Below are 40,838 nucleotides of genomic sequence, written 5' to 3'. Positions count from 1 at the left end.
GTGTAGACTATAAATAAAAAAGAAGGAACTAATTTAAGTTCCTTCTTTTTTATTTATAGTCTATCTTATACTATTTATTTTTTGAGAATAAAAGCATTCTTAGCACTGAGTGTCTCTAAATTTTTACCTATGCGAACAGACGCTTTATCGATATCATTCTCGCTGCTAGATCTACTCTTGTTGTAACGAGAACTACATTCTTTCTCTATTTCTATCGGAAATTTGGTGTAATAACGTAATGTATCATATTTTGCTTGAAAATGTTCAGCATCACTGTTTACTAATTCTTTGAAACGACTGCGATACAAGTCTAAATATTTTTGAGCAGGTTCGCAATCAACAGTTATAGTATCAGCAACAAATACAAAAGGCTTTAAATCACTCAATTTATAGTTGCTTTGTTTAAGAGCGAAACCTTCAGGTAAATTTTCACGTCCTACATAGTTGTAAAAGTCATTCTCTCTAAATAGTTTTGATTGAGGGGCAGTCGTTAAATTTGATTCGCCTTTAGCAATTACAACTCCATTCTTATAGGGTTCGGTTATTCCCAGATGCCAGAAATATTCGTATTGTTCAATAAACAGATGATCACTGATTACTTTGAATGGAACATCTATAGTATCTCCTGGTTGTATCTCGAATGGGTGCATATAAGCAGTCTTTATCTTTTCATATTCTGCACTACCTTCTTCCTCTTTGCCTCTTTCGAAATATATTTCGTGGAAGAAAATATAATTACTTAATGTAGGGTTGATAACGCACCCTTGATCATTGGGCTTTACAAAAAATTCAATAGATTCTCCATTATATGCCAAAGAGTGTCTTCCTGCAGGTAATTCTACGGTTAGACCAGAACTGGCTGGCAGATCATAAACGATTGAGTCAATTTTTACCTGAATTGCTTTGTCTGTGGGATTATCCATCCAGAATTGTTTAGATGGTACTTTACTCGATGGGTCACAAGCTGTGAACAAAAGAAGAGTTACAATAAAATAAATAAACTTCATAATAAATATATTTAAAATGCGTGTTAGCTACACAAAAGTAATTAATTTATATTTATCATAATAGTCATCTACGAAAAAGCAGACTATCCTTATCGAATAATCTGCCTTTGTATGTATGATGATCAGAATTTCTATCTTTCAATATAGAACTTGCAACTATCAATATCTATAGTTTCTAATGGATTAAATAATTTTCCATTAAATTCTCCTTCTAGAATATTCCCTTTGATGGATAAACGATGTTCAAAGTAAGTCAAATCATCATTGTACTTATCACTGTAATTCCCATACTGAGTAGCGTAATTGGTTCCTGGAGGAGAATAATTAAATGTTACACGATCTAATTTTGACTTTTTTGAAATATATATCGAAACTTCATTATTGACTATAGAAAATGTTTTATCAATATATCCTGTATAATAGATACCTAAAGTATCCCCTTCAGAATTTAAATAATGAAAGGAAGTTATTTCCTTTAACTCTGTTTCAATCCCATTATAATAAATATTGATATAGCCCGATTTCAAGTTTAAACTCTTATATGGATCTGTTTCTTCATTGTCCTCGCTACTACATGAAGAGAGTAGCAGACAGAACAAAGTCAACAGATAGATAATCTTATTTCTAGATCGTATGTCAGACATAGTTTAATATTTTATGGGTTAAGACCCAAAGTTAATCAAATATTGAACTCTTATAGACTCTTTGACAATCGTTCTATCATGTCTTCACCAAGCTTCGATTTTATCTTGATATGCTCTAGAACGGCTTCAACAAAAGAATTTTTCTCAAAAATACCTCTAACCTGTTCGAAGTCTATTTTCTGATCTTTTTTATCTCCGTCCATTCCAAAGCTGGTATGAGTAGGTAAAGAGAATTCTTTTCGGGCATCTTCGTAAATCATTCGATCTAGTTTAACTACTGCATCTTTCCATTTCTCAACAATAGTTATAATGTCTTTGGCTGTAATTGTTTCTAGAGAAAGGTTAAAGTACTCTTGAATTTTATCCCAAGCCCATGTCCATTCTAAAGAATAATAATCTTTGTGTAGTTTTTCGAAAACAGCATTTATATCTTCAATCTGAGTCAGTTTATCAGATTCTATATCTTCTATTAGTTTATCTATCTCGGTACTTGGAGCTAAAAGCCCTGCCAAATCTCGCCATTTATTTAAGCCTGCAGAACTATCAGGTTTCAGGTATTCTCTGATTTCTTCATCATTGGTACAAGGACAATTACTTAGTCGTGAAATGATAGAGTTACCCAAAAATTTAGTTATAGCTATGTCGTAATACTTCAAGCCACTACGTAACGAAGAACCTTTTATGCGACAACCTCTGTATGTGTAATGTACTGATGCCTCTCCACAAGTGCTTAATAGTTCGTTTAATACTTCAATGCCTTGAAACATCTTTTGGACTGTATAAGGGCTCAGGAGGTTGAAATTGATCTGATCCATTTTGTGTGGATCTTTTCTCTTATCACGTTTAGGGAATTTCTGAGCATCACGAATAGTTCCTACACTACGAAGATTAACTCCGGGTACAAGTACCGTTTCGTCATCATGCTCTATCAGATATGAGAATGGCATCTTAGATGTATCCGAATTCCGATAATGGCGACCCATAACCAAAGAGAATGCTCCTATTTTAGCTGGCCACAATATATATGAATCGCTGGCAGTTTTACCGCCTCTTTCCATTACCCCTTGATGAATAGGACCCAGTTTATACATGTGATTACTTTGATTGGATCCCGATCCTGCATTCATAAACGAATACATTCCCGATATAAGCAAAGTAGATTTATGATGTGTTACGGTATAAGGACCTGCAAAAATAGCACAAGCCTCTCCATTCTCACCTTGGCAATTGCTGAAGAAAAGCGAATCGCTTGCCGAATAAGTATGTCCTAATTGACAGGCCTGACCTACAAAGCAGCGGGTAAGCATAGTTCCGTCTTCCACGTGAGAACCCGAACTGATAATGAAGTCTTTCAGCATTACATTATAGCCAATATGTACAGGATCGTATTCGTTACTGTTTATAGTTCCGTTTTCAAGATGGCAGGTACTTTCTATGGTAGCATAGTCTCGTATGCATACATTCTTGATAGTGCCAGTGTTTATTATTTTGACATTATTGCCAATAGTTCCTATGCTAGAGGTATTTTGTTGAGTATACTGTTTTACTATTTCCTGCATTTTATGAATTAATACGGGACGATGGCGATAGAATGACATGATGTATGCAAACGAAGCGCTCAGTTTATCATGTATAATAACTTCTCTACCTCCCGTTTCATTCAGAACGGTAACTTCTACTCCATTACCGAAAGACGATTCGTTATCCACATACATCAATTCGAGATTGTGAATAAATACATTATTGCCAATTTTATAATTTGCAATGTAATTGTTTACGTCTGAGATAAAAGTATTGTTCCCTATTTCGCAATTGTGGAGTGTTACATTCTTGATTCCCGAGTGCTTCTTTATTCCTCCCGGAAGTGTAAATTCTTTCTCGTAGATTCCCAGTTTTATTTCTCCCGAAAAATTTACCTGACGAATATAAGCTGTATTAAATTGGTGGTGAACAGATATATCATTCCAGTTTTTAGCTACACATCCTTGGTTTTGTAGCTCTACGATTTCAGATTCAGTTAATTTTCTATACGCCATGGTATATGTATTCTTTTTGTTGCTTTGACTAAATTGTAGCTAGCAAAAGCCTTTTATTATTATCGAAATAAGTACTTATTTTAGGTATAAAACGATAATTGTAGAATTATATTATAGAAAATTGAGATTTTCTTTCTTTTTGAAATAAACTGTCAATATTCATTTTTTAATGTGTTTTATCTGGTGCTGAACTTGTGTATTGATTGTAAAAGGATAGCTAAAATTTAAAGATAAAAAAGCCCATGATTTGAGTCATGGGCTTTTTCGTTTAACTGCTATTATCTGACCTAAATTTTACGGAACATAGATTGATTATAGCTTAATTAACCTAATGGCTACTCCTCCGCTTGTTGCCAGTTTTGCATTTAAAACAGTTTCGGCTGTGACCTCCATTTCCTGAATCTCTACAGGATATGGATTGTTTTTATAATCTGCTCCTTCACCATCTTTAAATATCGTTGCTTTATATTTTGCACCTTTATCTAAAAAGTTGAGAGGTAAACTAAAGTCTCTGCTGTTGGCATTGGTTATGCTTCCAACAAACCAGTTCTCAGAATCACGGTCTTTGCGTACTATGGTTAAATACTCGCTTATCTTGGCTTCGGGTACTATAGTCTTAGACCATGAAGTAGGGCAAGAGGTTACAAAATCGAAAGCAGAATTATTCTCGTAATTTTCGATCATATCCGAAGCCATCTGCAAAGGACTGAACAGTACTACAAATAAAGCAAGTTGTTTTGCTAAGGTTGTTTGAACGCGAGTTTCAGGAAATACCTTATTGGTGAAATTGAAAGTTCCCGGAGTAAAGTCCATAGGTCCGGCTAATCCTCTGGTAAAAGAAAGAATAGTTGTATGTTCAGGAGGATTTCCACCATCTCTCGACCATGCATCGTATTCTTGTCCTCTGAATCCCTCTTGAGTCATTAGGTTAGGCCATGTACGTTGCAATCCTGTTGGCATGGCAGGCTCGTGATTGTCTATCATTACGTGATATTTAGCGGCTGTTTCAATCACTTTTCTGAAATGGCGTACACCGTATTGACTACTATGTCTCTCTTTGTGGTCTAGTAAAGGACTTACATATCCTGTTTTTACTGCATTCACACCGTATTTTTGATATAGGGCAAAAGCACTGTCTAATTGACTCTCGTAGTTAAGAGTTGCACCACCAGTTTCGTGATGTCCTATTAGTTTTACATTTTTAGATGCGGCATATTCGGTTATCTCTTTCAGATTAAAATCGGGATATGCTTTTGTGAAACTGAATTTATCACCTTCTTTTGTCCAGTCTCCATCCCAACCGAAATTCCATCCTTCAACAAGTACCCCTGAAAAATTATGCTTGGCTGCAAAGTCAATATACTTCTTGGTATTTTGAGTCGTTGCTCCATGTTTAGGTCCTTGTGACCATGTATAATCTTCCATGTGCATCCCCCACCATATACCAATATATCTTCCTGGGCGAATCCACGAAGAGTCTTCAATCTTTGAAGGCTCATTCAGATTCAGCATTAAGCGTGAAAGAAGTAAATCGCTTGCTTTTTCTGCAATAATCATCGTTCTCCAAGGTGTTACGGAGGGTGCTTTTGTGAATACTTTTTCGCCCGTTGACCAAGGAGTCAGATAAGCTTTAAGGGTAGTAGTTCCGTTTTCGGGTGTAAGATTCAACCCTGCGTAATCAGTGAGATTTGCTTCATGAATACTCAAATATAACCCGTCTTTGGTTTCCATAGTCAGAGGAGTACATACTGTATCGAGACTGCTAACGGGTGATGGTTTATACAGATTTTCAAAATAAAGTGTACTTGTTGGTATAGACCATGCTTTATGATCTCCTGCAAGAGCAAACTCAGTTAATTCATCCATAATGACGAAGTCCTTTAGATTCTCTTGTTCGGGGAATACATAACGGAAGCCGATGCCGTCATTGAATATGCGGAAAACCACCGAAAACTTGCGCTTCAATCCGCCGTTTTCCTGCACATCGACTACCATCTCATTGTAGGTATTATCCACTGTGATTTCTTCGCCCCAAGGTTGATCCCATTTTTCACTGAAAGACGAATGTTTGATGTCAGTAATCGTTACATCTTTTCCTAACTCACTGTCTTTAAGAACAAATCCGAGAAAGGATTTATTAAGAATAGCTTTGTCTTTTTTATCGACTGTATAATATACCTTCCCGTTTTCCATTCCGGCTTGTAATCGGATGCTCCCATCCGGAGAACTAACTGACGAGTTTTCTTTTTTTGCACATGAAGTCAAACAAAGGAAAACGAGAAGGATATACACTGGTAATTGTTTCATAATACTCATTATTTTAGTAAGGTCTTATACCTTTTTATTATTTATAGTAAGTTATTTGATGGATCCGACTTCATCAATTAGAGCTTTTGCTTTATCATTTTGTAGTGATACCAAATAATAAAAGGCTTGATTGAGACTTTTGAGCTTTTGAGCATCATTTTTATAAGTTTCTTTCAGAGAATGAAGGCTATAAATGTTTTCTAGAACAGATACATTATAAGACACTCCTGCAAAATTTTGCAATTCGGTAAGATAACTGTATTTGAATTCCTGAGTAGGTTCTATCATCGTTCCTTCACCAAAATCATTCCAAGTAATTAACTGTAAATAATCTACCTTTTTATCTTGAGCCATCTTTAATAGATTCTTAAAAGTAGCTCCACTCTCGTGGTTTATGTCTGCTAGTACGCTTTCGCCCCAACCTCCTTCTTTGTAGAAATCATTAAATCCGGGATATGCTCCACCCATCAATATCTCTTTTCCTGTATATTTAGTTTCCATTGGTGTTGCATCGACCCAAATATATTCGCCTTCTGCATTCTTTATGTCGCCTTCATTGGTTGTTCCGGCAGAGTGTGCGTATAATGTAAGAAAAGTAGGCTTTGTTTTCAGAGCAGAAAATATAGAACTCCAATCAGCTGGTTTTTTTATTTCCTGAGGTCCAAAGACCATCAATAGAGGTTTGTTATTGATCTTTATATAGTTGTCTTTACTGAAAAAAGTACTCTCCAAGTATTTCATATCGGCTTTGGCTTGAGTTATTTTTTCGGCATCTTGTAAGCCTTCTCTCAGAGATTGATCTTCGTATACTATGGCAAAACTTAATCCTACTTTATCCAATATCTTGACAATAGCTTCTGTATTGTTTTTTATAGATGGGTAATCCCATAGATTACGTGTACCGTTCCAATCTATTAATATACCATCTACTCCCGAATATTTCATGAGTAGGAGATGATATTCTATCACGTTTTCATCACCCGAAGCATAAGGTCCGATAAGCGGGTAATAGTGCGATGCTATTTCACGTTTTCCGTTAGTGTCCATGTTGTCAGGATTTTTATTTGCCATTGTCCAATGTTGTCCCCATGTGCCATTATTGGTCACTTTAGTTTCGAACCAAGGCATATAATGCACATATAGCTTCATCGGATTGGTTTTAGTTACCGAGACGGGACTCAACTCCTCTATAGGTTTTTCTTTTATAACCGGTAGATCGTCCCTTCCGCAATTGCTGAATATAAATAGGGGGACGAAAAACAAGACTGTTAATAGTGCTTTTTTCATTTTCTCTTTTTTATTTAGTAATAGTAGAGACGCTATAAACAGCGTCTCTACTATTATTTTTAATTATAATCAGGGTTTTGCTTTAGATTAGGATTCAAATCTAATACCGTTTGAGGGATAGGATACACACCTCTAAAGGCTGGTGTTACACCTTTTTCCCACCAAGGTTTGAAGAAAGTACCGAAGCGTATATTGGTGGTACGGCGAAGACCTTCAAACACAAACTCATGTTTCCATTCTGTATCCAGACTTTCTAAAGTGAGAGTTGTTAAGCTTGGAAGACCTGCTCTATTACGTATTTCATTTACATAGATAAGAGCATTGGCTGCAAAGCCTAAACGGAAGTTAGCTTCGGCTTTCATCATTAGAATTTCTGCATAACGGATCAACACCCAATCATTATCTCGTTCCCACTGATCGTCGGCTTGTATTTGGTATTTGAATAAACGTGCTCCTTCGTTTTGCAGGGCATTGGTATATTTGGTGAAATCTTCAGTATATATCAAAGGGTTACCATTATCCATCATAACGGTAGCTCCCGTAGCGAGGTTCTTTTGTTCACCTATAAGTAATGAACCGCGTCTTACATCGTTTTCATCAAATGAAGAGTATAAACCCGGTTGGGCACTGATACCATTACCGCACCAAGGATAAGCTCCAGTGGTGGAGAATGCAAATCGTTGGTTGTAATGGAAGGTCATTGAAGCCAGATAATTACCTACTGTTCCTTCTTTATGATCGTAAGGAATAGCAAAAATAATTTCACGAGATGTTTCGTTCTTTGTCTTGAAACTTGTGAAGTAATCTGACTCAAGAATATAACCTGTAACTTTCTCACTTGCATTGATACAATCTTGCCAACGTGGTATTCCTGTGTATACTTCTGCATTTAGATATAGACGAGCCAAAAGGCTGTTTGCTACATTTTGAGTAAAACCTCCGTAACGAATAGTTGAGGGGAGCTTATCTAAAATATCTTTCAATTCATCTTCAACAAATTTGAATACATCGGCACGTGACGATTTAGCAGGTAGTTCCGATTCTTCGAAGCTTGTAACAATGGGTACACTACCAAACTGATCTAGTAATTGATAGTAATAATAGGCACGTATTCCTCTTAGTTCGGCTTTTACGATAGCCTTATCATCATCGGTCAGATTCGATTTGTCTACCTGATAGATGATTGAGTTTACGTTTGCTATTCCCTGATAGCAGTATTTCCAAGCACTTAGTATCATAATGTTATTAGCATTCCATGTATGATATTGTATTTGTTGATAGCGTCCTCCATCATACCAGTCGGTTCCACGGGTTGGAATAGTTGCCTCATCTGAAGCGCATTCTTCGAGGAAAAATACGTATTCGCAAGTCGGGAAGCTTATAGTTCCCCCTTTATCCGAGTCGTTGAATCCTCTCAAGGTAGCGTAAGCTCCACCTACAATGGTTTGTATTTCGGCTGCGGTTTTACCGTAATCGTCGGTTGTGACTTTGTCATACAGTTTTTCGTCAAGATCGGTACACGATGTAGAGAAAAATGCAGTCAATACTAATATTGATAATATTTTTGTTTTCATGATTTATCTTTTTCAAAAGTTAGAGGTCTCAGACCTTAAAAAGCTACGTTTAAACCAAAAGAGAAAGTGCGTGGGCGAGGGTAGAAGTTGAAGCGGTCGATACCCGGAGACTCTAATCCGCTTGCATTCACCTCAGGGTCTATACCACTGTAACCTGTAATGGTAAACAAGTTTTCGCCTGTTACATATAGTCTGACTTTGTTTAACCCTAAGTTCTTGAAATATTTTACTGTATAACCCAGAGTCAGAGTTTGCAGGCGGAAGAAAGAACCGTCTTCAACCCAATAGTCAGAGAATACAGGGTCAGATTTAATGCCACTGGTTAAAAAATCGTCAGGTACATTTTGAGCAGGTAAACGGGTTGGATCATACATACTCATATAGGTTGCATTAAGTACTTTTTGTCCGAACATTCCGTATGTAGCAACACTCATATCGAAATCTTTATATGTTGCACTCATCGCAAAACCAAGGTTTACTTTAGGTTGAGCACTACCAAGATATTCGTCAATAGGTTTACCATCAGCATCGGTATTTAGTATATATTTTCCTTTTTCGTCAATACCTAAACATTTCGGACCATAGAATGCTCCTACGGGAAGACCCTCTTTAATTATTTGAGCATATACTCCCGATAGACCTCTTAAGCCATGAAGTGAACCCGATTTAAGTCCAGAATCCTGAAAAACATCATTTGACAGTTTATCTATGTTTTGTTTATTGTACGATATATTGAAGTTAGCATCCCAGCTAAAATCTTTCCCTTTCATAATATTACCGTTTAATGATAGCTCAACACCTTTGTTCGAAAGAGTTCCTACGTTTGCAAGCATAGTTCCTACAAGATTAGGTGGTTGAGGTACAGGATATGTCCAAAGAAGATCATTAGTCCTTTTGTAATAGACTTCAACAGTAGCATTTATTCTTCTGAATAATCCAAAGTCAAGACCAATATTGTATTGAGTGGTAGATTCCCATTTCAGATCAGGGTTTACGTTTTGAATCGGTGCATACGATTTTTTCCATGTTCCTGTAAGAGGATCGTAGTAAGAAGCTCCGTTAGCTCCTAAAAGTGATAATGATTTATACTCACCTATGCCATCCTGATTACCCGTAACACCATATCCTAAACGAAACTTAAGGTTATCCAACCAGTTTGATGTTCCTTCCATAAATGTTTCTTCTGATACTCTCCAAGCAAATGAAGCAGATGGGAATAATCCCCATTTGTGATTTTTTCCAAAACGAGACGATCCATCCTTACGTAAGGTGGCGGTTGCCATATATTTACTCTTGTAATTGTAATTGGCACGTCCGTAGAATGAAACTAAGCTCGATTCGCCCTTGTAGGAATATACATCTCCCGCACGGTAGTCTCCTCCTGCAGCCAGATTATTATAAAGAAATGCATCTGTATCGAAACCTCTTCTGGTAGCACCAAATCCTTCGTATACATTTTTCAGATACGAATATCCTCCAAGTACATTTAGTTTATGATCGGTATTAAATTGAGTATCATAATTTACGAATGTTTCTAATTGCATGGTCTTGTAATCTTCAAGAGCTCTTTCTCCACGACCTTTTTCTGCCTGACCATCCATTACTGCATAAGTGGGTAAATAAAATCTGCGTTGACGAGAATTATATTCGTATGATGCGTTACTCGTTGCTTTTAATCCTTCGATAAGATTAACTTCTATTTTTCCATATCCTAGAAAACGGTGACGAGAATCATCAGCAAAACGATTGTTGTTTAATTCCACAGGGTTTTCGGTATTTGTACCACCAATAGAAGTGTAATTTCCGTTCTGATCTCTTACGGGTACAGTTGGGTTTAAGTTTGCGGCACGCTCAAATATACGTGTGTCGATAGGGTTCCAATTGTCAAAGCTACCAGTCATACCCATCTCTAGTTTTAGATGCCTATCTAATCCATATTGATGGGCTGCAAGACTTCCTGCTAGACGTTCGAGACCGCTGTTGTCTATTACTCCTTGACTATCCAAGTATAATAAAGAGGCACTGAATCCGCTATTTGCATTAATATTACTGAAAAATAAGTTGTGAGATTGTGTAATGGCTGTACGTTGTAGTTCTTTTTGCCAGTCGGTATCAGCACCATAATCTATTGCACTTGTTACATTATTATCTCTAACATAGCCTCTCCATTGGTTTGCTGATAGAAGATCCATATTTCTGGCTGCTGTTCCCACAGCTACAAATCCGTTGTATTCGATGCTGCGTTTTTCAATGCCGCTGGCTGCACGTGTGGTTGTAACGATAATAACACCATTAGCACCACGAGAACCGTATATTGCTGCTGCCGAAGCATCTTTTAATACGTCTATAGATAGAATTTCGGATGGTTGAACGGTATTCATATCTACTCCTGGTATACCGTCGATTACAACTAAAGGCGAATTACCGGCAGAAAGAGATGTTCCCCCTCTTAATCTTACAGTAGCTCCTACAGCAGGATCGCCGGAACCTTGTGCTACAGATAGTCCTGCGACTTTTCCTTGCAACAATTGTTCTGCTGAGGTAACAACTCCTTGTCTCAGATCATCCTGATTTACGGAGGCAATAGCTCCCGTTAGATCCGATTTACGCATCGTTCCGTATCCGATGCTTACAACTACGGCTTCTTTAAGAGCAATAGCATCTTCGGATAGAACGATTTTCATGTTCTTTTGAGCAGGTAGCTTTTGGCTGGTAAATCCTATATAGGATATCTCGAGTATACTGCCTGGAGGACATGTTAATGTAAAATGTCCGTCTAAGTCTGTAACAGTACCTTGCGATTTACCTTCAACTTTTATGCTTACTCCAGTTAATGGATCTTGTGTGCCATCTGTTACAGTTCCTGAAACAGAGATATCCTGAGCAAAAGCTTGTTGCCCCATCATAAAAAGGGCTAACAGGAATAGGAATGGGCTGAGGTGAAGTCTATATTTTTTATAATAAAGTTTCATGGTATTCAGTTTTTATGAAGGTCATAACCCTCTTTGTTGTTTTGTAGTAACATAATAATTAGGTCTGAGATCTTAATTTAAATCAGATAGTGGTACCAGAGGAATATCCGTTTTGAGAATTTCTGCACCATTCTTATCTTTTACGAGTAGGTTAATTTTATCAATAGAAGGCTCATTACTTAGAGACTGAAATAGGTTTATATAAGCTTTCATCTCATCTTTATTACCTGCGAATTCTCCTGTTAGGGTTTTACTGCCTGCAGTGATTGTATAGATTAATCCTTGACTATTCTTTTCATTATTCTTTCTTATTAATGTAAGAATATCGTATTGACTGAATTTTTGAGGAAAGAATGAGAATATCGGATCTAGTGGGATGGGTACTCCGGGAGCTAACATTACAAAATTTTTACCACCTTCGTTTGTTCCTACTTTTGCCCAATCTTTGGTTGGGAATAAAAATTCGATGTTCTCCATAACGAAATCTTCACCCACTCCATAATAATCGCGAGGAATAAAGTCTATTTTATAAATATTGTTACCAATAGGTGTTAGTTTTGTCTTTTTCACAAGGTCTGGGTTGCCCATATTTGCCTCTACGATAGCTCCTGCAGCAAAATTATTAAGACCACTATGAAAGAATATTTCTTCGCCACCCAATCCGGTTTGCCCTCCACCAACCCATAGCTTTTCAGCATTAACAAGGATTGAAAGAGGCTCATTTATATAAAATTTCTCAGGGAAAATTTGTACTGCCTCACCCGATTCTTTAAACGTTTTTATGTCTCCTATAGACCAAGGAACTTGAACTACGTCACTTTGTTTTTCGTTTCCTTTGCCCTTCAATCGCATCCAGAAACCCGAAGAGGCTTCGATATCGGCTACCGTTTTACCGAAGTATTTGGTTGGGGTAAGCGTTTTCTTCCAAAGCATGCCACTCACATATTCTAGTTTGGCAAAGTCAGAAGAGTTATCAAAGTTTCCGGCATCAGGCTCAGAGGGCGACCATGCCCAGAGATAAAGGTCTTGTTTTTCAGAGAATCCTGTTCCTGTCATATCAAAATACCAGGTTACTTCCTGATCAAGGGCATATATTACCGGATATGTCCATACTTTTGCAGGTGCTCCCACTTCATCTGTTGCAAAGCTGTTTTTGGGGATGAGTATGGCTACAAAAGTCAATAATGCTATTGTAATGTATTTCATGGTTTTCATGTTTGATTAATGAATTAATTGAAAGTATTTCACGGCTTTTATCTAAACCCGAACAAACTATGGTTCTTATACGAGCCTAAGGAATAGAAAGGTTTCCTACCTTATTATTCTATAGCAGGTGATAATTGATATACATAAGAGACAAAAGTCACACCTTTTGCTTTACGTGAGAATTTAAGCTCCAAAACTCTATTCGTACCAGGCATAGATGTTATACTCAATATTGCAACTTGGGTGGTTTTGGCTGCATCAGAATATAGGTTGATGATACTTGCCGATCCGTCTGTATTCTGGAAAGGAAATTCGAGAGCCCAATACCCTTCGGTTGGGAAGAATTTGGGAGCAGTACCTCCTATCTTGTAATCAGTAGGCTGATTGTTCGGGTCAACATTCAAGTTGATAGTGAAAGTTGAGAAATCGAATTGATCGGTTAATGTAATTTCGGTAGGAGTCTGCGAGTTGGCTTTAGCTATTTCATCTACTTGTTTTATAGCTGTTACAGCCCAATTACCATTGACCTTTTCATAGATTGTAATAGGTGCGACAAATGATCCGTCGTCTGTATCGTTGCATCCTGCAAAGGGCAGTACAACGACCATTAGAAGGAAGACATAAAAATGCTTTAATGTTTTCATGGGGTTGAAAGTTTTATTAATAGATTCTAAGTATATAGTTAACGGGATGCATTCCTTATGAAATGGGGATATGCTCCAATACAAATGTAAATTCTATTAGAACAAAGTGTTTGTAACTAATAGAATATATAAGTGATTTTGAGAGGTTGATGTGGTAAATGCTTTGTTTATTAGTGTCTTATGTTTTTGGTGGGTGTGTGAGAATATAACCGGAATATCATGAAAATATAGCTGTTGTTAGCTTTTTTTCAGTATCCGGAGTCTTGCAGATTTTTAAAATGGAGCTTTAAAATCACTTTATAATGAAATGTGGGAAGTTGTGTTTACTCCTTTCAAAGGAATAAGAAAGTCTGATATTTTAGTTAGTCTGAACTGTTTTTATTTCCATTATTTTTGACTCGAAAAGTTCGTTAGCTATAATGGACTTATTTTTCACTTTGGTTTTATAAGTGTTGATTGTATTTACCGAGTAATTGAGAAATTTGGCAATACGTTCGCTATCGTGGATACCCAAACGAATAAGAGCAAAAATACGTATTTCGGGGGTTAACCCTTTGCTTATATCCATATCAAGGATATCATCAGGAAGAAACAGTTTTTTGTATTCGTCTACAAAATCGGGGAATAGTTTAAGAAAAGTCTGATCGAAGGACGAATACATGTTTTCTCGTTCTTTTCTTAAATCTGATTCTTTAAGAAAAGAGCGTATATCTTCGTATTGTCGGGCTACTATCTTTCGGTTTACTATTTTGTATATATGCTCTATTCGGTCTATATATTCAGAGTCACTATAAATAGATTGTGTTATATACTCATCTTTTATTTTGTTGGCTTCCATTAATTTACTGTTCGTGGAGAGTAGCTTTTTATTTTGCTCCTGAATAGTATGTCGTGCCAGCCTCAGTTTTTTTACTTGTTTATATATAATAATGGTAGTAGCAAGCAGTAATAAAAATAGTAAGGAAATGATGAGAACAGAGCCTATCAATATATTACGCTGTTTTTCGACCATCTCGAATCGTTCTTTTTCTATAATAGGAAGAATAGAACTGATTGATATTTTACGATGTCTTGCATTATATAAGTTAGCATCCTCCATTGCCAAACGGACATATTTATTGGCTTTGTGTACATCTCCCGTCTCATATAGTAGATTGGCAAGATTGCGGAGTGCAACCGTTTCTTTGGTTGCCGATTTTATATCTCCTACAGAAGCCTCTATCATATAATGTATTGCCTTTTGTTTATCTCCTAATTCTTCATATATAAAACCTAAACTAGATGCTGCAATGGCATAAATATGATCGTCAACGTCTTTAGATGACTGGGCTAATGGAAGAAACATATCTATTGCACCTTTAAAATCACGAAGTTGCATTAATTTCAAACCCTTTATAGACCATAGTTCGGGCGAATTCGGCGGAGTATATACAATTGCTGAGTCGCAGTATCTGTTACCTTCCGATATATATTGGTTTTTGAAAGGTTCTACATTATTATAATCTGCCATATCAAAGTAGAGCCTTGCCAAAAGAGTATAATAATTCTTTTTGACATCTGTACAAGCATTATTTATATCTACGGAGTTCATTATATCTGAAGCTTCTTTGAAAAGTCCCGATGAGAGATAGCAAAAAGCAATATGCTCTTTTGCATCAATTATTTTGCATGAATCTTTTAACGAGAGGGCAATATCAAGGCATTTATGCGCATATACATATGCTGAATCGTATTTGTACGATTTGTATTCATTGAATAGCGAGTTGTAATAATTAAGTCTGTGAGTGTTGTCTGATAATGCAGATAGTTCTTTTTTTAGAGTATTTATTCTATTTTCTTTCTGCTGTATATATAAGTCTCTTTGCTCAATTAGTTTATCTAACTCTTTTGTTGAAGAGTCAGTTTGGGGAGACGCATATACAGAGGCACATAATACTATAAAGCAAAAGACAAATGCCAGCTTTTTCATGTTGATCAATCTAAGTATTAATGATTACACATCATTTGGTATAAATACAAATATAATATTTTTTAATAAGACTAATCAGTCATTGTGTTAGATGCTCTTTTTATACTAAATAAAAGTATTTGCTGAAACATTTTAAAGCCTAAGCCATACCTATGTACTTCCTAAGTGTTTAGGAAACTCTAAAATCTTATTTATTGTCTGTTTTTTTTATTCGTCTTGTTTCTTGTTTTTACATCCTCGGCTCTTTGCTCTCTATAATTTTTAGGTGTTATTCCGTATTTTTGAGAAAACATCCTGAAAAAATTACCTCTATTGTTGAAGCCTACTTTATAGATTATTTCTTCTATCGACATATTTGAGGTTACAAGTAATCGTTCAACAATCTTTAATCTATATTCTTTAATAATATCACTAGGGGTTTTATCTGTAATATTCTTCAATTTACGATACAAATGGCGAGTGCTTACCCCTAACGATGAGCTAAGGAACTCAACCGAGAGATCAGGATTTGATATATTCTCGTCAATGATTTTCATTATCTTTTCGAAAAGAGCTTTCTCATCCTTGTGTATAAGGCGTCCGTCTTTAAGATCAAATGAGCTGAAAGCCGAATTGTAGTATTCTTTGAGGTTTTCGTCACGTTGGAGGAATCGGGCTACTACTTTTTCGAGATATTCAATGTTAAAAGGTTTGGTAATAAACATTTCTGCTCCTGCTTCTATTCCTTTTACCTGCATCTCGGGGTCGTTCTTTGCCGAAAGAATAATTATCGGAATATGTACTAGAAATTTATCTGACTTTATGGTTTTAATCAGCGATATACCATCAATATCAGGTAATATCAAATCGAGAATAATTAATTCGGGTTGATCTTGTTTCAGATAATCCAATAAACCTTCCGACGAATTTAATGTCACAATATTGTATTTACCTTCAAAGATTTCAGAAATAAACCACAGCATCTCTGTATCGTCATCTACAATGACAACCGAGGGTCTATTCTTGTCATGATGATGTTCTTTCTGCTCAAATGTGATGGGGATATCTATAAATAACTTAAGAGGCTCTATACTTATAGTTTCCTCACTAGTATTAGTGGTGAGCTTAGGTAGCAATACTTTAAATTGAGTGGTCTCATTAGGTGTACTCTTTACTTGTATCTCTCCATTGAGTAGCTTAACCAAACTATGACAGATAGCTAGTCCTAGCCCGTTTCGGGAAAATAGACCATCTTGGCCTCGTTTTTCGAAGTCGTCCAGTACTTTATACCGATCGAAAATAGTCAGCAAGTTGTCTTCACGAATACCTTTACCTGTATTGGTTATAGAAAATACGAGAGTTTCCTTCTCTATTTGAAGATCTATTGTTACAAAACCATTTTGAGGGGTATATTTAAATGCGTTTGATAATAGATTGGTTATTATTCTGACAAAGCTATTCGAGTCACAATTCCAATAAATTCCCGATGGAATATTCATTTGATAATCAATCTCTTTATTTTCTGCTATCTCAAGAAACAGATCTGCTATGCTTTTTGTTGTTTCTGATATTGGCATCTCTTTTATTTCCAAAGGTCTGTTTCCTGAATCCAGGCGTCTGAATTCTATTAACTCCTGTATCAGAGTGTTGAGTTTTTCTACATTGCGTTGTATTAACGATGCGTATTTCTGTATATGAGAATCGGTATTCCGATGACTTATAATCTTCTCGCAAGGTCCATATATCAATGTTAACGGAGTACATAATTCGTGTGTGATATTCGTAAAGAAGCGCAACTTCGACTCGTATATTTCCTCTTTTTGCTGTTCGTTTAATTGGGCTATGATTGTGTCTTTCTTCATTTTAACCCATTTCAGACTAAGTCTGATAGAAAAGAAAATAAGGCTAAGTATAAGGATGCTATATATAAAATATGCAATATCGGTTCTATACCATGGTGGTGTTATCTTGATTGTGAGAGAGTAAACAGGGCTTTCTTTGCCAGTTATTCTATTTTTATATTTTACGGAAAGGGTGTATTGTCCCGGAGAAATACTGGTGAAGGAGATAGTATTAGAGTTACCGTTTTCTATCCAATTAGGGCTCAACTGATCTAGTTTATAGTAATATTCATAATTATTGCCATTTATATAATCAATTGCAGTAAAAGAAATAGAGAAGAAGTTTTGGCTATAATCGAGCTCTAATATTTCGGAATCTTTGTCTTGTATAAGAAAGTCTGATATATTGTAGCTTTTCCCGAATATAGATAGGTTGTCAAAAAATATGGGGGGAGTATATTCTTTTTCTGTAAACTCATTCTTAGTTATTGTAATAAATCCGTTTACACCTCCGAAGTATAATGTTCCCGAAGTTTCATCTTTGTAATAAGCTCCATCACTGAACTCAATGACGTCTAATTCGTTTTGCTGTTTGTAGGTTTGGAATGTTTTCTCAATTGTATTGAATTTTACAATACCCTGATTGGTGCTTAGCCATAGATTATTGTCATCGTCCTCGAGAATCCCATGTATTGTGTTATTGGGGAAGCCATTCGATTCATTATAAATCTGTTCTTTTCCGTCTGCCAGTCTGATTAACCCGAAGCTAGTTCCAAACCAATAACCTTTGTCGTTTTTGGCAATCGAAAATATATCGTTAAGAGTTTGATTGGTATAATCTTTATCAAACTGAAATGTTTCGTATTGGTCTGTGGTGGAATTCATCTTGAATAGGCCATAGCCTCTATTTCCGAACCAGATGGTAGAATCATCTTCTTTATAAATCGTAAAGAAATAGTTGTAAGAGGTTTCCCCATTATTTACGGTTATCCGTCGAGTCCTATTTATTATCGGGGCATCCTTTGTGCCTCCTATACTGGCTTTTATGATGCCTTCTCCAACAGTTGCAATCCATAGGGTCGAATCGTTTGCTTCACAGATAGCATGTACATACTTTATGCGGCTGTCTTCGGCGGTAATTTCTACTTTTTTTATTCTATTTTCTTTGTACGAATAGTAATTTATCCCCTCATCACTTCCTATCCATAAGATATTACGACTACTTTTGGCAAAGGCAAAAACCAAATTATCATTCAAATTACTGTTTGTGGATAATATATGTTCTTTTTTGCTATCCTTAATATCCTTGTTAGGATCATAATTGGGTATTTTTATAATACCATCACCTTTAGTTCCTATCCACAGAGAGTTGTCTTTATCTACGAAGAGCGATCTTACGGGCTTATTTATAGGGTAACTGAGAGTATTAAAGATGGTAGATTTTATAGAATATGCATCTATATAGTACATATATACGCCCTGTCCGTCTGTTCCCACCCATATAATATCTTGAAACTTGTCTTTTATCAAGCAGAATATTCCCGATTTAATATCAATCTGACTTACCGAATAATTATTTTTCTGATCGGGTATGTTTTTAAGATGGAGCAAACCGTTAGTTTTAAAACCAATGTAATAATCGTTGTTGTGCTTTATGATTGCCGAGATTTCTCCATTATCGTTAATCTCCTTTTCTAGGTCGTATATATAATATTTCTTTTTGGTAAGAAGATCATATTCGTATAGAATGTGACTCTCATCAACAAAGTACACAGAATTACCCTCGTTGAAGCAAGACGAAAGTTTCTTATCATGCTCAAAGAGATTAGCGGATTTCAGATTAATCTTTTTGCCCTTCTTCTCTATATAATAGGATTTGCTGTTACCATCATTTGTAAATATCCATAGTATGTTATTGTCATCTACAACTGCCTTTAAAGTTGATGAATAACTGTTTTCTAGGGGATATTTTATAAAACGATCTTCACCTTTCTTTAAATAATAGATAGAATTGTCTTCGGTAATCGCAAAAACATCGCCTTGGGGACTAGTGGCTAGCTTGCTTTTGCCTTTAAGTTCTTTATAGGTTATTACCGTTTTTTTCTTTTTATTGAACTGATCTAGTCCATAATTTGTTTGAACCCACGATATATCATCTCCTGCTTCTATTATAGATTCAATAAGGTTGCCCGATAGATTGTTTTTTCCATTGGTAGGTTTATATACGCGGATATTCAGTCCGTCAAACATATTTAGCCCATCGCATGAGCCAAACCACATGAAACCATTATTATCTTGGCTGATAGAGAGGATTGCACTATTTGACAATCCGTTTTTGCTCGATAACTGCCTAAGGCTGTAAGGTTTTAAATCTTGACAGAAGGTGAACGTGAATATAAAGAGAAGCATGTACGCTTTCTTTAAGCTAAGGGTTGTATGCATGGTAGTAGAGGTTTCGGTTTATAAGGATAAAGCAAAAATATTGGAAATTTGTCGTAAAATGAAGCTTCAGATCGACTAATATAGATGAAATAGTCCGATTTTGGGACATTCTTATCTGTTTTTAAGACATTGTCTCTCAGGGGTTCTATCATGTCCGAAAATCAGACCAGTTGGAGCTTAAATATATGATAAGTTTGGGTTCCAATTAATTTTTGTTAAACCTATCCTAATACCTAAAAAATTATGCATGTACATAAAAAGTACTTTCTAAGGCTGTGCTGGCTGGGTACATTATGTCTGATCTCTGGATCAAGCGTATTGTTTCCTTTATCAGCAGAAGAACATACCTCAAACACTACTAGCATTTCTCAACAAGCGACTAAACGAAAGATAACAGGAATTGTTACCGACCAATCGGGTCCGTTAGTGGGCGTAACTGTCATTGTAAAAGGTTCTACCATAGGTACTGTTACCGATTTGGATGGAGCATTTTCTCTGGATGTAGAAAATGGACAAACTATTGATATATCGTACCTTGGGTATGTACCTCAGTCTATAAGGATAACCAATCAGATAAATTTAAATGTCGCATTGAAAGAAAATGCCGCAGTTTTGGATGAAGTTGTAGTTGTGGGATACGGAACTCAAAAGAAGTCCGATATTACCGGTGCTATGGTTAATGTAAAAGAAGACATAATCAGACAGGCTCCCGTAGCCAACGTAGCATCGGCACTACAAGGTTTGGCAGCAGGTGTGCAAGTGCAAATGGAGGGTGGAGATACCCGTCCGGGTGCTGTACCCAAAATTAGAGTTCGTGGAGAAAGATCGATTAAAGCAGATAACGATGCACTTATTGTCGTTGACGGAATACCTTTTGCGGGAAGTTTAAATGATATAAACAACGATGATATACAAAGTGTAAGCGTTTTAAAAGATGCTTCATCTACTGCTATTTATGGATCGAGAGGAGCTAATGGGGTTGTACTTATTACTACCAAACGTGGAAGTAAAGGTAAAATTCAGGTTTCCTATAATGGTTTTTATGGAGTGACCAGTGCTATTAAAAACTTCGATGTAATGAATAGTGACCAATTTATCAGGCTTAAACAATGGTCTCAATATAATGCAAACCCAGATAAATATACGGGAGTGGACGATCCTGAGTTGATGAAAATAGGAGTTGTTTTTCGCGATCAAGATGAGATGGATGGTTTTAATGCCGGAAATAATACCGATTGGCAAGATCTGATTTTCAAAAATGGTATTAGAACCAGTCATCAGATTTCATTGAATGGAGGTAGCGAAAAAACATCTTACAATGCTTCTGTCGGATACTTTAAAGGCGAAAATAATTATCGTGGGCATTCATTCGAACGTATGACTGCTAAGTTTTCTCTCGATACAGAAGTTAGCCGAATACTTAGAGTAGGGCTTTCGTCTTTGAATACATTTACTAAAACGAAGGGTGAAGATGTTAATCCTATGGATCAGGCATTGAGAGCTTCTCCGTTTACAACTCCTTATAATGATGATGGATCTTTGAGAACTTATTTACCCGGAAGTGGTCAGAATGTATGGAACCCCTTACTTGACGAACAAGAAGGTGCAGTGGTTGATGATAGAAAAACACTTTCGACATTTACATCGGGATACCTTGAACTGACTTTACCCGAAGGTTTCAAATACCGTTTTAATGGAGGTATACAATTGAGACAAAACAACAGAGGTGAATTTCTTGCCTCTAATACTACCCGAAGAATGGGTGCTTTAAATAAAGCATTTTCTCAAAATGAATTTATTCAAGATTATACAGTAGAGAATATCTTGACATGGGATCGCACTATAAATAAGGTTCACAATATTTCGTTTACAGGACTATTCAGTTACGAAGACCGTATTCTTGAAAGAAACAGCATAGAGTCTTTTGACTATTACGATGATAATGTACAGCATCATAATCCGGGAAAGGCACAAGGCGCAATTACAGGAGGCGGAACTTTTGATAAATGGAGTATCTTATCTTATATGGGACGTTTGAATTATAACTTTAAAGAAAGGTATTTATTTACTGCAACAGTTAGATATGACGGATCTTCTCGTCTGGCAGAAGGAAATAAATGGCATGCTTTCCCATCATTGGCTTTGGGGTGGAATGTAATTCAAGAATCTTTCATGCAAGAAGTAGGTTTCCTTTCGGGTTTGAAATTACGTGCAAGTTGGGGTAATGTCGGTAGCACGGCGATTGATCCATATCAAACAATGGCTCGGTTATCTGATAATAAATATCTATTTGGCACAGCAGGAGTAATGGGAGTATATCCCGGTTCTGTACCCGATAAAAGCTTAGGATGGGAAAATACTGAAACATATAATATTGGTATTGACTTCGGATTTTTATCGAATCGTATCAATGGTACATTAGAGCTGTATCAACAAAATACAACCGATTTATTATTACCAGTAAAATTGCCGGCAACTTCGGGCTATTCCAGTTCATATCTAACCAATCTAGGTGCAACCAGAAATAGAGGAGTAGAGTTCAATGTGAGTACTGTTAATATAAATGGTGATGGGCAGAATAAATTATTGTGGACTACCGATTTTAATATTTTTGCTAATCGAAATAAGGTCGTGGATCTGGGAGAAGGTGTTACTCAAATTCCAGATGAAAACTTGTATTTGGGTAGAGATCGTTGGGCCATTCTTTCTCTAGAAGCAGACGGCATTTGGCAGGACACACCCGAAGACAGGGCTTTGGCTGAAACATTTGGATATAAAGTATCGGGCCCGACTTCTGTTATTGGTAATGTAAAAGTTAAGAATCACCATGTTGATTATGAAGACGACGGAGTGACTCCAAAGGCCGAACAAAAGATTAATGACGATGATAGAGTATTCATAGGAAGAAGAGCTCCTAATTTTGAGGGTGGTATTAATAACCGATTTGCATTAAAAGGATTTGATTTAGCATTCTTATTTACATTCCGCGAGGGAGGAACTCTAACCTCGGATATGCATAATAGCTGGATGAATGAGATGAAAGGTTCGTACAACAACCTGAATGTTGATTACTGGACTCCCGATAACACAAGTGCACGCTGGCCTAAACCGTCTGCTGCCGAGGTGCCGAATAAAGGTTTATTGGCAAGATACAGTGCTTCATATCTGAAACTGAGAAATATTACAATAGGATATACCGTGCCTAAGAATCTTTCTACCAGATATGGTATACAATCGGCAAGAGTATATGCTACAGCTTCTAATCTTTATACATGGTTCGATTCTCAATATAAGAAAGATGGGGGTATAGATCCTGAGACAACCAGTACTATAAATCTTACAACACCTCCAACCAGAGCTTTTGTATTTGGACTGAACTTATCATTTTAACTCTATAAGTAACGGTAAATATTAATTTTTACATTTTACAACTATAACTATCTCTCACTATTATACTTACCAGAGTAACAAATTGGTCTGAGACCTTAATTGAAATATGAACATGAAAAAAATAATATATCTGATAGCAATATCCCTGATGGTAGGTTCTTTTACTGCTTGTGAAGACAAATTAGAAGAAGAGAACCACGCTAATACCACTCAGGATTTTATGAAAACCCCTAAAGGGTTTAAAATGGGATTGACTTCCATATATGGAACTTTGAGAACAATGTATGCTTATGAAGAGGGAATACATGGTTTGATGAATCCCGGAACGGACGAAATAAAGCCTAATATGGCAGGTAGTAACAGAACTACGCATATAGGTAATTATCACCTCGAAAGTTTTAATACGGATAATGAATTTCCTCGAAAACTGTGGAATGACTCGTATACTAATATCAATACACTTAATTTTTTAATAGAAAATGCTCCTAATGTTGATACAGGAACCGCAGATTTAACTCTTGCTGAAAGAGATCAGTTTCTAGCCGAAGCAAAATTCTTTAGAGGCTTCTTCTATTTTCTCATGGTTGAGCAATTTGGCGATCTAACGGTAAATACAACCTTCAACACCGAGCCTAGAACATCGGCTGTACGTGAAGATATGCTTTTGGCGTACGATGTAATTATTGCTGACCTCGAAGATGCAGCTAAAGGATATTCGCCTAGTCCTCAGCAAAATAGTTTACCTTCGGGACGTGTTTCGGCTGCTGCTGCACGTCACCTGTTGGGTAAAGTTTATTTGACATTAGGATGGGTATATGACAAAGATGCCTCTAAGTATCCCAATAATCCGCATAATAAATATTACAACCCATCGAAAGCTCAGGAATACTATCAAAAAGCATACACAACATTGAATGGTCTTATAACTGATGCTCCCGGACTTGGAATTTCTCTCATGCCCAAATTTGCAGACGTGTTTGATGAAAACAACGATGCACCATCAGGCAAAAACAAAGAAGAATTATTTGTTGCACGTATGGATTGGGATGATGACAATGTTTATGGTGGACGCACAACCCTGAACCATTATTTTGTAAACGGATACGATGCTTATCTGGGTGAACGTAATATAAATGACGGTCGTTCTTATTCGTGGAACAACCCCAATACTTATACGTATAACGCATTCAATAATAGAGATAAAGACACTCGTTATCAAGGTACATTCCAAATGGTGTGGTTTGCAACTAAAAAGCAAAACGGAGGAGCTATATCATATAATATTAATGGTATAAAAGAATCTTTTGATTGGAAATTGACCACAATCGGAGATACTGCTATCTATTATCCCGGTTATAAAATGTCAGCCAATGACATAAAAGCTCGCACTCAACATAGAGGAGACAAGAACCAGTACATAATTTTCACTCCTGATGCTTATAACGGTACAGGTATTTTCCCTACAATAACAAAGTTCTTAGATAGAACCCGCGCTGTACCCAATGACAATTCAGATCGTTCTTACATTATTTACCGTTTGGCAGAAACCTATCTGTTGGCTGCGGAAGCTGCATATAAGTTGGGAAATAATGCAGATGCAGCTAGGCATATAAATGTTGTACGTGAGCGTGCCCGTAATAAAGAAAAAACTGTTGCAGGAGCTTTGGATGTAAAAGCGTCTGATATAACGCTTGATTTTATTCTGGAAGAAAGAACACGTGAACTTCTGGCAGAACATTGCCGCTGGGCAGATCTAGCGAGAACCGGAACCTTGTTGGAAAGAGTAAGAAAGTATGGAGAAGGGAATGCTCCGATAAATGTACGTGAGAAGCATATACTTCGTCCTATACCCAAACAACAAATAGACAGAGTAACTACAGGTACACCATACCCTCAAAATCCGGGATGGTAAGGTCTCAGACCTTTTTATTGGCTTCGCTAAATGTGGTTTGTCTATTGAAGCATGCCAACAATTGTTAGCCATGTTCTGAAATGTGATGTTAAATATTTTCCGGTTGACGAGTAGATAGTGCTTGTTTACTCGTCAACTATTTATAAAAGAAAAAACAATGAAGAAAACACTTCTGGCAATTTTTTGCTTTTTGCAAGCCACTCTTTTTTTGACAATGGCTCAAAGCGGAGATTTGAAAAATTTTCCGAAAGGAACAGATCCGCTCGATGTAGGTCTGAGAGTATTTCAACGATATGTATCAGAGCCATTCAGAAACTTTGATGGTATAAAATCACCTCCCAATGAAGTAACTTATCCCGAAGTCTGCGCTTGGTTTGGAGCTTTGAAGTTTGCAAATGTCTCAAAAGACAAAAAACTCCTGAGACAACTCGAAGAGCGATTTTTTCCCCTCTTGGGAAGTCAAAAACACTTGATGCAAAAGCCCGATCATGTTGATCATACTGTTTTTGGATCAGTGCCTTTACAGCTATATATGCAAACGGGTAATGAATTGTATTACTATATAGGGATTGATTTCGCCGATAGTCAATGGCAGATGCCTGAATCGACCAAACATGCTGAACAATATCAGAATTTTCTAGACAGGGGTTTATCGTGGCAGACTCGTTTTTGGATAGATGATATGTTTATGATTTCTACTATTCAGAGTCAAGCATATCTGGCTTCGAAAGATAAAAAATACATAGATAGAGCTGCCTATCAAATGACAGTTTATCTGGACTCGATACAGCAGCCCAACGGATTGTTTTTTCATGCAAAAGAAGCTCCTTTTTTCTGGTGTAGAGGAAATGGGTGGATGGCAGCAGGTATGACAGAACTATTAAAGAATTTGCCAAAAGATAATTCCGACCGTGCTCGCATTCTGACAGAATATCAGAAAATGATGGAAACTCTTCGTAAATATCAGAATGAAGAAGGGTTATGGGGGCAACTGGTAGATCAGCCAGACGCTTGGACGGAAACTTCGGGGTCAGCAATGTTTACCTATGCTATTATTACAGGCGTGAAAAACGGTTGGCTCGATTCGAAAATTTATGCACCCATTGCACGTAAAGCGTGGATTGCACTGAATACATATATCAATGAAGATAACGATCTGCGAGAAGTCTGCATGGGAACCAATGTAGGTAACAGCAAAGAATATTATCTGGCTCGTAAACGAATTGTAGGAGACCTACACGGACAAGCACCTATCCTGTGGTGTGCAACAGCTTTACTAGAAAAATAGGTCGCTGACCTTTTTATTAAAAAACACAATAGATGAAAAATTTACTATTATCAAAGAAATCATTCTTGATTTTGTTCTCCTTATTAGCGTATTGCTCCTTAGGAGTAGTAAGCCTGTCGGCACAAAACATAGAATTGAAATCTCCGAATGGAGAAATTAAAGTTACCCTTAGTATAAAGGATAAAATCTATTATTCGGTTAATTACAATGCCGATCCCTTGCTGACCGATTGTTATTTGCAATTGGCATTGGATGGTGAAGTTCTAGGCGAAAATCCTAAATTGACAGGACAAAAGCGTAGTGTGATTAATGAAAATATTAAACCGGTTGTTCCACTCAAATATTCGACCGTAAATAATAACTGCAATGTATTGCTGCTAAATTTCAAAGGTGACTATTCGGTTGAATTCAGAGCTTTTAATGATGGTGTTGCTTATCGTTTCATTACCAATAAAAAGAACGAATCTATTGTAAAAGGTGAAGACTTTGTAATCAATTTCCCTTCCGACTATTTGGCCCATATGCAACAGCCGGGCGGATTTAAGACCGCTTACGAGGAAAAATATACGCATGTTCCGACTAGTAAATTTGGAGCAGAGGAACGTAAGATGGCAGTTCTTCCCATGTTGCTCGATACAAAAAAGCAATATAAAATATTGATCTCCGAATCGGATCTAACCGATTATCCATGCATGTTTCTTACTGCAACAACGGGTAATGGCATGCGATCGACTTTCCCTAAAGCTCCGCTTGAATTTGGTGAAGACGGAGACCGTAGCTTAAAGATTCTGAAAGAAGGCGATTATATTGCCAAAACAGCAGGTAAACGCAGTTTCCCTTGGAGATACTTTGTAATAACGAACGACGATAAACAGTTGCTGGAAAATACAATGACTCTGAAACTTGCACCTAAGAGTCAATTGCAAAATACATCATGGATCAAACCTGGACAAGCTAGCTGGGAATGGTGGAATGATGCTTCTCCTTACGGACCTGATGTGAATTTTGTTGCAGGCTATAACTTGGATACCTATAAATATTATATTGATTTTGCATCCAAATACGGCATCCCTTATATTATAATGGATGAAGGTTGGGCAATGAGCACGCGTGACCCTTATACCCCTAATCCCAAAGTGGATGTACATGAAATAATCCGTTACGGAAAAGAAAAAAATGTAGATGTTATTCTTTGGTTGACATGGTTGGTTGTGGAAAATAACTTCGACTTATTCAAAACATTCAAAGAGTGGGGAGTGAAAGGTCTTAAGATTGACTTTATGGACAGAAGCGACCAATGGATGGTAAACTACTACGAGCGTGTGGCAAAAGAAGCCGCTAAACACGAATTACTTGTCGATTTTCATGGATCGTTCAAACCTGCCGGATTAGAATATGCTTATCCCAATGTAATATCATACGAAGGTGTGCGTGGTATGGAGCAAATGGGCGGTTGCTATCCTGATAACAGTATCTATCTGCCTTTTATGCGTAACGCTGTTGGTCCTATGGATTACACACCCGGAGCAATGATAAGTATGCAACCCGAAGTTTACAAAGCCGACCGTCCTAATGCTGCAAGTATAGGAACACGCGCTTATCAGTTGGCATTGTTTGTAATTTTTGAAAGCGGCTTGCAAATGTTAGCAGATAATCCCACACTATATTATCGCAATGAAGACTGTACTCGTTTTATCACACAAGTTCCGACCACTTGGGATGACACTAAAGTACTCGAAGCCAAAGTAGGTGAATATGCTATTGTGGCTAAACGTAAAGGTGATAAATGGTTTATCGGAGGTATGACCAACAACAATGAGAAAGAGAGAACTTTTGAAATAAGCCTCGATTTTCTGAATGATGGAAAGCCGTATGAAATGACATCTTTCGAAGATGGTATTAATGCAGGTCGTCAGGCAATGGATTACAGAAAGAAAGAATCTTCGGTTAAAAAAGGAGAGAAGATAAAAATAAAAATGGTGCGTAATGGGGGGTGGGCTGCTGTTATTCAATAATGGTTAGATTTATGACGTGCTTCACGGTAGAGACTCTGCCCTGCCCGTAAAATAATAAAAGCCTAACAGGGGGATGGGGTAGAGCTCCACCTCTATAAACAAGGACTTAAACAGAAAACATGAAAAAGACAATATTAATCTTTCTGCTATTGTGTTGTGTACACTTCACTTTTGCGGAAAGCGGATACGAATTGTGGTTACGTTATCACAAAATTGATAATCCAACTCTTTTGGAAAAATACCAAAGTCAGAATAAAGGAGTTGTTTTTCCTGCTAATTCCGACAGGCTTAAAGCTGCCAAGAAAGAACTAGACTTAGGACTGAAAGGATTATTAAACATTGATTTGGCGGATTCTCAAAGTCTGACTTCGGGAGGTTTATTAATCGGAACACCTCAATCTTCGGATTTGATTGCCCGATCGAATTATGCTAAAGAAATAAACGCACTCGATCCCGAAGGATATATAATCCGCACAGCAAATGTGGATGAGAAACAGGTAACACTTGTTGCTGCGAAAACAGATATAGGAGTCCTTTATGGAGTATTCCATTATCTGAGATTGATGCAAACAAATCAGTTATTAGATAAACTGGCAATTACTGAAGAGCCTAAACTGCAACTGCGGGTATTAGATCATTGGGATAATTTGAATGGTACCATCGAACGTGGCTATGCAGGGTACACTCTTTGGGATTGGGCACGATTACCTAACTATAAATCGCCTCGCTATACTGATTATGCACGTGCGAATGCCTCTATTGGAATAAATGGAGCAGTACTAAACAATGTCAATGCGAATGCCAAAAGCCTCCGTGCCGAATGGATTATAAAGGCTGCTGCTTTAGCCGATGCCTTTCGTCCTTATGGTATAAGAGTATATTTGACAGCACGTTTCAGTGCCCCTAAAGAAATTGGCGGATTATCTACTGCCGATCCTTTAGATCCTCAGGTTAGGCAATGGTGGAGAGATAAGGCGAAAGAAATATACGAATACATTCCCGACTTCGGAGGCTTTTTGGTGAAAGCCAATTCCGAAGGTCAACCCGGTCCTCAGGATTATGGTCGCACCCATGCCGATGGAGCCAATATGATGGCTGAGGCACTCGAACCATACGGAGGTGTGGTATTCTGGAGAGCCTTTGTTTATCAGAACGAAAGACATATAGATAGGGTAATGAATGGTTATGAGGAGTTTAAACCATTGGATGGGCAATTCAATAGGAATGTATTTGTACAGCCTAAAAACGGACCGATTGATTTTCAGCCACGTGAGCCATTTCACCCATTATTCGGAGCAATTCCTAAAACAGCCTTAGCACTTGAGTTTCAGATAACACAGGAAAATTTAGGGCATGCAGGACATCTAGTATATCTAGGCTCACTCTTTGAAGAAACACTACAATCAGACACCTATGAAAATGGTAAAGGATCGACTGTATCGAAAGTACTTCAAAATTATAAAAAGACACATGGAATATCGGGAATTGCCGGTGTACCCAATACAGGAACTGATATTAACTGGACAGGACATTTGTTCGGTCAAGCCAACTGGCATGCTTTCGGACGTTTGGCATGGAATCCCGATATGACATCGAAAGATATGTCGGAAGAGTGGATACGAATGACATTTTCTAATGACAAAAAAGTGATTGCTCCTATACAGAAAATAATGTTGATGTCACGGGAGGCGGCAGTTAATTATATGACACCTTTGGGATTGAATCATATTATGAACTACGATACTCACAATGGTCCCGAACCTTGGCACGACGATCCGGTTTGGAGTGCATTTGATTATCACAAAGCAAGCGAATCGGGTGTAGGGGTAGATCGTACCCATACAGGAACGAATGCAGTAGGGCAATATCATCAACCATTGAGCAATCAATTAGATGATGTGAAAACCTGTCCGCCTCAATTTTTATTGTGGTTTCATCGGGTTGCATGGGATTATAAAATGCCATCGGGCAATACCCTTTGGAATGATTTAGTAGCACATTATTATCTGGGAGTGGATGAAGTTCATCAAATGCAGTCAATCTGGAATACATTGGAGAAAGATATGGATGATGAGCGTTTCGTCCATGTGAAATCGTTACTCGAATTGCAAGAACAAGAAGCTGTATGGTGGAGAGACGGATGTGTATTGTTTTTCCAACAATATTCAAAACTGCCTATTCCTGCGAAATATGATAAACCAAAACATTCATTAGATTATTATAAGCGAATTCCTTATCCATATAATTGGAAAGAATCGCAATATAAATAACACAGTTGTAGGGGCGTATTGCATACGCCCAATTATAGAATGTTTCTATTTTTTTCGGGCTTATGCAATACGCCCCTACACTATTATCTGCAATAACTTTAAAAAGTAACAATATGAAAACCTCACAATATATACTGTGTATTCTCCTTTTTATAGGGGTGCTTTTTAGTCTGCGAGGACAAGACGCAAACGGAAACGGCCCTTTCCGGACTTCTCCTCAGGGAACATTCGAACAAAGGCGGCAACAATATATAGACTATTGTTCAAAAGAAGGAGATACCGAGGGGCAAGGCGGAAGAACAATTATTTTCAAAGAAATAACCCGTGTTGCAGGAGGACTTCCTATTGATGAAAAAAAGGTACAAGAAACATTGGATGTAATCTATTACAACAGAGATTGTAATGACTTTACATTAAACGGACTGCTTCGTTTGGAGTATCAGAATCGGGAAAAGCCAATCCTGTCAAAAGAAATGAATGGCAAGGTAGAAGATTGTATTCTCGATTTCAAATATTGGTGGGATGATGCAAGACGTGATACTACTTACAAATGCTATCATACCGAAAACCATCAGGCATTGTATCATACTGCCGAATTGCTGGCAGGTCAATTGTATAAAGACAAGATTTTCAAAAATGGAATGACAGGGCAACAACATATGGATCATGCAAAAGAACGTTTGGTTCGTTGGCTCGATTTTCGTTTTCGTTTCGGATTCAGCGAGTGGCTTTCTGCCACTTATTACGATGTAGAAGTTCTTTTGCTGTGTAATCTGTATGATTATGCCGAAGATCCACTTATCAAATCGAGAGCGGGATTAGTTTTGGATATGTTGATGTTCGATTTGGCACTTAATAATTACAAAGGAGTGTTAGGTGCAACAACAGGGCGAATTTATGCACCTACGTTGCTTACGTATGAAAATCCTATTTCACCCGTCATGAAACTTGTTTTTGGAGTAGGGCAATATTTACCCCGTCATATTATGGGAAGCACTGCACTTGTGACCAGTAGCTACAGATGCCCCCAAGTAATAGAGAAAATTGGAACCGATTATTCGGTAACAATGCGTAACCGCCAACGGAATAGTATTGAAGTAGCGGATGCTCCTAAATACGGGCTTTCATATGACAGCGAACTCGATACTCATTTATTCTGGGGTATGCAGGAGTTTATTCATCCTCTGGCTATACGTATGTCTAAACATATTTCGGAGACACACGATGCTTGGCCTTATCGTGATTACGACCGTTATATTAAAATTTACGATGATCAGATTGCTAAGTATGGGAAGGTGACGACTCCTAATCTCGATCGCTTTGCTCTGTCGGAAGCCAATATCGAAACATACCGCACACCCGATTATATGATCAGTTGTGCATCTGATTTTCGTCCCCGAGCAATAGGTTATCAGCAGCACCCGTGGCAGGCTACTTTGGGCAATAAAGCATTGGTATTTACCAATCATCCCGGATCGGAACACCTGAACGTAACACCTAATTATTGGGCAGGTAATGCCGTATTGCCTCGTGCAGCACAACATAAAAACGTAGTTGTATGTATTTATAATACTCCCGAAACCGAGAAAATACATTTCACACATGCTTATGTACCTAAAGATGCTTTTGATGAGGTTATCGAAAAAGGCTCTTGGGTATTTGCTCGAAAAGATGATGGATATATTGCTATCTATTCGCAGCATCAAATCCGATGGAAAGCCAATGATGAAGGTGTAATAAACGATCTGATTGCCGATGGTTTACAAAATATATGGATTTGTGAGATGGGTTCTAAACAAGAATCGGGAAGCTTTTCTAAGTTTGTAGATATGGTATCTAAATCTAAGGTTATGACCAATAATCAAGATGTTACTTATAATTCTCCATCTCAGGGACAGATCGAATTTGGTTGGGCATCGCCATTTAAAATAAAAGGTAAGGAAGTATCATTAAAAGTTGATTACCGCTATGATAATCCTTATAGTAAAACTCTTTTTAATACTCGAAAGATGGAAATTAAAAAAGGACGAGAAACACTGATTTTGGATTTTGAGAATGGTAAGCAATCAATCAAATAGATATGTCCTCATAGAGATTATATGATAGAAGCATGTACAGTGCGCTCTTACAATAATTATAGCGATGAGTCTTTTTCTAGCTCGGTAGGCTCGATTTTTCTAGCTGTGAGATAATTAGATTTTTGATGCTGAATCAAAGTGCCAATTAGAAAGAAGGAGATACATGTCACTTTTATTACTTCTGTAACCTTTTTTAGATTTATGTTGTGATGGACAGTAATTTAGAAAAGGTTACAAAGTTACATACTAAGGCTCGCTAATTATTACCTTTGTTTACTAAGGTATATATAGTTGTTAGCTTATTGTATAATTTAATTGAGAAAGTAAGATAAAGGATATTACAATATCCTATATGTGAAAAATTCATATAGAGTGATATTTAATTTTATTTGAACAATAAACCTTTTTATCTTAGCTTCCGAGTTTATTAATCAGCTATTATAATTTATGATCTCAAAAGAGATAACAGTTAACCATTGTATTGAAAAATATTAGCAAAGAATCTTTAATAACAATAACCATGTTAAAACATACCTTAAAATACTTGTTCTTGGTTTCTTTAGTTGTTTTTGCAGTTTCATGTAAAAAGGAAGCAGCGAGGCCAACCAATATAAATTTAGAAAGAGCGCAAGGAACATTAGATTCATTATATTCTCATTACTCGGTAGATAGTACTAATCTGCTTAGAGAAACATACCCTTTCAATGATAAGTATTCAGCCACCTATCTGGCATCGGTAGAGCAGGCAGATGTACCTAATGCTTATTCTTATCTCTGGCCTTTTTCTGGAGCTTTTTCGGCTGTAAATGTATTGCTGGAAACATCGGGAGATAATAAGTACAAAGAAGTATTGGACTCTAGGGTATTGATGGGGCTGGAAAAGTATTTCGATACTTCAAGAACTCCTTATGCTTACTCTTCCTATATTAGTGAAGCCCCACAGTCGGATCGATTTTATGATGATAATGTTTGGTTGGGGATCGATTTTACAGACATATACATGTTGACCAAAGAAGAAGCTTATTTGAAGAAAGCAAAACTCATATGGGATTTTGTGATAAGTGGAAGTGACGACAAACTTGGTGGAGGTATCTATTGGTGTGAGCAAAAAAAGGAATCGAAAAATACATGCTCAAATGCTCCGGGAGCTGTTTTTGCTCTTAAGCTCTTTAAGGTAACCAATGATAGTACTTATTTCTTGCAAGGAAAGAACTTGTATCAGTGGGCTAAAGAAAATCTACAGGATTCTACAGACTATTTGTATTTTGATAATGTCAAACTGAATGGAGATATTGGTAAAGAAAAATATGCTTACAATAGCGGGCAGATGATGCAGGCTGCTGCATTATTATATAACCTGACCCACGACAAACAGTATCTGGCAGATGCTCAAAATATAGCTAAATCTGCGTATAATTATTTTTTCGAAGATTTTAAAGATGAAAAAGGAGAACAATTTAAGCTTCTGAAAAAAGGAGATGTGTGGTTTACGGCAGTTATGCTTAGAGGTTTTATAGAACTTTACGAGATAGACAAAAATCCTTTGTATCTTGATGCCTTCAAAAAGAATCTCGATTATGCATGGAATCATGCTCGTGACGAGAAAGGTCTGTTTGATAAAGATTTGAGTGGGAGAAAGAAAGATGAATCAAAATGGTTGCTTACACAAGCTGCAATGATAGAAATGTATGCCCGTTTGGCTGCAACAAAATAACCGAAATATAATATAAATAAACAAAACATGGTCGTAAAGAGAAATCTAACAAAAAAAGTATTAGGATTGTGCATGTTGTCTGCTGTCTCAATAGGCAGTATCCATGCTTCCGATTTGGGAGTAAAAGCCGAAACGGCAGTAGTGAGTGATAATACAAAAGTATATGTAACCAATCGTCCCAACCCTTCGGAGAGATTGTTTGAGTCGTCGGCTGTCGAAAATGAAATAATTCGTATTAAGAAATTGTTGAAAAATGCACGTTTAGCGTGGATGTTCGAAAACTGTTTTCCTAATACATTAGATACTACAGTCCATTATCGAGTACAGGATGGTAAGGATGATACTTTTGTTTACACAGGAGATATTCATGCTATGTGGTTACGTGACTCTGGAGCACAGGTGTGGCCTTATGTTCAGTTGGCAAATAAAGATCCAAAACTGAAAAAAATGTTGGCAGGAGTAATCAATCGTCAGATGAAAAGTATCTTGATTGATCCATATGCGAATGCCTTCAATGACGGTGCAGATCCTAATGGGCATTGGATGAGTGATCTGACGGCTATGAAGCCCGAACTTCACGAGCGTAAATGGGAGATAGATTCTCTTTGTTATCCTATCCGCTTAGCTTATTTCTATTGGAAAGTTACGGGCGACACCAGCGTATTTGATGCTGATTGGGTAAAAGCAATAGAGCTTGTATTACAGACATTTAAGGAGCAACAAAAGAAAGACGGAGTAGGTCCTTATAAATTTATGAGAGTAACCGAACGTCAGCTAGATACCATGTCTAATGATGGATTGGGCAATCCTGTAAAACCAGTAGGTTTGATTTCCTCGGCTTTCCGTCCATCGGATGATGCTACTACATTTCAGTTTCTGATACCTTCTAATTTCTTTGCAGTAACATCGCTACGTGAGGCTGCTGAGATTCTTACAGAGGTCAATAAAAATAAAACTTTGGCTAATGAATGTACTGCTTTAGCGAATGAGGTAGATACTGCCTTACAGAAATATGCAATTAATAATCATCCTAAATATGGAAAAATTTATGCATTTGAAGTAGATGGTTTTGGTAATCAACTGTTGATGGATGATGCAAACGTACCTAGCTTATTGGCTTTGGCTTATCTGGATGCAGATCGTATAAATGACCCTATTTATCAGAATACAAGAAAGTTTGTATGGAGTGCCGATAATCCTTATTTCTTCAAAGGTACAGCTGGTGAAGGTATTGGTGGACCTCACATTGGTTATGACATGATCTGGCCAATGAGTATAATGATGAAAGCATTTACTAGTCAGGATGATGCAGAAATTAAAGAATGTATCAAAATGCTGATGGCTACAGATGCAGGTACGGGCTTTATGCACGAATCCTTCCATAAAAATGATCCTACAAATTTCACCCGTTCTTGGTTTGCTTGGCAAAATACATTGTTTGGTGAGCTTATACTGAAACTGGTTAATGAAGATAAAGTAGACCTGTTGAATAGCTTATAAAGAAGCATGTCTATCATAAAGAACGAGTTCCATTTCTTATATGAAATGGAACTCGTTGTATTAAATATTTTGTTGACGGAGTTATAATTTTTAGTTTGCTTTGCGAGCTTCAGCTTCCTTAGCTCTTTCTTCTGTCCTTTTAGCCCTTTCATCTGCTCTCTCTTCTGCTCTCTTAACTCTTTCTTCTGCTCTCTTTTCAGCTCTTTTAGCTCGTTCCTCGGCTCTTTTCTGAATTTCTAGTGCTCTCTTTTGAGCATCCTCGGCAATCTTTTGAGCTTCCTTATTTCTCTTTTGTGCTTCTTTGACTCTTATATTCAACTCAGCTTCGCTTAGTCTGGTAGAGGTGTTTGTATTTATAGTGGTATTAATATTCATATTAGTGTTGTGTTTGTTGGCAATATTCTTGATATCCTGAATAGAAAAGTTTCCCAAGAATCTGATAATAGTTGCATCGGCTCCATCTTGTGTTATCATCAGCATCTCAGAGCTTTGATTCGACTTATTCTTTTTCACATAAAAAGCAGTTTTAGAGTCCTCGTCTTTAATTAGCATTAGAGTTTCGTAATCTCCACCTTTTAATAACCCTTCTGACGCACTAGTTAATCGTTTCGAAGCAAGCTCTTCTTCTGCTGTATATATTTCAAGAGATTCTAATTTGCTTGCAATGTTTCCTATATCTACACCCGGCATATCCATATTGGGCATCATACCCAGCATCGATTTTGAAATATATACGACTTGAACTCCTTTAAGATTAGATAAACGAGAGAAGAGTTCATCATTGTTTTGTGGAGTTTCATTTATGGTATAAGAATATGTGTGATTGTTTTCTTCCTTTGATGTTTCACTTTTAACGTAGGCATAGGTATTTCCTTGGTTAGTATCACTCACCACAATATTAATAGAGGGTTGAGAAGGATTCACTGTCAGATTTTGAAAATCCAAACTCTCCAGATTAGATAGATTTTCAAGGTCGCCAAGATCTACCCAATTTAGTTGGTTTTCCATATTTGCAAGGCTTTCGCTAATTTCAACCTTCATGGCATCCATATCTAGGTCAATAGCGGGGATGCTTGGTGGTATCTTAGCCAGCTCACTAAATATCTCTGCTTGCAAATCATCCATGTTTATTACAATTTCAGATTGTGCCTTGCTAAGTGAAGTCACAGAGACTGCGATAAATATTAATACTATTAGCCTTTTCATAACTGTACGTCTTTATCTATGATATCGTTTACTTTTTCGATTTGTTTAATGCCCTTATTGAGTTTGCCTGATACAAGTAGTAGCGTTTTCTGTGTTTCCAGATATGCCTCTTCCGGACTTGAATAGGTATCTACAAGCATTTCATTGTTGTTGCCGTTGTTCCCAAAGTGTGCAAAGATGCCTGCTGATAAAATAATCAGAACACTCGCTGCTATGCTCATTGCCCATCTTACAGGTTTAGTAAGATGTCTTGTTGGCAAAACAATATGAGATGTTTTATGGCTTTCTTCCTCTGCTAAATTGTCAATCAGAGTATTTAGTCTTTCCTCTAAATGTGCAGGTACATTGTTTTGGTGAGCCGAATATAGCTTAAGAAATATTCTTCTTTCGTCCTCCATATCCTTGGGAACACTTTCTGTTTCAAAAAAATCAGAGAGTATTTTCTCTTCCTCTTTCGAAGTCTCTCCTTCATAAAATGAATGAAGTAGGCTCTTTATATCTTTAATGTCCATAATTGTAACTATTAAAAAGTTCCTTGATTTTTTTTCTGGCTCTCGACATCAATACTCTTACATTTACACTTGTCAAGCCCATTATTTCCTCAATTTCCTCATTCGAATAATCATCAAAGTGTCTTAGTTTTATAATCTTCCGTTGCTGTTCAGGCAAAAGATCTATTATAGTTTCTATATGTTTAATTTCATCAACGGTTTCTATTTCGTCCGAAAGTACCATACTGTCTGATAATACAGTGTCTTCTGTTGATTGAAATAAATGTTTCTTTTTTGCTCTTAAAAAATCGAGACATAAATTACGGAGCAAAATTACACAATATGCTTCACTGTTTGTTACATCTATTAATTCATCCCGTTTATTCCATAATTTTATATAAGCTTCCTGTACAACATCTTCGGCATCGCAAGCATCCTCAAGAAGTCTGTACGCAACTCTATACAGCTTTTGATGATAGGGAATATATTTCTCTTTAAATGTTACAGCATCCATTTACTATGGAATATTTACTTGCTAATGTTTTTACTAGTTCCTCTTTGTTCCTCCGTATTCTTTCTTTATATCAGCTAAATCGCTTAGCTTAAAATTACCTTTTAGCCTGATTATGGTAGGATCGCTTACGGTGATTATAACTAATTCTTTAACCTTGCCTTTTTTACTTTTCGACATTATCAACACATTATCATCGTCGTCCTTTACTTTCATTAATACTTCATATCCTTCTATCTCCAGATTCTCTATTTGTTCTGCAAATTGAAGCTTGGTATCTCTAGAACAACTTTCGAGATCGAGAACAGACATTGAGTTGATTTTTTTATTGAAATCTTTACTACCCCAATTCGCTATAGTTAATGATGAAAATAGAAATTTTCTCAGATTAACGTTTTCTGCACGGGGAGCTTTGGAGAATTCGGAAATAATATCCTCTAAAGTCTTACCCGAAGCTGAAAAGCTAAGGATAAATGAGAATAGGTATATAATTGCTTTTTTCATAATGAATCTCTCTTTATACTAAAGACGTAACAAGAGAATAAAATGTTACACCCCTCAAATATAAAATTTAATAATAATCTTTTTATCTTTGTATGCATAAAAGAATTAAGGTGCTAAGCCTTTCTATTACTTTGGTAAATGTATCAACCAAAGATTGTTACTGACTAAAAAAGTGATATTCTTTTATTTACCATTACTTAAATAACTATTCTCCTATGCTCGAAAAGATTATTATCCTCGATTTTGGCTCACAAACCACCCAATTAATTGGTCGCCGTGTTCGCGAACTGAATACATACTGCGAAATAGTTCCTTATAACAAGTTTCCTAAAGACGATGCTACTGTAAAAGGTGTAATCCTTTCAGGTAGTCCTTTTTCTGTAAATGATAAAGATGCATTTAGTGCCGATCTATCAGAAATCAGAAAGAAGTATCCAGTATTAGGTATTTGTTATGGAGCACAATTTTTAGCGCATACATCAGAAGGAAAAGTCGAAAAAGGCGATTCTCGTGAATATGGTAGAGCACATCTTGTGTCTATTGCCAAAGATCCATTATTTGATGGTATAGCTAAAGATTCGCAAGTGTGGATGTCTCATGGAGATACTATAACCGTATTGCCTGAGACTTTCGATATAATAGCAAGCACAGAAGATGTAAAAGCTGCTGCTTATAAAATACAAGGAGAACAAACTTGGGGAGTACAATTTCACCCAGAAGTATTTCATACAGTAGACGGAACTAAGTTATTGAATAACTTTTTGAATCTCTGCGGTTGCAAAAAAGACTGGACTCCGGCTTCATTCATTGAATCTACCGTTGCCGAACTTAAAGTTCAGCTAGGTGATGATAAGGTTATACTGGCACTGTCGGGAGGAGTTGATTCCTCTGTAACAGCAGTATTACTAAACAAAGCAATTGGAAAAAACCTGACATGTGTATTTGTTGATCATGGTTTGTTACGTAAAAATGAATTCGAGAGAGTTCAAAAAGACTATGAGCACCTAGGCTTGCATGTTATAGGAGTTAATGCAAAAGAAAGATTCTACAAAGCATTAGCAGGTGTTGCTGATCCCGAAGAGAAGAGAAAGATTATAGGAAAAGGCTTTATAGATGTCTTCGATGAAGAAGCTCATAAACTGAAAGATATAAAATGGTTGGGACAAGGTACTATCTATCCAGATATTATTGAATCGCTTTCAATAACAGGCACAGTAATTAAGTCACACCATAATGTAGGGGGACTTCCTGAAAAGATGAACCTGAAACTGGTAGAACCTTTGAAGCTGTTATTTAAGGACGAAGTTCGTCGTATTGGTTTAGAGTTAGGCATGATGGAACATCTTATCAAACGCCATCCATTTCCAGGGCCGGGTCTTGGTATCCGTGTTTTAGGAGATATTACTGCCGAAAAGGTAGAGATACTTCAAAATGCTGATGACATCTATATAAAGATGCTGAACGATTATCACCTATATGATAAGGTGTGGCAAGCAGGAGCAATGCTTCTACCCGTAAAATCAGTAGGAGTAATGGGAGATGAGCGTACTTATGAATTTACAATCGCACTTCGTGCAGTAACCTCTACAGATGCTATGACTGCCGATTGGGCACATCTACCCTATGAGTTCCTTGCAAAAGTCTCTAATGAGATTATCAATAAGGTAAAAGGAGTGAATCGTGTAGTATATGATATATCATCTAAACCACCTGCTACCATAGAGTGGGAGTAAACAAATATTCTATATATAATAGGATAATAAGAAAGAGAAGCAGACCATAAAGTCGGCTTCTCTTTCTTTATAGATGTCGATTCTATTGGTTTTATTAAGATAAAAGGATTTTTTATCCATTTTGTAAATCTTTGATGTTAAATTTTCAGCCTCAAAATTTACCTTTTTCGCTTCTGTGATTGTAGTGTTGGTCAAGCTTTCGATGTTTTGAAAAAACTTTCAAAAATAAATCATGTTGTAAAACACTGTTTAAATAGTAGTTAAGCAAAAACGCGAAAAAACTTTTAAAAATAGTATGTAAATTATTTGGAGTGTATA

At 36.8% G+C, this 40,838-nt stretch carries 24 protein-coding genes; 9 read left to right on the top strand and 15 right to left on the bottom strand.

Annotated features, from left to right (window positions below; all coding sequences use genetic code 11):
- Positions 1–74: 74 nt before the first annotated feature.
- The 11 genes from HGC4_RS06800 to HGC4_RS06750 all read right to left on the bottom strand — a co-directional run bounded on the left by HGC4_RS06800 (position 75) and on the right by HGC4_RS06750 (position 19,875).
- A complete protein-coding gene (locus HGC4_RS06800; protein ID WP_050709371.1) occupies positions 75–1,007 on the bottom strand; it encodes a hypothetical protein in 933 nt (310 codons plus the stop codon).
- A 131-nt stretch (positions 1,008–1,138) separates the two neighbouring features.
- Positions 1,139–1,651 (bottom strand): hypothetical protein, encoded by a 513-nt coding sequence (locus HGC4_RS06795; RefSeq protein WP_050709370.1) that lies wholly within the window; start codon positions 1,649–1,651, stop codon positions 1,139–1,141.
- A 50-nt stretch (positions 1,652–1,701) separates the two neighbouring features.
- On the bottom strand, positions 1,702–3,687 hold the full coding sequence (locus HGC4_RS06790) for a DUF4954 family protein (protein WP_050709369.1): 1,986 nt from the start codon (positions 3,685–3,687) through the stop codon (positions 1,702–1,704).
- Between the two features lie 312 nt (positions 3,688–3,999).
- Positions 4,000–5,994 carry a glycoside hydrolase family 97 protein gene (locus HGC4_RS06785; RefSeq protein ID WP_050709372.1) on the bottom strand — a complete coding sequence of 665 codons (1,995 nt, stop codon included), beginning with the start codon at positions 5,992–5,994 and terminating at the stop codon, positions 4,000–4,002.
- Positions 5,995–6,045: 51 nt separating this feature from the next.
- Entirely contained in the window at positions 6,046–7,281 is a 1,236-nt protein-coding gene (locus tag HGC4_RS06780; protein ID WP_050709368.1) for a glycoside hydrolase family 99 protein, read from the bottom strand.
- Between the two features lie 59 nt (positions 7,282–7,340).
- Positions 7,341–8,855 (bottom strand): RagB/SusD family nutrient uptake outer membrane protein, encoded by a 1,515-nt coding sequence (locus tag HGC4_RS06775; protein WP_050709367.1) that lies wholly within the window; start codon positions 8,853–8,855, stop codon positions 7,341–7,343.
- A gap of 35 nt (positions 8,856–8,890) precedes the next feature.
- Positions 8,891–11,827, bottom strand: coding sequence for a SusC/RagA family TonB-linked outer membrane protein (locus tag HGC4_RS06770; RefSeq protein ID WP_050709366.1), 2,937 nt, complete (start codon positions 11,825–11,827; stop codon positions 8,891–8,893).
- Between the two features lie 72 nt (positions 11,828–11,899).
- Entirely contained in the window at positions 11,900–13,033 is a 1,134-nt protein-coding gene (locus tag HGC4_RS06765; protein ID WP_050709365.1) for a hypothetical protein, read from the bottom strand.
- 113 nt (positions 13,034–13,146) lie between these two features.
- Positions 13,147–13,677 (bottom strand): DUF5004 domain-containing protein, encoded by a 531-nt coding sequence (locus HGC4_RS06760; RefSeq protein ID WP_082204102.1) that lies wholly within the window; start codon positions 13,675–13,677, stop codon positions 13,147–13,149.
- 358 nt (positions 13,678–14,035) lie between these two features.
- Complete coding sequence (locus HGC4_RS06755) at positions 14,036–15,646, bottom strand: DUF6377 domain-containing protein (protein ID WP_050709363.1); 1,611 nt, start codon at positions 15,644–15,646, stop codon at positions 14,036–14,038.
- 191 nt (positions 15,647–15,837) lie between these two features.
- Positions 15,838–19,875 carry a hybrid sensor histidine kinase/response regulator transcription factor gene (locus HGC4_RS06750; RefSeq protein WP_050709362.1) on the bottom strand — a complete coding sequence of 1,346 codons (4,038 nt, stop codon included), beginning with the start codon at positions 19,873–19,875 and terminating at the stop codon, positions 15,838–15,840.
- 276 nt (positions 19,876–20,151) lie between these two features.
- Here HGC4_RS06750 and HGC4_RS06745 point away from each other — a divergent pair, with 276 nt between their 5' ends.
- The 8 genes from HGC4_RS06745 (at position 20,152) to HGC4_RS06710 (ending at position 36,075) form a co-directional block, all read left to right on the top strand.
- Complete coding sequence (locus tag HGC4_RS06745; RefSeq protein ID WP_050709361.1) at positions 20,152–23,298, top strand: SusC/RagA family TonB-linked outer membrane protein; 3,147 nt, start codon at positions 20,152–20,154, stop codon at positions 23,296–23,298.
- A 112-nt stretch (positions 23,299–23,410) separates the two neighbouring features.
- Positions 23,411–25,210: a RagB/SusD family nutrient uptake outer membrane protein gene (locus HGC4_RS06740; protein WP_242047178.1), complete on the top strand. Its 1,800-nt coding sequence runs from the start codon at positions 23,411–23,413 to the stop codon at positions 25,208–25,210.
- A 157-nt stretch (positions 25,211–25,367) separates the two neighbouring features.
- On the top strand, positions 25,368–26,498 hold the full coding sequence (locus HGC4_RS06735) for a glycoside hydrolase family 88/105 protein (RefSeq protein WP_050709359.1): 1,131 nt from the start codon (positions 25,368–25,370) through the stop codon (positions 26,496–26,498).
- A 32-nt stretch (positions 26,499–26,530) separates the two neighbouring features.
- A complete protein-coding gene (locus HGC4_RS06730) occupies positions 26,531–28,513 on the top strand; it encodes a glycoside hydrolase family 97 protein (protein WP_050709358.1) in 1,983 nt (660 codons plus the stop codon).
- Between the two features lie 119 nt (positions 28,514–28,632).
- Positions 28,633–30,783 carry an alpha-glucuronidase family glycosyl hydrolase gene (locus HGC4_RS06725; protein WP_050709357.1) on the top strand — a complete coding sequence of 717 codons (2,151 nt, stop codon included), beginning with the start codon at positions 28,633–28,635 and terminating at the stop codon, positions 30,781–30,783.
- A 113-nt stretch (positions 30,784–30,896) separates the two neighbouring features.
- Entirely contained in the window at positions 30,897–32,861 is a 1,965-nt protein-coding gene (locus HGC4_RS06720; RefSeq protein WP_050709356.1) for a hypothetical protein, read from the top strand.
- A gap of 520 nt (positions 32,862–33,381) precedes the next feature.
- Complete coding sequence (locus HGC4_RS06715; protein ID WP_050709355.1) at positions 33,382–34,575, top strand: glycoside hydrolase family 76 protein; 1,194 nt, start codon at positions 33,382–33,384, stop codon at positions 34,573–34,575.
- A 27-nt stretch (positions 34,576–34,602) separates the two neighbouring features.
- Positions 34,603–36,075: a glycoside hydrolase family 125 protein gene (locus HGC4_RS06710; protein WP_050709354.1), complete on the top strand. Its 1,473-nt coding sequence runs from the start codon at positions 34,603–34,605 to the stop codon at positions 36,073–36,075.
- A 90-nt stretch (positions 36,076–36,165) separates the two neighbouring features.
- Here HGC4_RS06710 and HGC4_RS06705 read toward each other — a convergent pair whose 3' ends face one another.
- The 4 genes from HGC4_RS06705 to HGC4_RS06690 are packed head-to-tail and all read right to left on the bottom strand — an operon-like array spanning position 36,166 to position 38,787.
- Entirely contained in the window at positions 36,166–37,281 is a 1,116-nt protein-coding gene (locus HGC4_RS06705; RefSeq protein WP_050709353.1) for a DUF4252 domain-containing protein, read from the bottom strand.
- The gene (locus tag HGC4_RS06700) at positions 37,278–37,793 is read right to left on the bottom strand and encodes a hypothetical protein (RefSeq protein WP_050709352.1); all 516 of its coding nucleotides are present in this window, start codon (positions 37,791–37,793) and stop codon (positions 37,278–37,280) included. Before HGC4_RS06700 ends, HGC4_RS06705 begins: the two co-directional genes overlap by 4 nt.
- Positions 37,783–38,286: an RNA polymerase sigma factor gene (locus HGC4_RS06695; protein ID WP_050709351.1), complete on the bottom strand. Its 504-nt coding sequence runs from the start codon at positions 38,284–38,286 to the stop codon at positions 37,783–37,785. The genes HGC4_RS06700 and HGC4_RS06695 overlap by 11 nt, the downstream gene beginning before the upstream one ends.
- 33 nt (positions 38,287–38,319) lie before the next feature.
- A complete protein-coding gene (locus HGC4_RS06690) occupies positions 38,320–38,787 on the bottom strand; it encodes a DUF4252 domain-containing protein (RefSeq protein ID WP_050709350.1) in 468 nt (155 codons plus the stop codon).
- A gap of 215 nt (positions 38,788–39,002) precedes the next feature.
- On the opposite strand from HGC4_RS06690, the gene guaA reads away from it, so the two are divergent.
- Positions 39,003–40,520, top strand: coding sequence for a glutamine-hydrolyzing GMP synthase (gene guaA, locus HGC4_RS06685; protein ID WP_050709349.1), 1,518 nt, complete (start codon positions 39,003–39,005; stop codon positions 40,518–40,520).
- Positions 40,521–40,838 lie beyond the last annotated feature (318 nt).

The organism is Dysgonomonas sp. HGC4, from assembly GCF_001261715.1.
Taxonomy (GTDB): Bacteria; Bacteroidota; Bacteroidia; order Bacteroidales; family Dysgonomonadaceae; genus Dysgonomonas_A.
The sequence above is the reverse complement of the archived record's forward strand: the minus strand, read 5'-3'. Positions and strand labels throughout refer to the sequence as shown.

What these genes read in the sequence shown, in the direction of transcription:
- HGC4_RS06800 (WP_050709371.1), bottom strand. Translation starts at nt 1,007, where the DNA reads ATGAAGTTTATTTATTTTATTGTAACTCTTCTTTTGTTCACAGCTTGT.
- HGC4_RS06795 (WP_050709370.1), bottom strand. Translation starts at nt 1,651, where the DNA reads ATGTCTGACATACGATCTAGAAATAAGATTATCTATCTGTTGACTTTG.
- HGC4_RS06790 (WP_050709369.1), bottom strand. Translation starts at nt 3,687, where the DNA reads ATGGCGTATAGAAAATTAACTGAATCTGAAATCGTAGAGCTACAAAAC.
- HGC4_RS06785 (WP_050709372.1), bottom strand. Translation starts at nt 5,994, where the DNA reads ATGAAACAATTACCAGTGTATATCCTTCTCGTTTTCCTTTGTTTGACT.
- HGC4_RS06780 (WP_050709368.1), bottom strand. Translation starts at nt 7,281, where the DNA reads ATGAAAAAAGCACTATTAACAGTCTTGTTTTTCGTCCCCCTATTTATA.
- HGC4_RS06775 (WP_050709367.1), bottom strand. Translation starts at nt 8,855, where the DNA reads ATGAAAACAAAAATATTATCAATATTAGTATTGACTGCATTTTTCTCT.
- HGC4_RS06770 (WP_050709366.1), bottom strand. Translation starts at nt 11,827, where the DNA reads ATGAAACTTTATTATAAAAAATATAGACTTCACCTCAGCCCATTCCTA.
- HGC4_RS06765 (WP_050709365.1), bottom strand. Translation starts at nt 13,033, where the DNA reads ATGAAATACATTACAATAGCATTATTGACTTTTGTAGCCATACTCATC.
- HGC4_RS06760 (WP_082204102.1), bottom strand. Translation starts at nt 13,677, where the DNA reads ATGAAAACATTAAAGCATTTTTATGTCTTCCTTCTAATGGTCGTTGTA.
- HGC4_RS06755 (WP_050709363.1), bottom strand. Translation starts at nt 15,646, where the DNA reads ATGAAAAAGCTGGCATTTGTCTTTTGCTTTATAGTATTATGTGCCTCT.
- HGC4_RS06750 (WP_050709362.1), bottom strand. Translation starts at nt 19,875, where the DNA reads ATGCTTCTCTTTATATTCACGTTCACCTTCTGTCAAGATTTAAAACCT.
- HGC4_RS06745 (WP_050709361.1), top strand. Translation starts at nt 20,152, where the DNA reads ATGCATGTACATAAAAAGTACTTTCTAAGGCTGTGCTGGCTGGGTACA.
- HGC4_RS06740 (WP_242047178.1), top strand. Translation starts at nt 23,411, where the DNA reads ATGAAAAAAATAATATATCTGATAGCAATATCCCTGATGGTAGGTTCT.
- HGC4_RS06735 (WP_050709359.1), top strand. Translation starts at nt 25,368, where the DNA reads ATGAAGAAAACACTTCTGGCAATTTTTTGCTTTTTGCAAGCCACTCTT.
- HGC4_RS06730 (WP_050709358.1), top strand. Translation starts at nt 26,531, where the DNA reads ATGAAAAATTTACTATTATCAAAGAAATCATTCTTGATTTTGTTCTCC.
- HGC4_RS06725 (WP_050709357.1), top strand. Translation starts at nt 28,633, where the DNA reads ATGAAAAAGACAATATTAATCTTTCTGCTATTGTGTTGTGTACACTTC.
- HGC4_RS06720 (WP_050709356.1), top strand. Translation starts at nt 30,897, where the DNA reads ATGAAAACCTCACAATATATACTGTGTATTCTCCTTTTTATAGGGGTG.
- HGC4_RS06715 (WP_050709355.1), top strand. Translation starts at nt 33,382, where the DNA reads ATGTTAAAACATACCTTAAAATACTTGTTCTTGGTTTCTTTAGTTGTT.
- HGC4_RS06710 (WP_050709354.1), top strand. Translation starts at nt 34,603, where the DNA reads ATGGTCGTAAAGAGAAATCTAACAAAAAAAGTATTAGGATTGTGCATG.
- HGC4_RS06705 (WP_050709353.1), bottom strand. Translation starts at nt 37,281, where the DNA reads ATGAAAAGGCTAATAGTATTAATATTTATCGCAGTCTCTGTGACTTCA.
- HGC4_RS06700 (WP_050709352.1), bottom strand. Translation starts at nt 37,793, where the DNA reads ATGGACATTAAAGATATAAAGAGCCTACTTCATTCATTTTATGAAGGA.
- HGC4_RS06695 (WP_050709351.1), bottom strand. Translation starts at nt 38,286, where the DNA reads ATGGATGCTGTAACATTTAAAGAGAAATATATTCCCTATCATCAAAAG.
- HGC4_RS06690 (WP_050709350.1), bottom strand. Translation starts at nt 38,787, where the DNA reads ATGAAAAAAGCAATTATATACCTATTCTCATTTATCCTTAGCTTTTCA.
- guaA (WP_050709349.1), top strand. Translation starts at nt 39,003, where the DNA reads ATGCTCGAAAAGATTATTATCCTCGATTTTGGCTCACAAACCACCCAA.